The sequence below is a fragment of the Rhodococcus sp. ARC_M6 genome (genome assembly GCF_022810305.1).
Lineage (GTDB): Bacteria > Actinomycetota > Actinomycetes > Mycobacteriales > Mycobacteriaceae > Rhodococcus_F.
The window spans coordinates 1-56666 of record NZ_JALGQH010000028.1 but is presented as its reverse complement, the minus strand read 5'-3'; the positions used below and the strand labels follow the sequence as shown (position 1 = coordinate 56666).

At 61.5% G+C, this 56666-nt stretch carries 54 protein-coding genes, 1 pseudogene and 1 riboswitch (1 of these 56 running past the window's edge); of the genes and pseudogenes, 29 read left to right on the top strand and 26 right to left on the bottom strand.

The features are described from left to right. Nucleotides 1-53: the 3' portion of an LppP/LprE family lipoprotein gene (locus MTX36_RS29980; protein ID WP_308198245.1), read on the top strand. Its footprint begins 631 nt before the window's first position; the window shows 53 of its 684 coding nt (coding positions 632-684); its start codon lies beyond the left edge, outside the window; the stop codon is at nucleotides 51-53. Nucleotides 54-294: 241 nt separating this feature from the next. Here MTX36_RS29980 and MTX36_RS23205 read toward each other — a convergent pair whose 3' ends face one another. Then, nucleotides 295-873: an NUDIX domain-containing protein gene (locus tag MTX36_RS23205; protein WP_243622000.1), complete on the bottom strand. Its 579-nt coding sequence runs from the start codon at nucleotides 871-873 to the stop codon at nucleotides 295-297. A 57-nt stretch (nucleotides 874-930) separates the two neighbouring features. On the opposite strand from MTX36_RS23205, the gene dop reads away from it, so the two are divergent. The 4 genes from dop (at nucleotide 931) to prcA (ending at nucleotide 4424) form a co-directional block, all read left to right on the top strand. Next, entirely contained in the window at nucleotides 931-2430 is a 1500-nt protein-coding gene (gene dop / locus MTX36_RS23200) for a depupylase/deamidase Dop (protein ID WP_094273087.1), read from the top strand. 145 nt (nucleotides 2431-2575) lie between these two features. Then, entirely contained in the window at nucleotides 2576-2770 is a 195-nt protein-coding gene (locus tag MTX36_RS23195) for a ubiquitin-like protein Pup (protein WP_003944925.1), read from the top strand. Next, nucleotides 2767-3645 (top strand): proteasome subunit beta, encoded by an 879-nt coding sequence (gene prcB, locus MTX36_RS23190; RefSeq protein ID WP_243621999.1) that lies wholly within the window; start codon nucleotides 2767-2769, stop codon nucleotides 3643-3645. Before MTX36_RS23195 ends, prcB begins: the two co-directional genes overlap by 4 nt. Continuing rightward, nucleotides 3642-4424: a proteasome subunit alpha gene (gene prcA / locus MTX36_RS23185; RefSeq protein ID WP_243621998.1), complete on the top strand. Its 783-nt coding sequence runs from the start codon at nucleotides 3642-3644 to the stop codon at nucleotides 4422-4424. The genes prcB and prcA overlap by 4 nt, the downstream gene beginning before the upstream one ends. Before the next feature lies 1 nt (nucleotide 4425). On the opposite strand, the gene MTX36_RS23180 is transcribed toward prcA, so the two are convergent. After that, nucleotides 4426-5847 (bottom strand): bifunctional phosphatase PAP2/diacylglycerol kinase family protein, encoded by a 1422-nt coding sequence (locus MTX36_RS23180; protein ID WP_243622020.1) that lies wholly within the window; start codon nucleotides 5845-5847, stop codon nucleotides 4426-4428. A gap of 143 nt (nucleotides 5848-5990) precedes the next feature. Between MTX36_RS23180 and pafA the strand changes: the two genes are divergently transcribed. The 7 genes from pafA to MTX36_RS23145 all read left to right on the top strand — a co-directional run bounded on the left by pafA (nucleotide 5991) and on the right by MTX36_RS23145 (nucleotide 14523). After that, a complete protein-coding gene (pafA, locus tag MTX36_RS23175) occupies nucleotides 5991-7349 on the top strand; it encodes a Pup--protein ligase (RefSeq protein ID WP_217902135.1) in 1359 nt (452 codons plus the stop codon). 43 nt (nucleotides 7350-7392) lie between these two features. Beyond that, a complete protein-coding gene (locus MTX36_RS23170) occupies nucleotides 7393-8406 on the top strand; it encodes a YafY family protein (RefSeq protein ID WP_243621997.1) in 1014 nt (337 codons plus the stop codon). Further along, a complete protein-coding gene (locus MTX36_RS23165) occupies nucleotides 8403-9380 on the top strand; it encodes a YafY family protein (RefSeq protein WP_243621996.1) in 978 nt (325 codons plus the stop codon). Before MTX36_RS23170 ends, MTX36_RS23165 begins: the two co-directional genes overlap by 4 nt. Nucleotides 9381-9502: 122 nt before the next feature. Next, a complete protein-coding gene (gene tatA / locus MTX36_RS23160; RefSeq protein ID WP_243621995.1) occupies nucleotides 9503-9772 on the top strand; it encodes a Sec-independent protein translocase subunit TatA in 270 nt (89 codons plus the stop codon). Between the two features lie 88 nt (nucleotides 9773-9860). Then, nucleotides 9861-10892, top strand: a complete 1032-nt coding sequence (gene tatC, locus MTX36_RS23155; RefSeq protein WP_243621994.1) for a twin-arginine translocase subunit TatC — start codon at nucleotides 9861-9863, stop codon at nucleotides 10890-10892. 79 nt (nucleotides 10893-10971) lie between these two features. Continuing rightward, nucleotides 10972-13698 carry an RNA helicase gene (locus tag MTX36_RS23150; protein WP_243621993.1) on the top strand — a complete coding sequence of 909 codons (2727 nt, stop codon included), beginning with the start codon at nucleotides 10972-10974 and terminating at the stop codon, nucleotides 13696-13698. Between the two features lie 99 nt (nucleotides 13699-13797). After that, nucleotides 13798-14523 (top strand): DUF4333 domain-containing protein, encoded by a 726-nt coding sequence (locus MTX36_RS23145; RefSeq protein WP_243622019.1) that lies wholly within the window; start codon nucleotides 13798-13800, stop codon nucleotides 14521-14523. Here the strand turns inward: MTX36_RS23145 and MTX36_RS23140 are convergent, their stop codons facing one another. Next, on the bottom strand, nucleotides 14524-15486 hold the full coding sequence (locus MTX36_RS23140) for a 5'-3' exonuclease (RefSeq protein ID WP_243621992.1): 963 nt from the start codon (nucleotides 15484-15486) through the stop codon (nucleotides 14524-14526). 59 nt (nucleotides 15487-15545) lie between these two features. On the opposite strand from MTX36_RS23140, the gene MTX36_RS23135 reads away from it, so the two are divergent. Next, nucleotides 15546-16679 (top strand): Xaa-Pro peptidase family protein, encoded by a 1134-nt coding sequence (locus MTX36_RS23135; RefSeq protein WP_243621991.1) that lies wholly within the window; start codon nucleotides 15546-15548, stop codon nucleotides 16677-16679. A gap of 9 nt (nucleotides 16680-16688) precedes the next feature. Here MTX36_RS23135 and MTX36_RS23130 read toward each other — a convergent pair whose 3' ends face one another. From MTX36_RS23130 to MTX36_RS23120, 3 genes are all read right to left on the bottom strand, one after another. After that, the gene (locus MTX36_RS23130) at nucleotides 16689-17372 is read right to left on the bottom strand and encodes a maleylpyruvate isomerase family mycothiol-dependent enzyme (RefSeq protein WP_243621990.1); all 684 of its coding nucleotides are present in this window, start codon (nucleotides 17370-17372) and stop codon (nucleotides 16689-16691) included. Nucleotides 17373-17445: 73 nt separating this feature from the next. Then, nucleotides 17446-17961, bottom strand: coding sequence for a GNAT family N-acetyltransferase (locus MTX36_RS23125; protein WP_243621989.1), 516 nt, complete (start codon nucleotides 17959-17961; stop codon nucleotides 17446-17448). 186 nt (nucleotides 17962-18147) lie between these two features. After that, nucleotides 18148-18555, bottom strand: coding sequence for a PPOX class F420-dependent oxidoreductase (locus MTX36_RS23120; RefSeq protein WP_094273060.1), 408 nt, complete (start codon nucleotides 18553-18555; stop codon nucleotides 18148-18150). A 30-nt stretch (nucleotides 18556-18585) separates the two neighbouring features. Here MTX36_RS23120 and MTX36_RS23115 point away from each other — a divergent pair, with 30 nt between their 5' ends. From MTX36_RS23115 to MTX36_RS23085, 7 genes are all read left to right on the top strand, one after another. Further along, complete coding sequence (locus MTX36_RS23115; protein WP_243621988.1) at nucleotides 18586-19347, top strand: SDR family NAD(P)-dependent oxidoreductase; 762 nt, start codon at nucleotides 18586-18588, stop codon at nucleotides 19345-19347. Continuing rightward, nucleotides 19344-20618 (top strand): precorrin-6y C5,15-methyltransferase (decarboxylating) subunit CbiE, encoded by a 1275-nt coding sequence (gene cbiE, locus MTX36_RS23110; protein ID WP_243621987.1) that lies wholly within the window; start codon nucleotides 19344-19346, stop codon nucleotides 20616-20618. The genes MTX36_RS23115 and cbiE overlap by 4 nt, the downstream gene beginning before the upstream one ends. Then, entirely contained in the window at nucleotides 20615-21364 is a 750-nt protein-coding gene (gene cobM / locus MTX36_RS23105; protein WP_243621986.1) for a precorrin-4 C(11)-methyltransferase, read from the top strand. The genes cbiE and cobM overlap by 4 nt, the downstream gene beginning before the upstream one ends. A gap of 20 nt (nucleotides 21365-21384) precedes the next feature. Beyond that, nucleotides 21385-22131, top strand: a complete 747-nt coding sequence (locus tag MTX36_RS23100) for a cobalt-precorrin-6A reductase (RefSeq protein ID WP_243621985.1) — start codon at nucleotides 21385-21387, stop codon at nucleotides 22129-22131. Between the two features lie 91 nt (nucleotides 22132-22222). Then, the gene (locus MTX36_RS23095) at nucleotides 22223-23200 is read left to right on the top strand and encodes a HAMP domain-containing protein (protein WP_243621984.1); all 978 of its coding nucleotides are present in this window, start codon (nucleotides 22223-22225) and stop codon (nucleotides 23198-23200) included. A 157-nt stretch (nucleotides 23201-23357) separates the two neighbouring features. Further along, the gene (locus MTX36_RS23090; RefSeq protein WP_243621983.1) at nucleotides 23358-23999 is read left to right on the top strand and encodes a ScbR family autoregulator-binding transcription factor; all 642 of its coding nucleotides are present in this window, start codon (nucleotides 23358-23360) and stop codon (nucleotides 23997-23999) included. Nucleotides 24000-24017: 18 nt separating this feature from the next. Continuing rightward, complete coding sequence (locus MTX36_RS23085; RefSeq protein WP_243621982.1) at nucleotides 24018-24521, top strand: DUF1990 family protein; 504 nt, start codon at nucleotides 24018-24020, stop codon at nucleotides 24519-24521. Nucleotides 24522-24545: 24 nt separating this feature from the next. Here the strand turns inward: MTX36_RS23085 and cobJ are convergent, their stop codons facing one another. From cobJ to cobG, 3 genes are read right to left on the bottom strand one after another with little or no spacing between them, the layout of a single operon-like run. Further along, on the bottom strand, nucleotides 24546-26030 hold the full coding sequence (gene cobJ / locus MTX36_RS23080; protein WP_243621981.1) for a precorrin-3B C(17)-methyltransferase: 1485 nt from the start codon (nucleotides 26028-26030) through the stop codon (nucleotides 24546-24548). After that, nucleotides 26027-26653 (bottom strand): precorrin-8X methylmutase, encoded by a 627-nt coding sequence (locus MTX36_RS23075; RefSeq protein WP_243621980.1) that lies wholly within the window; start codon nucleotides 26651-26653, stop codon nucleotides 26027-26029. The genes cobJ and MTX36_RS23075 overlap by 4 nt, the downstream gene beginning before the upstream one ends. 19 nt (nucleotides 26654-26672) lie before the next feature. After that, nucleotides 26673-27815 carry a precorrin-3B synthase gene (gene cobG / locus MTX36_RS23070; RefSeq protein ID WP_243621979.1) on the bottom strand — a complete coding sequence of 381 codons (1143 nt, stop codon included), beginning with the start codon at nucleotides 27813-27815 and terminating at the stop codon, nucleotides 26673-26675. Nucleotides 27816-27889: 74 nt separating this feature from the next. Continuing rightward, nucleotides 27890-27971: riboswitch (cobalamin riboswitch) on the top strand. A 63-nt stretch (nucleotides 27972-28034) separates the two neighbouring features. Between cobG and cobN the strand changes: the two genes are divergently transcribed. Both cobN and MTX36_RS23060 read left to right on the top strand, forming a co-directional pair. Further along, nucleotides 28035-31685 carry a cobaltochelatase subunit CobN gene (cobN, locus tag MTX36_RS23065; protein ID WP_243621978.1) on the top strand — a complete coding sequence of 1217 codons (3651 nt, stop codon included), beginning with the start codon at nucleotides 28035-28037 and terminating at the stop codon, nucleotides 31683-31685. Between the two features lie 46 nt (nucleotides 31686-31731). Beyond that, the gene (locus MTX36_RS23060) at nucleotides 31732-32541 is read left to right on the top strand and encodes a hypothetical protein (RefSeq protein WP_243621977.1); all 810 of its coding nucleotides are present in this window, start codon (nucleotides 31732-31734) and stop codon (nucleotides 32539-32541) included. On the opposite strand, the gene MTX36_RS23055 is transcribed toward MTX36_RS23060, so the two are convergent. Next, on the bottom strand, nucleotides 32542-34179 hold the full coding sequence (locus MTX36_RS23055; protein ID WP_243621976.1) for a GMC oxidoreductase: 1638 nt from the start codon (nucleotides 34177-34179) through the stop codon (nucleotides 32542-32544). A gap of 211 nt (nucleotides 34180-34390) precedes the next feature. Between MTX36_RS23055 and MTX36_RS23050 the strand changes: the two genes are divergently transcribed. Then, entirely contained in the window at nucleotides 34391-34771 is a 381-nt protein-coding gene (locus MTX36_RS23050) for a PPOX class F420-dependent oxidoreductase (RefSeq protein ID WP_243621975.1), read from the top strand. Between the two features lie 2 nt (nucleotides 34772-34773). Here the strand turns inward: MTX36_RS23050 and MTX36_RS23045 are convergent, their stop codons facing one another. Both MTX36_RS23045 and MTX36_RS30615 read right to left on the bottom strand, forming a co-directional pair. Continuing rightward, nucleotides 34774-35799, bottom strand: coding sequence for an alcohol dehydrogenase catalytic domain-containing protein (locus MTX36_RS23045; protein WP_374230524.1), 1026 nt, complete (start codon nucleotides 35797-35799; stop codon nucleotides 34774-34776). 183 nt (nucleotides 35800-35982) lie between these two features. Continuing rightward, a complete protein-coding gene (locus tag MTX36_RS30615) occupies nucleotides 35983-36297 on the bottom strand; it encodes a pentapeptide repeat-containing protein (protein WP_374230525.1) in 315 nt (104 codons plus the stop codon). 173 nt (nucleotides 36298-36470) lie between these two features. Between MTX36_RS30615 and MTX36_RS23040 the strand changes: the two genes are divergently transcribed. Continuing rightward, nucleotides 36471-37991: a hypothetical protein gene (locus MTX36_RS23040; RefSeq protein WP_243621974.1), complete on the top strand. Its 1521-nt coding sequence runs from the start codon at nucleotides 36471-36473 to the stop codon at nucleotides 37989-37991. Between the two features lie 29 nt (nucleotides 37992-38020). Here the strand turns inward: MTX36_RS23040 and MTX36_RS23035 are convergent, their stop codons facing one another. The 3 genes from MTX36_RS23035 to MTX36_RS23025 all read right to left on the bottom strand — a co-directional run bounded on the left by MTX36_RS23035 (nucleotide 38021) and on the right by MTX36_RS23025 (nucleotide 40882). After that, nucleotides 38021-38380 (bottom strand): hypothetical protein, encoded by a 360-nt coding sequence (locus MTX36_RS23035; protein WP_243621973.1) that lies wholly within the window; start codon nucleotides 38378-38380, stop codon nucleotides 38021-38023. 67 nt (nucleotides 38381-38447) lie between these two features. Then, nucleotides 38448-40031, bottom strand: a complete 1584-nt coding sequence (locus MTX36_RS23030) for a hypothetical protein (RefSeq protein ID WP_243622017.1) — start codon at nucleotides 40029-40031, stop codon at nucleotides 38448-38450. Between the two features lie 215 nt (nucleotides 40032-40246). Next, nucleotides 40247-40882: an isochorismatase family protein gene (locus tag MTX36_RS23025; RefSeq protein ID WP_243621972.1), complete on the bottom strand. Its 636-nt coding sequence runs from the start codon at nucleotides 40880-40882 to the stop codon at nucleotides 40247-40249. 147 nt (nucleotides 40883-41029) lie between these two features. On the opposite strand from MTX36_RS23025, the gene MTX36_RS23020 reads away from it, so the two are divergent. Then, nucleotides 41030-42007 (top strand): GlxA family transcriptional regulator, encoded by a 978-nt coding sequence (locus MTX36_RS23020; RefSeq protein WP_243621971.1) that lies wholly within the window; start codon nucleotides 41030-41032, stop codon nucleotides 42005-42007. A 34-nt stretch (nucleotides 42008-42041) separates the two neighbouring features. Here MTX36_RS23020 and MTX36_RS23015 read toward each other — a convergent pair whose 3' ends face one another. The 5 genes from MTX36_RS23015 to MTX36_RS22995 are packed head-to-tail and all read right to left on the bottom strand — an operon-like array spanning nucleotide 42042 to nucleotide 47778. Further along, a complete protein-coding gene (locus MTX36_RS23015) occupies nucleotides 42042-42740 on the bottom strand; it encodes an IclR family transcriptional regulator (protein WP_243621970.1) in 699 nt (232 codons plus the stop codon). Between the two features lie 48 nt (nucleotides 42741-42788). Further along, a complete protein-coding gene (locus MTX36_RS23010; protein WP_243621969.1) occupies nucleotides 42789-44150 on the bottom strand; it encodes an MFS transporter in 1362 nt (453 codons plus the stop codon). A gap of 50 nt (nucleotides 44151-44200) precedes the next feature. Then, a complete protein-coding gene (locus MTX36_RS23005; protein ID WP_243621968.1) occupies nucleotides 44201-45145 on the bottom strand; it encodes a 3-carboxyethylcatechol 2,3-dioxygenase in 945 nt (314 codons plus the stop codon). After that, nucleotides 45142-46008, bottom strand: a complete 867-nt coding sequence (locus MTX36_RS23000) for an alpha/beta fold hydrolase (RefSeq protein WP_243621967.1) — start codon at nucleotides 46006-46008, stop codon at nucleotides 45142-45144. Before MTX36_RS23000 ends, MTX36_RS23005 begins: the two co-directional genes overlap by 4 nt. A 48-nt stretch (nucleotides 46009-46056) precedes the next feature. Beyond that, nucleotides 46057-47778: a bifunctional 3-(3-hydroxy-phenyl)propionate/3-hydroxycinnamic acid hydroxylase gene (locus tag MTX36_RS22995; RefSeq protein ID WP_243621966.1), complete on the bottom strand. Its 1722-nt coding sequence runs from the start codon at nucleotides 47776-47778 to the stop codon at nucleotides 46057-46059. Between the two features lie 481 nt (nucleotides 47779-48259). Between MTX36_RS22995 and MTX36_RS22990 the strand changes: the two genes are divergently transcribed. Both MTX36_RS22990 and MTX36_RS22985 read left to right on the top strand, forming a co-directional pair. After that, on the top strand, nucleotides 48260-48595 hold the full coding sequence (locus MTX36_RS22990; protein WP_243621965.1) for a hypothetical protein: 336 nt from the start codon (nucleotides 48260-48262) through the stop codon (nucleotides 48593-48595). A gap of 128 nt (nucleotides 48596-48723) precedes the next feature. Beyond that, nucleotides 48724-48906, top strand: coding sequence for a hypothetical protein (locus MTX36_RS22985; protein ID WP_243621964.1), 183 nt, complete (start codon nucleotides 48724-48726; stop codon nucleotides 48904-48906). Nucleotides 48907-49178: 272 nt separating this feature from the next. On the opposite strand, the gene MTX36_RS22980 is transcribed toward MTX36_RS22985, so the two are convergent. The 4 genes from MTX36_RS22980 to MTX36_RS22965 form a co-directional block, all read right to left on the bottom strand. Further along, nucleotides 49179-50498: a hypothetical protein gene (locus MTX36_RS22980; protein WP_243621963.1), complete on the bottom strand. Its 1320-nt coding sequence runs from the start codon at nucleotides 50496-50498 to the stop codon at nucleotides 49179-49181. Between the two features lie 333 nt (nucleotides 50499-50831). Continuing rightward, nucleotides 50832-51200 carry a hypothetical protein gene (locus MTX36_RS22975; protein ID WP_243621962.1) on the bottom strand — a complete coding sequence of 123 codons (369 nt, stop codon included), beginning with the start codon at nucleotides 51198-51200 and terminating at the stop codon, nucleotides 50832-50834. Nucleotides 51201-51245: 45 nt separating this feature from the next. Further along, nucleotides 51246-51752: a hypothetical protein gene (locus MTX36_RS22970; protein WP_243621961.1), complete on the bottom strand. Its 507-nt coding sequence runs from the start codon at nucleotides 51750-51752 to the stop codon at nucleotides 51246-51248. Nucleotides 51753-51772: 20 nt separating this feature from the next. Continuing rightward, nucleotides 51773-52021 carry a hypothetical protein gene (locus tag MTX36_RS22965; protein WP_243621960.1) on the bottom strand — a complete coding sequence of 83 codons (249 nt, stop codon included), beginning with the start codon at nucleotides 52019-52021 and terminating at the stop codon, nucleotides 51773-51775. A gap of 86 nt (nucleotides 52022-52107) precedes the next feature. Here MTX36_RS22965 and MTX36_RS22960 point away from each other — a divergent pair, with 86 nt between their 5' ends. Continuing rightward, a complete protein-coding gene (locus tag MTX36_RS22960) occupies nucleotides 52108-52521 on the top strand; it encodes a hypothetical protein (RefSeq protein ID WP_243621959.1) in 414 nt (137 codons plus the stop codon). A gap of 938 nt (nucleotides 52522-53459) precedes the next feature. Here the strand turns inward: MTX36_RS22960 and MTX36_RS22955 are convergent. Continuing rightward, on the bottom strand, nucleotides 53460-54119 hold the full coding sequence (locus tag MTX36_RS22955) for a maleylpyruvate isomerase family mycothiol-dependent enzyme (protein ID WP_243621958.1): 660 nt from the start codon (nucleotides 54117-54119) through the stop codon (nucleotides 53460-53462). 158 nt (nucleotides 54120-54277) lie between these two features. Between MTX36_RS22955 and MTX36_RS22950 the strand changes: the two genes are divergently transcribed. Beyond that, nucleotides 54278-55129: a D-alanyl-D-alanine carboxypeptidase gene (locus MTX36_RS22950; RefSeq protein WP_243621957.1), complete on the top strand. Its 852-nt coding sequence runs from the start codon at nucleotides 54278-54280 to the stop codon at nucleotides 55127-55129. Nucleotides 55130-55149: 20 nt separating this feature from the next. Here the strand turns inward: MTX36_RS22950 and MTX36_RS22945 are convergent. After that, nucleotides 55150-56483: pseudogene (locus tag MTX36_RS22945) on the bottom strand (IS256 family transposase). Between the last annotated feature and the right edge of the window lie 183 nt (nucleotides 56484-56666).

The following is a 56666-nucleotide window of genomic DNA, read 5'->3' as shown; positions in this document are numbered from 1 at the left end:
ACGGGTCGTCAGTACAGATGCTCGATCAGCTTCCGTTACAAGTGACGGGCTGAATCGTTGCTGAGACGGAATGATGTTGCCGCCGATTCCCGCGGTCCCTCCCGCCCGGTCACGCGTCGGATTGGACGCAATTCCGATATTCAGGTGGTTGTCCGTCGCTAGCGTCCAGTCGAGGTTGGGCGAATTGACGACGACGATCGCACCGGGCAAGAGATGGGGTAGCCGATCTGATAGCCGATCGTCAGTTTGGTACCGGTGAAACCGCCGGCGCCCGGGCCGAAGGTGGCGTTCTCTCTAGGGTTCCTGAAGGGTGTTTGATCGCCAGCAGTAGTCGGCCAGCAGGACACGGGTGTCGGGAACAAACAGCCACGTCGGATCCCGCAGGTGGGTGTCGAGTTCTTCTGGCGTCCACCACCATCCGTCGGCGATTTCGCTGGGCTGATGGTGTATCGGACCGTCGTAGCTGAGTTCGAAGGCAAACAGATGGCACCGCAGTGGGCGTCCGCCCCACTCGCCGTCCCACGAAGTTCGCGCAATTTCCTTCAGCTCCAAGGCAGCATCCTTGGCGCCGAAGATTCCGAGTTCTTCTCCCACCTCGCGCACAGCGGTCTCGTAAGGGGATTCTCCCGGATCTACGACGCCACCGGCGATGCAGTCGTGATGGCCGCCGAAGACGGTTTTGCAGGCAGTTCTGCGGTGAACGTACACGCGCTGCCCGTCGGTGGAGCGCACCAGAACACCGGCGCTGGCGTGCCACAGCCCCTCCCGGTAGACGACTGAGCGGGGCGCCTGGCCGATTGGATTGCCGTCTCGGTCATAGACGGCGACAACCTCGTCCGACGGGTTCGGCTGGGCGGCAGGCGGCTGATCCATTCTTACTACTGTGCCACCACTGCGGGTATTGATGCTCGATCGCATAGTCTCGAAGTTATGCAGCGGATTATCGGTGTCGAGGTCGAGTACGGAATATCTTCACCCAGTGAGCCTTCGGCTAATCCGATACTCACGTCCACCCAGGCGGTGTTGGCGTATGCGGCGGCCGCGGGGGTTCCCCGGGCTCGGCGCACACGCTGGGACTACGAGGTCGAATCGCCGCTCCGTGATGCCCGCGGCTTTGATCTCGGGAGGTTGAGCGGGCCTGCTCCCGTGATCGACGCCGACGAGATCGGTGCGGCAAACATGATTCTGACCAACGGCGCGCGCCTGTACGTCGATCACGCGCACCCGGAGTACTCAGCACCCGAGGTCGCGGATCCGCTCGACGCGGTGATCTGGGACAAGGCGGGGGAACGGGTCATGGAAGCCGCCGCACGGCATGCGTCCAGTGTTCCGGGTGCGCCGCGGTTGCAGTTGTACAAGAACAACGTCGACGGCAAGGGTGCGTCGTACGGAACTCACGAGAACTACCTGTGCTCGCGCGATACCCCGTTCAATGACATCATTGCCGGACTGACGCCGTTTTTCGCCTCGCGTCAGGTGATCTGCGGTTCCGGACGCGTCGGGATCGGGCAGTCCGGCGACCAAGCCGGTTTCCAGCTGTCGCAGCGCGCCGATTACATCGAGGTCGAGGTCGGCCTCGAGACGACGCTCAAGCGCGGGATCATCAACACTCGCGACGAACCCCATGCGGACGCTGACAAGTATCGTCGTTTGCACGTCATCATCGGCGATGCGAACCTGGCCGAGATGTCGACGTATCTCAAGGTAGGAACGACGGCTCTGGTTCTGGATCTGATCGAAGCGGGAGTCGACCTCACGGATCTGCAATTGGCCCGTCCGGTCACGGCTGTACATCACATCAGTCACGACCCGACGCTGCGCAAAACTGTCGCGCTCTCTGACGGTCGGGAATTGACAGGTCTTGCACTGCAACGGATTTACCTCGATCGCGTCGCGAAGTTCCTTGACAGTGAGACTGATCGAGACCCGCGGGCGGACGACATTGTCGAAAAGTGGGCGATGGTCCTCGATCTACTCGAGCGGGATCCCATGGAGTGCGCGAACATTCTTGACTGGCCGGCGAAATTGCGTCTGCTCGAGGGCTTCCGCAACCGTGAAGGGTTGGCGTGGTCTGCGCCGCGCCTGCATTTGGTCGATTTGCAGTATTCGGACGTGCGCCTCGACAAGGGGCTCTACAACCGTTTGGTTGCCCGAGGATCGATGGAACGGCTTGTCACGGAACAGCAGATTCTCGACGCAGTGAGCAATCCTCCGACCGATACGCGCGCGTACTTCCGCGGTGAATGTCTGCGACGATTCGGCGGAGACATTGCTGCGGCAAGCTGGGATTCGGTGATCTTCGATCTCGGCGGTGAGTCGTTGATCCGGATTCCGACTATGGAACCGTTGCGCGGCACCAAAGCCCATGTGGGTGCCTTGCTCGACTCTGTCGACAGCGCAGCGGAGTTGGTGGATCAGCTCACCCACTGATTCCCGTACAGATTCATCGTCGCGTCTCCCGGCACGTGACGGTGCCGCTCGGTAGGGTAAAGGTCCGAGCGGGATCAGTTACCGACTCTGCTGGGCCGAACAGGATGCTCGCGAGAGCTCCCTTCACATAAGGAGGTCGACGGCGATGGCTCAAGAACAGACGCAGCGTGCCGGTGGCGGCGAAGACGACGAAACCACGGGCGGCGACGGTAGTGCCGGCCAGGAGCGTCGTGAGAAGTTAGCTGCTGAAACCGACGACCTACTCGATGAAATCGATGATGTGCTGGAAGAGAACGCCGAGGACTTCGTTCGCGCGTATGTCCAGAAGGGCGGCCAGTGACGGGCGGTCGCGCTCCCCGGTTAGCTGACGGGGACACACGGCTGAGCTTCGGCTCCAATCTGTCGTCGTTCACGGAATATCTTCGAGTGCATGCACCGGAACATCTTCCGCAGAACCGTTTCGCCGACACGGGAGGTGTAGTCATGGGCGGGGGCGATCTCGCTCCGCACGGAACCACTATCGTCGCGATCAGTTATGCCGGTGGTGTGCTTCTGGCCGGAGATCGTCGGGCAACGATGGGCAATCTCATCGCCAGTCGCGATGTGCAGAAGGTATATGTCACCGACGACTACTCGGCCGCCGGTATTGCGGGCACTGCCGGCATCGCCATTGAATTGGTGCGGTTGTTTGCCGTCGAACTCGAGCACTACGAGAAAATCGAAGGCGTGTCGTTGACATTCGACGGCAAGGCAAATCGTTTGTCATCGATGGTGCGCGGCAATCTCGGTGCAGCCATGCAGGGGCTTGCGGTAGTGCCGCTTCTGGTCGGATACGACCTTGATGCGGCCAACCCGCTCACTGCGGGCCGCATCGTGTCTTACGACGTAGTCGGTGGCCGGTACGAGGAACGCGCCGGCTATCACGCCGTCGGATCGGGTTCGCTGTTTGCAAAGTCGTCTCTCAAGAAGTTGTATTCGCCGGGTATCGACGAAGACACTGCATTGAGATTGGCAGTCGAAGCGCTCTATGACGCGGCCGACGACGACTCCGCGACGGGTGGTCCGGATTTGACGCGCGGTATCTATCCCACGGCGGTCACGATCACTGCGGCCGGGGCGGTAGAACTGTCGGCGGCCAGGGCCTCCGAGATCGCGCGGGAGATTGTGGCGACGCGTTCCGCGCTCAATAGTCCGGAAGGGGATTCTGCGTTATGACGATGCCGTACTACGCATCAGCCGAACAGATCATGCGGGATCGTTCGGAGTTGGCGCGCAAGGGAATTGCCCGCGGGCGAAGTGTTGTCGTGCTGACGTACCGAGACGGTGTGGTGTTTGTCGCGGAGAACCCGTCGACGGCGTTGCACAAGGTCAGCGAGTTGTACGACCGTCTCGGATTTGCGGCAGTCGGAAAATACAACGAGTTCGAGAATCTGCGCCGTGCCGGCATCGTGCACGCGGACATGCGGGGCTACTCGTACGACCGCCGTGACGTGACGGGGCGCTCGCTGGCCAATGCGTACGCGCAGACGCTGGGTACCATTTTCACGGAGCAGCCCAAACCGTACGAGGTCGAGATCTGCGTCGCTGAAATCGGCCGTTTCGGCAGTAGCACGCAGGCCCAGCTGTATCGGATCACGTATGACGGTTCGATCGCCGATGAGCAGTCGTTTGTTGTCATGGGCGGCACTACCGAGCCGATCGTGACGGCGATGCGTGAGACGTACCAGCGGGATCTCGATCTGGAATCCGCAGTGCGAATCGCGGTCGGGGCTTTGCAGAAGGGCGGGCCGGCACCAGTCGGAACGGCCGAAGCGGAACCGCGGATACTGACCGTCGAGGCGCTCGAGGTTGCCGTTCTGGACAACAATCGTCCGCGTCGCGCATTCAAACGGATCTCGGGTGAGGCACTGGAAGCAATGCTTCCCGTGCCGCCTGCGGATACCGAAGACAAAAAGAAGGATGCGCCGCCCGCCGAAGGCGACGCATCCTCCTGAGCTAGTTCTGCGTAATTCTGTAGACGGCCACCGCGCCCGGTTCGGTCTCGAAATCGAACCGGCGCGCGTCTGCCACCACCTCACCGTCGGTGGCTATAGCGACCGGACTGTCAGCCACATTCACCGACAGTGATGAAACCAGCGCGCGAACGTACACCCTCGAACTGCCCAATGTTCCTGTTGCAGCGGCAAACAGCAGTCGAGTGCGGGAGAGTCTCCGGTCTGCGCGCAGGTACCGCACGTCGAGTAGTCCCCGGTTGAGTTCGGGACGCGACATCGGAACCTGATCGCCGGGGGAGTAGCGGCCGTTCCCGACAAAGAGCATCCAGATGCTGGTCTGCACACAGTCGATGGTGACGGACATCGGCTCCGCGGCTGCGAGTACGCGGATCATCGCGGCTCCAGCGGCCGGCCACTTGCCGAAGCGCGGTTCCCACTTTTCGCGCAACCGTACGGCGTCCGGGTACCCGCCCAGGCTGGCGGTGTTCAGAAACCGTGCGCTCACCCCGGTATCGGTTGTCACGACCGCGTGGTCCACAAATGCGGCCTGCCCCGTCTCGATGGCCCGAGCGGTGTCGTCGACATCCACGACTCCTACGTCGCGGGCAAAATGGTTGAGGGTGCCACCGGGGAAAACTGCGAGCGGCATTTCGTGTCGGGTTGCCGCGTCGGCCACCGTGACGACTGTGCCGTCGCCGCCGCAGACACCGAAGGCACGAGGTGTGAACTCGGCGATCTTCGCCTCGATCTGCTTGTCGAAGTCGATATCCGGGTCGAATTCGACGATGACGGCGTCGGGGAGTGATGCGCGAATCGAATCAACGATGCCATCGTTTTCATCGCCAGACCCCGGGTTGGTGAAGACTACGAGCCCTTTGCCCCCGGGCAGTGCGGGTACGACACATTCGGGACCGAGGTCGGCTGGTTCTTCGTCGCGAACGGCCCACCAGCGGCGTGTTCCCGCAGCTACAGCCCCGCCGACGGCGATTCCGGCGAAGACGTCGGATGGCCAGTGCACTCCGTTGTGCACGCGCGAATAGGCGACGGCTGCAGCGAGCGGCGCAATGACGGCGCCCGCGACGGGGGACTCCATTGCAACGGCTGACGTGAATGCTGCGGCCGAGGACGAATGCCCGGACGGAAATGACGAGGACGTGGGAATTTCGACTCCACGCTTCGGATTGAGCCACACCCGGGCCGGGGGCCGGCGTCTGGGGAACAGCGGCTTGAGGATTCCGTTGGCGAATGCACTCGATCCGGCCAACGCGAGCATTCCGCGAGCCGCAGCGCGTCTCGGCCGCCCGCCGAGCAATGCCATCACCATGGCGACGAACATCCACAACACCCCGTGATTCGCGGCGCGCGAGAGGAAACGCATAGCCGAATCAAGTCCGGAAGGTTGAAGCGCGCCAGTGCTTTCCATCAGTTTGGCGTCGGTGCGTACAAGTTTTCGACGAATGTTTCTCACCTGGCCACCCTATGCCGGTTGTGTCCGTTGTCGACTCGTGATCTGACGGCCGCTCGACTACACGGGTGAAGCGGGCATTCTGGTTGTACTGTCGAAGTGTGCAGAGACGAATCATGGGTATTGAGACGGAATTCGGCGTTACCTGCACCTTTCACGGGCACAGGCGACTGAGCCCCGACGAGGTTGCCCGGTACCTCTTCCGCCGCGTGGTGTCCTGGGGGCGAAGTTCCAACGTCTTTCTTCGCAACGGAGCCCGGCTGTATCTCGATGTAGGTTCGCACCCCGAGTACGCGACGGCCGAGTGCGACAGCCTCATCCAGTTGGTCAATCATGACCGCGCGGGTGAGCGTGTACTCGAAGAATTGCTCATCGACGCGGAAGAGCGACTAGCCGAGGAGGGGATCGGCGGCGATATCTACCTCTTCAAGAACAACACCGACTCAGCCGGGAACTCGTACGGTTGCCACGAGAATTTTCTCGTCGCGAGAGCCGGCGAGTTTTCGCGGATTTCCGATGTCCTTCTGCCGTTCCTCGTGACACGACAACTCATTTGCGGGGCCGGAAAGGTCCTGCAAACACCCAAGGCCGCCACTTTCTGTCTTTCTCAGCGCGCCGAGCACATCTGGGAAGGTGTCTCGTCGGCAACGACGCGTTCACGCCCGATCATCAACACGCGAGACGAACCGCATGCCGACGCCGAGAAATACCGTCGCCTGCACGTCATCGTCGGTGATTCCAACATGGCCGAGACCAGCACGATGCTGAAGGTCGGTTCGGCTGCGCTGGTTCTCGAGATGATCGAGGCCGGAGTCTCGTTCCGGGACTTTGCACTCGACAACCCGATTCGCGCGATCCGCGAGGTCAGCCACGACGTCACTGGCAAACGTCCGGTCCGATTGGCCGGCGGACGCCAGGCGAGTGCTCTTGACATCCAGCGTGAGTACCACTCCAAGGCCGTCGAGCACCTCCAGAATCGTGAACCCGATCCGCAGGTCGAGCAGGTAGTCGACCTGTGGGGCCGGATGCTCGACGCCGTCGAAGCGCAGGATTTTGCGAAGGTCGATACCGAGATCGACTGGGTGATCAAGCGCAAACTGTTCCAGCGCTACCAGGATCGTCACGGCTTCGATCTGTCGGATCCGAAAATCGCTCAACTCGATCTGGCCTATCACGACATCAAACGTGGCCGGGGCGTCTTCGACGTTCTGCAGCGTAAGGGTTTGGTCAAGCGGGTCACGGAGGACGAAACCATCGACGAGGCCGTCGACAACCCACCTCAGACGACACGCGCGAAACTTCGCGGCGATTTCATCACCGCAGCGCAGGCAGCCGGGCGAGACTTCACTGTTGACTGGGTACATCTCAAGCTCAATGATCAAGCTCAGCGGACCGTGCTCTGCAAGGACCCGTTCCGTTCCGTCGACGAGAGAGTGGAGAGACTCATCGCGTCGATGTAGCGCTTGGGCGCACCCGCTACCGGCGAGCCACTAGGATTTCGGCGTGGCGACATCGAAGATCGAGCGGTTGATGAACCTGGTGATTGCTTTGCTGTCCACCAGGCAGTTCCTCACCGCGGAGAAAATCCGTGACTCGGTGGCGGGTTACAACGATTCCGCCAACTACGAAGCGTTCAGTCGAATGTTCGAACGCGACAAGAATGAGCTTCGTGACCTGGGTGTTCCGTTGGAAACCGGTCCTGCTGGACGGTTTTCGACGGTTGAGGGCTACCGCATCAACAGGAATGCCTATGAGCTTCCGGATGTGGATCTGACCAGCGAAGAGTCTGCGGCGGTCGCCGTTGCAGTGCAGTTGTGGGAATCTCCGGAGCTCATCGCCGCGGCACAGAGTGCGCTGCTCAAACTTCGGGCGGCCGGTGTGCAGGTCGACGGCGAGGTTCCCGCTGCCCCGGTCACTGCTATCCCGGCCCGCACCCGAGGTTCCGAACCCGCATTGGGCAAGCTTCTCGCAGCAGTCGACGCTGGGCGCGCAGTTCATTTCCAGCACCGAGGCGCGCTCAATGAACCGTTCACCGAACGCACTGTCGAACCGTGGGGAGTCGTCACCCACAACGGCAAGTGGTACCTGGTCGGACACGACGTCGACCGTGATGCCGTTCGAACATTTCGGCTTTCACGCATCGGCGATGACGTTCGGGAATTCGGTCCGGCCGGTGCAGTTCACAAACCTGAGGGACTCGATCTCCGGGAAGTAGTGGACCGCGTAACGGGTTCAGGTGTCGTCACCGGTACCGCAACGGTGTGGGTGGCGGCGAACCGGGCCCACGAATTGCGCAGGCTTGCATCGTCATCGACAGATCGGACGTTGACCGAACGTGAAGGTACCGTTTTGTCGATCCCCGTCCGCTCGTGGGAATGGACAGCCCGTTTGATCGCCGGCCACGGCGTCGACGCACTGGTATTGGATCCACCGGATCTGCGCGCCGATGTGGTCGCGAAACTTCACGGCGCGGCTTCGCTGTCGGCAAGTGTCGAGTCGAAGGGAACCAATCGATGAGTAATCGTTTGTCGTCGAGGCTGGCGCGATTACTGAACCTCGTCCCCTATTTCATTGCGAATCCGGGTATCAGTGCCGCCGAGGCCGCCGAGGAACTCGGTGTCAGTACTACACAGTTGATGAACGATCTCAATCAACTCTGGGTGTGCGGTCTGCCTGGGTACGGACCCGGCGATCTCATCGATCTGTCGTTTTCCGAGGAAAGTATCGAAGTCACGTTCTCAGCGGGCATCGACCGTCCATTGAGGCTGACGTCGACCGAGGCGACTGCCTTGCTGATCGCCTTGCGATCGTTGGTCGAGATGCCGGGGATGGTGGATCCGTCGGCTGCGCAGCGGGCGATTGCCAAGATCGAGGATGCCGCAGGTTCTGCTGCGGCGCAGGCGACGGGTCGTGGCAGCGAATCCGAACCGGACGTCGACGTCGCCGAAGCGCCAGTCACGACAACAGTGCGGGCGGCCTTGGCGGATCGACAGGCGCTGAAGCTGACGTACTACTCGGCGTCGCGGGATGCGGTCTCCGAGCGAGTCGTGGATCCGGTCCGGATCGTATTGGTCGACAATTTCAGCTATCTGCAGGCGTGGTGCCGGCAGGCCGAGGGCGTTCGGCTGTTCCGGTTCGATCGCATCGACGACGCGGTAGAACTCGACGAAGAGTCGAACCCGCCGCCGCATGCTTTGGCTGACGATTCCAGCTTGGAGCTGTTCAGTGGCGACGGTTCGCTACCGGAAGCTCGGTTGTTCGTGGCCCAGAACTGCGTGTGGATGCTCGACTACTACCCGATGGACGTTCTGAAAGTGAACGACGACGGCAGCGTCGAGGCCGGAATGAGTTTCGGGACACTCGAATGGATGGCACGGTTGGTGCTGGGATTCGGGGAAGGCGTCCGAGTCCTCGGCCCGCCGGAACTGGTCGTGGAGGTCCATAACCGGGCAATCGCGGCGCTCGATGCCTACGACACGATCGGCTCGTAACGCGCCTTCACAGATGGCGTACAGGAAACAAACAGGTAAAAGGTAGCCACAGTTGGGAATTTACGCATCCGCACGCCGGTTGTGTCCGGTAGCATCGAAGAATCTGATCATGGGAGGTCGTTATGGGTGCAATGCAGCCGATGCATTGGCTGATTGTCGCTGTTGTCGTCGTTATTCTGTTCGGGTCGAAGAAACTTCCCGACGCAGCTCGAGGGCTCGGCCGTTCACTGCGCATTTTCAAGAGTGAAGTGAAGGAAATGCAGAACGACGATGCAGCGACCACCGCTGCCCCCGTCGTTGCTCCGGCTCCGGCTCAGCTTCCGGCCACTACTGTCGCGACAAACGGTGCAGCTGCGCCTGTCGCGCAGCCGACCGAAATCAAGTCGCTCTAGTACACGCTGCGTTCTAACCGGGGTGAGAATTTTGTTCACCCCGGTTGTTTGCTGACCAAGACCAGGACGCAAAGAGCAGGATGCACCAGTGCGTATTCCGTTAGACCCGCGTAACCGCCAGCGGAAGGTCAATCCCGACGGCACGATGTCGCTGATCGACCACCTGTATGAACTGCGGACTCGATTATTGTTCGCATTTCTCGGCGTGATCATCACGACAGCATTCGGATTTTACTGGTACTCGCATACATTGCTCGGGCTCGAGAGCCTGGGCAACTTGCTCACCGGCCCCTACTGTTCCCTTCCTGTCGAGAGTCGCGCAAGCCTCACCTCGGACGACGCTTGCCGCCTACTCGCAACGGGTCCGTTCGAGCAGTTCATGCTGCGGTTCAAGGTGGCCCTCACAGCCGGCATCGTGCTGGCCAGCCCCATTTGGCTCTACCAATTGTGGGCGTTCATCACGCCGGGCTTGTATTCGAAGGAACGTCGATACGCAGTAGGGTTCGTCACCGCCGGTGCCGGTCTGTTCATGCTCGGCGCTGTCCTTGCTTACTTGGTGGTTGCGAAAGCTCTGCACTTCCTCCTGACCATCGGTGACAACGTCCAGATCACCGCATTGAGTGGTTCCGAGTACTTCGGGTTCATCATCAACTTGCTGTTGATCTTCGGCGTGAGCTTCGAGATTCCGCTTCTTGTCGTTGTACTGAACTTTGCGGGCATTCTCACGTACGAGCGTCTGAAGGCGTGGCGTCGCGGATTGATCTTCGGTCTGTTCGTGTTTGCTGCCATCGCAACTCCGGGTTCGGACCCGTTCTCAATGATCGCCCTCGCGCTCTCACTTACCTTGTTGTTCGAGTTCGCAGTTCAGATCGCCAGGATCAACGACCGCCGAAAGGCCAAGAAGGCCGGCGAGGACTGGGGCGCACTCTCGGACGAGGAAGCGTCGTCGATTACGGCGCCTTCGGATCTGAATGCGGCATTCGACGAACCGGCAAAGCCGAAGGCTGAATCGACCGGTCTGTTCGGACGCAAATCGAAGGCAAAGGCTGCGGCAACCAGCGAGCCCAAGTCAGGCGCGGGAGAGAGCACATCCGGACAGGACTTCACCGACACGTTGTGAGCCATGTGCCGACACTTTGTGAGCCCTGTGACGCTGTGAATTTCGTGTCGCCCACGTGTGAAACGCTGACGGGGTGGTTATGAGCAATAGTGAACAGAGTTCCGACGTGGAGCTCAGCAAGTTCGTGTCGGGGTTGAAGTTCGAACTCGACCCGTTCCAGATCAAAGCCTGCCGGGCCCTCGAAGACGGTCACGGCGTTCTGGTGTGCGCGCCTACGGGCGCCGGCAAGACGGTGGTGGGTGAGTTTGCCGTCCACTTGGCGCTGGCTGCTGGGCGGAAGTGTTTCTACACGACGCCCATCAAAGCGCTCAGCAATCAGAAGTACGCCGAGCTGGTCGAGCGGTACGGAGCCGGCGAAGTCGGGTTGCTGACCGGAGACTCCAGCATCAACTCCGACGCTCCCGTCGTGGTTATGACCACCGAAGTTCTCCGCAACATGCTGTACGCCAATTCCGAAGCACTTCGCGGGCTCTCTCACGTCGTCATGGACGAGGTTCACTACCTGGCTGACCGGTTCCGCGGCGCGGTGTGGGAAGAAGTGATCCTGCACCTCTCCGAGGACGTGCGCTTGGTGAGTTTGTCCGCGACGGTCAGCAACGCCGAAGAATTCGGTGGGTGGATGGAAACGGTTCGCGGCGACACCACAGTGGTGGTCGACGAAACGCGCCCGATTCCGCTGTGGCAGCACATCATGGTGGGCCGTCGCATCTTCGATCTCTTCGACAGTCGCAGTCTTCCGTCGGCAGGTCCCAAGACGTTTGTCGTCGATCAGGATCTGGTTCGGCACGTCAAGCAACGTCAGGCACTCGATCGGGTGGAGAGCTGGCAGCCACGCGGACGCGGGCGCAGTCACTATCAGAATGCCAGTGACTTCCGCCCGATCCCACGGCCCGACGTGATCGCGCAACTCGACAAAGACGGATTGCTGCCGGCTATCACCTTCATCTTCTCGCGCGCCGGCTGCGATGCCGCACTGGCCCAGTGCGTGCGCTCACGCCTGGATCTGACCACACCCGAGCAGGTGCGTGAGATCGACGCGATCATCACCAAACACACCGGAGAACTTCCCAAGGACGACTTGGAAGTGCTCGGCTACTTCGAGTGGCGCAAGGCTCTGCAGCGCGGCCTGGCAGCACACCATGCCGGGATGTTGCCGGCCTTCCGGCAAACAGTCGAGGAATTGTTCGTCAAGGGTCTCGTGCGAGCGGTGTTCGCCACCGAAACGCTGGCCCTCGGCATCAACATGCCGGCTCGAACGGTCGTCTTGGAACGGTTGGTCAAGTACAACGGCGAAACGCATGCCGAACTCACCCCGGGTGAGTACACACAGCTCACCGGCCGAGCGGGCCGTCGAGGTATCGACGTCGAAGGCCACGCAGTTGTTTTGTGGCAGCCCGGCGTCGAGCCGCTCGATGTCGCGGGTTTGGCGTCGACGCGAACCTTCCCGTTACGCAGCTCGTTCAAGCCGTCCTACAACATGTCGATCAATCTTGTCGATCGGATGGGGGCCGAGGAATCTCGCACGCTGCTCGAACGATCATTCGCACAGTTCCAGGCAGACCGCTCGGTGGTCGGCCTGGTTCGAGGTATCGAACGCAACGAAGTAGCTCTGAAAGCGTTGCAGGAGAAGCTGGGCGGAGTCGACGGCGAGTACTACGAGTACGCGTCCCTGCGCGAGCGACTGAGTGCGCGTGAGCGCAAACTCGAGCGTGAAAGCCGTGAAGACCGTCGAGACAGCGCTGTCGAATCATTGCGCACGCTGCGGCGCGGCAATGTGATCGCGATTCCCATCGGCCGACATTCCGGTACTGCCGTGGTGTTGGTACCCGACAATGATCCCAAGGATCCGCGGCCGCTGGTTCTGACCGAGGATCAGTGGGCAGGCAAGCTGTCGGCGGCAGATTTTCCGGAGGCAGCAGAAGTTATCGGCGAAATGCGATTGCCGAAGTTGGTGGATCACCACACCGCACGCGTTCGGCGTGATCTGGCGTCGTCGCTACGTAGTACCGGAATCACCGCACCGCGGCGCAAGAAGCGGCACAAAGGCGGCGCTTCCGAGGACGCAGAGGTGGCGTCGTTGCGACGTGCGATTCGTGTACACCCGTGCCATAGTTGGCCGGACCGCGATCACCTCGGGCGAATCGGTGAGAAGTACAACCGCTTGGCACGCGAAACTCAGACGATGCGTGAGAAAGCGAAAGCCACGACCAACTCGCTGGCGCGAACTTTCGACCGCATTGTTTCGCTCCTGAAGGAACGCGGATACATGACCGCGGAATCGGCTCCCGAAGTGACGGAAGCAGGTCGACGGTTGAGCAGAATCTACTGCGAAAGCGACCTCCTGGTGGCCGAGGCGTTGCGGACGGGCATCTGGAAGGGGCTGACGCCGGCAGAACTCGCCGGAGTTGTGTCCTCGGTCATTTTCGAGTCACGGCGCGAGGGCGACACCGCTGATCGGGTTCCGAGCCAAGCGATTCGCCTCGCGCTCAACGACACACAGCGGCTGTGGAGTGAATTGCGTTCCGACGAAATACGTCACAAACTGCCGCCGACGCGAGAGCCCGATCTGGGTTTTGTGACAGCTGTTTACCATTGGGCAAGCGATCACTCACTGGTCGAGGCATTGGTTGCGACAGGGATGCAGGGTCGGGCGCTCTCGGCGGGCGATTTTGTGCGCTGGTGCCGTCAGGTTATCGATCTACTGGACCAGGTGCGTCTGACATCGACAGATCCCGAGGTCGCGAAGACTGCAGCCAAAGCGGTTGGGGCAATTCGCCGCGGGGTAGTTGCCGTCGACGCAGCTTGATCGCGGACTGTGTGGTTGGATTCGCAGGAGTGGCGTGTGCGCGGTAACTGAAGGCAGAAGCTTTCGAGCGTGACTGACAGATTTCGAGTGGAGGCGAAGATGAGCGGGCCTTACGGACCGAACGATCCGAATCGGCAGTGGGGTCCCGGTGAGCAGCCACCTCAGCAGCAGCAGTGGGGACAGCCGCAAGGGGGACAGCCGATGCCGCCTCAGGGCGGACAGCCGCAAGGGCAGCCCGCGTGGGGTCAGCCCGGATACGGACAGCCCGGCCAACCGCAGGGGCAGCCACAAGGCCAGCCTTACGGTCAGCCGCAGCCATGGGGTCAGCCCCAGCAGCCGGGACAGCCCGGCCAAGCGCAGCCCGGCCAGTGGGGTCAGCCGCCGGCCGGAGACCAGGCTCAAGCCTGGGGTCAGCAGCCTGCCCCGCAGCAGCAACAGGCGTGGGGCGCCCAACCCGGCGGACCGGTGCCCGGCGCACCGGTGCAGTGGAACCAAGGACCGCCGCCCCAGGGCGCAAAGTCGAAGAAGCCACTGATCTTTGCCGCGCTCGGTGTACTTGTCGTCCTGGCTGGTGTTGTGATCGGCCTTTTCGTGATGATGGGCAAGAACACGCTGGATCAGAACGCTGCCGCCAAGGGTGTCGAGCAAATCGTCACTGAGTCGTACGGGGCCAAGGGCGTCAGCAACGTTTCATGCCCGTCCGGTCAGGAAATCAAGACCGGTGGAAAGTTCACCTGCACGCTCTCGATCTCAGGAGAGAAGAAGTCCGTGACGGTGACGTTTGTCGACGACACCGGCACATACGAAGTTTCTCGCCCCAACTGATCAGTCGGATCGGCCTGCCGCTGCAGCTTCGAGCGCAGCGGCAAGCCGGCCTGCCGAACGTTCGATTCCCAGTGCAGCGGCCACAGTTGCGAAGCGTGCCGGGTCCACCGGCGCTGCGGGGAGTACATCTGATTTCGAGAACTGCACGTCCGCGTCCCGGACCACGCGCACTACCGGCAATGCGGCGTCAAGGTACGCCTTCGCTTCCGGTGACGTAAGTTTCGCGCGAATACCTTTTGCCATATCCGACGCGGGATCATCTGCGGCCGTACGAATTTCGGCGAGCGAACCGTATCGGAGCATGAGCGTCGAGGCTGTTTTCTCGCCGACACCTTTGATTCCGGGTAGGCCGTCGGACGAATCTCCGCGCAGCACAGCAAGTTCCGCATATGCCACACCGGCGCGGTCGCCGGGCACCCCGTATTTCTCGGCTACCTCGGCAGGTCCGAAGAGCTCGGCCTTGGATAATCCGCGGCCCACGTACAGGACCCGGACGGGTACGTAGTCGTCGGTGACAACTTGGAGTAGATCGCGGTCACCGCTCACGACGATGGTGAGATCGTCGCGTTCGGTGGCGGCAAGAGTGCCCAGGACATCGTCGGCTTCGAGACCTACCGCACCGGCGGTTGCGATACCGGCAGCTGCGAGAACGTCCTTGATCATGTCGACCTGGGGCGTCAAAGTGTCGGGTACTTCCTCAGACGAGCCGTCGGAGCCTTCTGCGACCCGGTGCGCCTTGTACGTGGGTACGGCGTCGACGCGAAACTGCGGGCGCCAGTCGAGATCGAGACACACCGCAAGGCGGCTCGGTTGGTGCTTGGTGATCAGTGACGCGACCATGTCGGTGAATCCGCGTACCGCGTTGACCGGCCTGCCTTCGGAATCGACAAACGACTCGGGCAGTGCGTAGAACGCACGAAACCACAGGCTGGCACCGTCAAGGAGAAGCAAAGGCCCACTCATGTTCAGTATCTTGCCAGTCGGCACTACTCACCGTGCCTGTCGGCACTAATCTGGACACCATGAACTCTCCCGCTGACCTTGGTTCACGTTTCGCTTCTGCCGTCTACAGCTCTCGTATCGCCCGCGCCGCGGAGTTGGCGCGGGGAGCTGGTTTGGATGGTCTGGTGGTGACACCGGGGCCGGACCTGCGTTACCTGACGGGTTCGCGGGCCGATTCCTTCGAACGACTGACGGCCCTGGTCATTGCAGCGGACGGCGCGCGGGCGTCGGTTGTGCTGCCGCGGCTGGAATTGGCGTCGTTGAAGGAATCTGCAGTGGGAGACCTCGGCTTGGATGTTCTCGACTGGGTGGACGGTGTTGATCCGTATGCCATCGTGGCTGGGTTGCTGCCGGCCGGCGCCAAGGTGGCCGTCACCGACGCAATGCCTGCGCTTCACCTCATTCCCTTGGCGGACGCAGTGGGTACGCTGCCGATCCTGGCGACCGCAGTACTGCGGGAACTGCGCATGGTCAAAGACGCTGCCGAGATCGATGCATTGCGTCGGGCGGGGCAGGCTATCGATCGCGTGCACGCACGGATGGCCGAGTTCCTGATCGCCGGACGAACGGAAGCTCAAGTGGCTGCGGCGATTTCAGCGGCAATTCTCGAAGAGGGTCATACGGCGGCTGCGTTTGTCATCGTGGGTTCGGGCCCTCATGGCGCCGATCCCCACCATGAGGTGTCGGACCGGGTGATCGAAAATGGCGATGTCGTTGTGATCGACATCGGCGGACCGGTGGAGCCCGGCTACAACTCCGACTCCACCCGCACCTACAGCATGGGGGAGCCGTCGGCAGACGTCGCCGCGCAATTCGCGGTTCTCGAAGCCGCGCAGCAGGCGGCCGTGGACGCTGTCCGCCCCGGCGTATCCGCTGAGTCAGTGGATATTGCGGCCCGCGAAGTGCTTGCAGCGCAAGGGCTTGCCGAGGTGTTCGTTCACCGCACCGGCCACGGTATCGGTTTGTCGGTGCACGAAGAGCCGTACATCGTCGAGGGCAACACCATCGAGTTGGTCGAAGGTATGGCATTCAGTATCGAACCGGGAATCTACTTCAGCGGCAACTGGGGTGCCCGCATCGAGGACATCGTGGTTGTCACCGCCGACGGTTGCGAATCGTTCAACAACCGTCCGCACGGGTTGACAGTTCTCTAGTTCAGCATGTCAGTTCTCGGCGCGGCGTGAGCCGCAGATTCGGCCGCGCAGAGTCGCCAAGCCGGGGCCTTCGAGTTCGTCCGTGGCATCGTGGCGACCGGAGATAGACATGAGTAGAGCTTCGCCTGGTCCGCGGACGTCAGGCCCGCGTCCCGCGGTCCAGTCGAGGTCTGTTGCGACCAACCGGAGGCCCCGGATCCGTCTGCGTGCGCCGATCGGGGGTGCGATGCGTGCGAAGTCCAAAGCGGGCACGAGCCGCTCGGTCGGGATGTCGCGGGGAATGCCGAGGGGGCGGCGAATGTCCTGCTGATGAATCATTGCGTCGACTAGGGCGATCCGGCCACCGAAGCCGGTAGTGAGTCCTCGAGGTTTCAAGCTGCGCTCGAGCAAGTCAAGCAGTTGGTGCGGGCTGTGCCCGGCGAAGTCGTCCAGCCCGATCACATTTGCTCGGTCGAATCGTAACCAGCCGCGAGTGAACCGGCGAGCGACCCCGACCGGACTCAGCTCTTCGTAGCTGAGCATGTGGGCAACGACGTCGCGGACGGTCCAGCCCGCACACAGCGACGGCGCCTGCCATTGCTGTGGGGTCAGAGAATGCAGGAGCGTCGCGAGTTGGGCCCGCTCGTCATGAGCCAACTCGGTCACGTCACGCATAGAACTCCCGATCCGGTGATAGCGCGCGGAGTTGGCCATTGACGCATTATTTCCGACGCCGAGCGGCCCGTGGGCTAATTGCGTCAAAAGGCTCGCAGTCCGTTGCTCACGCTCAGAGCGCCCGGAACATGCAAGCGCGAGGCCACTGATCCAAGCCGTGCGCGAGTTCTGCTGCCCGGATCTTCTTCAATCCGGGCGTTTCTTCGGTCTCTGCGAGGTACCGGAAGCCGAACCGCTCGTAGTACGGCCCGTTCCAGGGCACTTCGGTGTAGGTGGTCAGTGTGACGGCGGGTAGGTCATGCTCGCGTGCCCACTCGACCATATGGTTGAGCAGTGCCAGCCCGATTTTGCGGTGTGCGTAGTCGCTGTGCACCGACACCTGATCGAGGTGCGCGTTGCCGTCCACGATCTCCACAAGTAGGTATGCGACCGGCTTGTCGTCGAGATCGGTGCTCACCCAAGCCTTGTCGGACACGACGAACTCCCTGAGTGCCTCGATCGACGGTGGTTCATCGCCTGCGACGAAAGCCATTCCGATCTCGGTGAATGGAAGTCCGGCGGCCCGCTCGATGCTCTGTATGGCGATGAGATCGCTCTCGCGGGCAGACCGTATCGCGTACGTGTTCACCGATCCTTCCTTCTTTCATCGTGCTTGTCGCAGTCCCGAATGCGAGTGCCAACCAATTGACCGGTGGTGCACGGTCTGCTGCGGAATGAAGGCGAGGATGGCCCGTCCGACGAGGATCGCAATGACGCCTAACAGTGCACCGGCCGGAAGTGAGAACAGTAGGCCCACCAGCCGTCCGCTGATGTCCTATTTGAAGGCCGGTGATCCAAGAATGCGGGCCACGTCGATTTCGATGACCACTCGGGCCGGGTTGACGCGCGGTTGGCGGTACCGCTCGGCGTAACGCTCGACGGCGTCGGCCACGGATTCGGCGTCGTCGAGCACTCTGGCCGGGCCTTCCAATGTGAGCCAGCGTCCGCCGTCGACGGAGCCGATGGCGGCGTAACCACCCCTGGCCGCGTTGACAGCTTTCTGGGAGCCCCCACTCGTAATGACCCGGGCTTTTCCGGCTTCCTGATCCCAGGTGAACCCGACTGCAACCACGTGCGGAGTGCCGTTCGGGCGAAGTGTCGTCAGGGTGGCGAGATGGTATTCGCGGACGAAGGCCAAACCGTCTTCGGAGAGCGCGGCCGTAGTGCGGGGGGTGATGGTCATGCCACGACGGTAATCGAGGAGACTAATGCAGTGACTGCGGGTGCAAACAACGAAGATGCCGAGACGGTTCTCCTACTGGGAGGGCGCAGTGAGATCGGCCTGGAGATAGCCGTTCGCCTGGCGCCTGGTCGACGGATCGTGCTGGCGGCGCGGCGGAGTGGTGAACTTGAACAGCAGACCAAGATGCTGCTGGACGCCGGAGCTGCCGCGGTCGGTGTTGTCGAATTCGATGCCGACGCAACTCAGAGTCATGGATCGGTCTTTGCGCAGGTAACGGCCGCCCATGGACCGATTTCGATTGCCGTACTGGCGTTCGGCATCCTCGGTGATCAGTCGCGCGCCGAAAACGATGCCGCACATGCTGTCGCTGTTGTTCACACTGACTACGTCGCGCAGGTCAGCATCTTGACTCACTTGGCGGAGTTGATGAAGCGTCAAGGCCGCGGCAAGATCGTGGTCTTCTCATCGGTGGCGGGCGTGCGGGTGCGTCGCGCAAACTACGTCTACGGCTCGGCCAAAGCAGGTTTGGACGGTTTTGCCAGCGGGCTAGGCGACGCGTTGCACGGTACCGGAGTTCAACTGCTGCTGGTTCGGCCGGGATTCGTGATCGGAAAGATGACGGAGGGCATGACGCCCGCACCGATGTCGAGCACACCATCACAGGTTGCCGACGCCGTCGTTCGTGGTCTGAAATCCGGGGCTACGAGGGTGTGGGTGCCCCGGATCCTGCAGCCTGTGTTCTTTGTGATGCGCCTTCTGCCGCAATCGATCTGGCGGCGGATGCCGCGATGATCGTGCATGAGCCCGTTGTTGTCGTCGGCTTGGGTGCCGACGGGTGGGACGGGTTGTCGGACGCCGCCAAGCGTGCGGTTCGGGAAGCGCAGGTGCTGATGGGTTCACCTCGGCAACTGGAATTAATCCCGACTGTCGAGGGCGCGCCGGATGACCGCATCGTGTGGCCTACGCCGATGATCCCGGCACTACCAGGTTTGTTCGAGGCCAACGCTGATCGGCACGTCTGTGTGCTGGCCAGCGGCGATCCGATGTTCCACGGGATCGGCGTCACGCTGGTGCGTTTGTTGGGCGCAGACAACGTTAGGGTGTTCTCGCACCCGTCGTCGGTTGCGTTGGCCAGTGCGCGAATGGGCTGGGCGTCGGCGGATGTGGAGTTGGTGAGCCTGGTCAATCGCGGCGCATCGACAGCGTTGGCGGCGGTCACTGCGGGAGCTCGCCTATTGATTTTGAGCAACGGCAGCGCAACGCCGGGTGAGGTGGCCGCGTTGTTGGCCGAATCAGGCTTCGGTCGATCTGTCTTGACGGTCCTGGGCCAACTCGGTAGTCCGAACGAATCGCGGACCGCTGCGCTAGCGCAGGACTGGGATATCGACTCCGTGGATGTGGATACATTGAATATTGTTGCGGTGGAATGTGTCTCGGACGGCACCCGCCCCCGGCTGACTCGCACCCCCGGACTTCCCGACGCTGCATTCTCCGGTGACGGTCAGATGACCAAGCAGGAGATTCGCGCTCTGACACTGTGTGCGTTGGCACCGGCACCCGGCGAGTATTTGTGGGACATCGGCGGCGGCTCCGGAACCATCGCAATCGAATGGATGAGAACTCACCCGCGCTGCACAGCAACAACTTTCGAGCGTGTTCCGTCCCGCATTTCGCAGATCGAGAACAATGCCCAGGCATTGGGTGTCCCGGCTCTCGACGTGCTGGGCACGGCACCCGAATCATTCGCAGAAGTGCGTCGTAGTCCCGATGCGATTTTCATCGGCGGCGGCGTCACCCAAACTGGAATGCTCGACGCCTGCTGGTCTGCGCTCGACATCGGCAGCAGGCTCGTCGCCAACGCGGTCACTGCCGAGTCGGAAGCGCTGCTACTGGAGTGGTTCACGCGCTACGGCGGAACTCTGCGCAGGCTGCAGGTGCAGCGTGCCGAACCCCTGGGAACATTCAACGTGTGGCGACCTCAACTGCCGGTGGTGCAGTGGTCGGTTACCAAAAAGCTGACGCTCGAAGATGGCGTCGACAAGTCGGAGGAAAACTCGAAATGACCGTCCACTTCATCGGTGCGGGGCCCGGTGCGGCCGATTTGATCACGGTGCGCGCGCAGCGAATCATTGCTTCCAGTCCGGTGTGTCTGTACGCGGGCAGCCTGGTGCCAGCAGAACTGCTCGAATCGTGCCCTGCCGACGCGCAGGTTGTGGATACGGCTCGATTGAGCCTCGAACAGATCACGGCGCTGCTTATCGCCGCAGATTCCGCTGGGCATGACGTCGCGAGGTTGCATTCCGGCGACCCGTCAATTTTCAGTGCAGTGGCCGAGCAGGCTCGACGCCTCGACTCCGCGGGAGTCCGATACGACATGATTCCCGGTGTTCCCGCATTTACTGCCGCTGCCGCCGCGCTGGGCCGTGAACTGACGGTGCCGGGGGTATCGCAGACAATTGTTCTGACCCGGGTGTCCACCTTGTCGACGGCAATGCCTGACGGTGAGGATCTTCGCTCGCTCGGCCGAAGCGGCGCAACGATGGTGATTCATCTCGGGGCGCACCGGATCGAGCAGATCGCTTCCGAACTTTCCGAGAACTACGGGTCGGACTGCCCGGTGGCTGTCGTTGCATTCGCGTCGAGGCCCGAAGAAATCGTGGTTCGCGGAACATTGGGATCGATCGTAAGCCTGGTGCACGAAGCCGGCATCACCAAAACCGCTGTCGTGATCGTGGGCCGGGTGCTGACAGCGGAAGGTTTCCCGGACAGCTACCTGTACTCGGCTGCGCGTGAGCGGACTACGCACTGAACGAGCAACGCCGGCGCCGTGTGCTTGTGCTCGGCGGCACTGGTGAGGGACGCGAAGTCGCTGCCAGCTTGGCGGATTCGTCCGACCTTGACGTTGTGACGTCTCTGGCGGGTCGTGTACGCGACCCTCGGTGGCCTGAGGGTGAAGTTCGGGTAGGCGGATTCGGGGGAGCGGAAGGGCTCGCGGAATGGCTGCACGAGAACAGCATTCAGGCTGTGCTGGACGTTACGCATCCCTTCGCTGCTCGTATCACCGCCAATGCGCACCGGGCCGCCGCGGCCTGTTCGATTCCGTTTGCGATCTGCCGACGTCCACCGTGGCCACAATGTGATGGTGACACATGGCTTCCCGCACGCGATCTCGATCATGCAGCGGAATTGGCACCGACACTCGGCAGGCGCCCGTTCCTGACAATCGGCCGGCAAGGTGTATCGGCGTTTGCCGGCGTTCACGGCGTAGATTTTCTGATCCGGTCCATCGATCCGCCGAGTGGCGAGATGCCGGAGTCGTCGACGTTGATCTTGGCGCGGGGGCCGTTTGACGTGGAATCAGAGGTCGCGCTCATGCAGCGCCATGACATCGACGTCGTGGTGACCAAGAGTAGCGGCGGCGATCAGACGTACGCCAAAATTGTTGCTGCACGACAGTTGAAACTCCCCGTGGTGATGGTGGTGCGCCCACTGGCGCCGACGGGTGCGCGCACCTTCGATTCACCGGATATGGCCGCGCAGTGGCTCGAGTCTGTCCGAGGTTCAGAGGACGGATGACAACACCATCTGGTCGGTTTCAGGTTCGTCTAAGGTTCGCGGCACATACTGGAAACATGTGGGGAACGGGCAACAAACACCGAGGTCGGACATGAGGGTGTCCGTTCCCGCTCTCGGCCGTCGCCAGCATTCGGCGATCCATGTCCGAACGCTCCATGCCCGAGTGAAACTTCTCACGGCAGGCTTGGTTGCGATCGCTGTGATCGCTTCGGCGGCTTCCGTGTACGTCGTGTTCAACGCGTATCTGCAAGGCAATGTCGATCGTCAATTGGAACGGACGGCTGAGGCAATCGTCGATACCGTCAACTTCGGCGGGGTCACACCGGTTTTGGGGTTGACCGCGGGAGCCGACACCGCAGTGATTCAGGCTGTCGGATTGGTAACAACGGACGGGGCGTTGGTGACCGCCACTCCCGGCCTGCCTCCGTTCAGTACCAGCAGTGACGCAATCAAATCCATTGCACACCGCGCGTCGGGTCCCACGATTGCGACGCTGGACGCCTATCGGGTCCTCGTCAGTCCGTCGGTCGCAGGTCAGACGTTGATCGTGGCGCAGTCCTTGGGTCCGACGCGTTCGGTGTTGAAACGGCTCGCGGTTGTGTTGGCTGCGTTGGGTGCGGCGGGTATTGCCCTCGCCTACGCCGCGGGAGATGCTGTGGCGCGCACCGGTTTGCGGCCGATTTCTCGATTGACCGCGGCAACACAGCGCGTCGCGGCTACCGATGATCTGACACCGATACCCGTCACCGGGGACGACGAGTTGGCGTCACTGACTGTGAGTTTCAATCGAATGCTCGGAACGTTGTCGGAATCCCGGACTCGTCAACGCGGGTTGATTACCGAAGCTGGTCAGGACTTGTTGGCTCCGTTGACTGCCCTGCGGACCAACATCGAATTGTTGATGTCGATGGATTCGGCGTCAGGCGCTGTATCGGAAATGGAGGTAGGTATTCTGCGAGACGAAATTTCCAACCAGATGATGGAACTGACGGTGCTGGTCGGAGAGCTGGTCGATCGCGCGCGGGTCGACGAAAGCGCATCAGGGAGAATTGATTCTCCACTGTTATGAGGCTCTCACCAGCGGATTATCGGTTTACGAAATATCTACCGGTAGTCCAACGCTGATAAGTTGGGGGAATTGTGAATATTCTGGGTATAGCCGGAAAGTAGGTGCAAACCGAAAGGGTTTGCGGGGGTGGGGCCTCGAGAATGTGAAAGGGGTTTCAGTGGTCAAGCAAGCACGCGCCGAGTTGACTCGGCAGCAGATTGTCGCCGGTGCGGCAGCACAATTCGAGAAGACTGGTTACGGCAGCACAAGTATGAGCGACATCGTCGCGGGTGCCGGTACCACGAAGGGTGCGTTGTACTTCCACTTCGCGTCGAAAGACGAATTGGCGCAGTATGTCATCGCTGAGCAGCATCGGATGTCGATCGAATCTGTTCAGGCGATTTCGGCTACCTCTTCGTCTCCGCTCGAACAATTGGTGATGCTCACGCACGAGATGGCTCGACAGATAGTCGAGGAGCCAATTGTCCGGGCAGGTATTCGATTGACGTTGGAACTGAGCACGTTCGAAGGCCCGGTTGAGCCGTATGCGGATTGGATCGCGGCGAGTACCGATCTGGCACAGCGAGCTAAGGACGCAGGTCAGATCAAGGGTTCAGTAGACATCGGTGCGCTGGGACGTTTCATTCCGGCGGCCTTTACCGGAGTTCAACTGGTATCCAATGTCATTGCTCGGCGTGCGGACCTCACGGAACGTGTCGACGAGATGTGGAAATTGATTTTGCCCGGAATAGTGTCCGATGCACTCTCCGGGGATGTCGACACGTTGGTCAAGAGTCGTTGGGTACCTGTGGCGGCATAGCCGTGTCAGACTGCCCAGATGACCGAAGAGCCGTTGACCTATCCCGAAGTGGGTTCTACCAGCGGTGAACTGCCGGCCGGCTATCACCACGTTCGCGAGAGCGCGATAGTTGGGTCGGGCCGCGCAGATTTCTCGACTGCCGCGGATACTGTCATGACCTGGGGGATGCACCGCGGGGCAGGATTGCGGGTGCGGTCGGCAGCGCAGACGGCGGTGGCCGGGCAGGACGCTACGTTCGGATTCGGCCCGGTGTCGATTCCGGTACGTGTTGTCTACGTCGTGGACGAGCCCGACCGTCGGGGATTTGCGTACGGAACGCGTCGCGGCCACCAGGAATGTGGGGAAGAGTCGTTCATCGTCATATTCGACGAGGTCAGCAAACAGGTTCGCCTCGAAATCACCGCATTCTCCAAACCTGGGACCTGGTGGGTACGGCTCGGTGCCCCAATTGGTCGATTGGTGCAGAAGTGGGTGACGCGGCGCTATATACGCGCTGTGATCGTGAAGGATTTCACTCTCTGAGCGAGTGAAATCCTTCACGATCAGTTAGGGATAACGGCGCGGCGTGAACACTTGCCGTCCGGATCCGGTGTCGACGACCTTTGTCATCGAGGAGCCGACTATCAACAATGTCCGCATATCGATTTCCGACGGTTCTAATTCCCCGAGTGTGACAATCCGAACCGACTCCTCGGCGCCGGCTACATCGCGGCCGATGATCACGGGTGTTTCGAGGGAGCGGTGATCGAGGACCAGGTCCTTCATTGCCTGGACCTGCCACGTACGCGACTTCGACGCTGGGTTGTAGACGGCAAACGCCATGTCAGCGGCAGCGACAGCAGAAATACGACGCGCCACGACGTCCCACGGCTTCAGGCGATCAGAGAGTGAGAGCACGGCGTAGTCGTGTCCCAAGGGAGCGCCGACGCGACTGGCCACGGCATTGGCTGCCGTCATTCCCGGAAGAATCCGGACGGGAACATTGCACCACTGGTCTTCGGCGGCAACTTCGAGAACTGCTGCAGCCATAGCGAATACGCCAGGGTCACCGGACGAGACCACAGCGACACGGGCGCCGTTCTTGGCGAGGTCGAGGGCCATGGCTGCGCGTTCCGCTTCGACGCGATTGTCGCTGGAGTGGCGACGCTGCCCGGGCCGTGTCGGGACGCGGTCGACGTACGGTCCGTAGCCGACGAGATCGGTGGCCAGTGAGAGTTCGTGGGCCACTTCGGGGGTGGTCCAGGCGGTGTCGCCGGGGCCGAGGCCGACCACGACAACCTCGCCGCGCGAGTTCTCCTGTCGAACAGGGTTGTTCGACGGACTCGGCACGATCGCGATCGAGAAGTACGGCACACCTCCGGGGTCGACATCGCCCGCAGCTTCGACGCGTTGACGTGTCGTACTGGCCCGCTCGACGTAGTGGGCTTCGGCGAGTCGGCCGGAGTCTTCGAGCGATCTCAGGACCGGCGGGAATGTGCGGCCCAGTTTGAGGATCGCGGCCGAGTCGGTCTCCTTGAGTCGCCTGGTCAGCTCTGCCTGCGGGAGGGTTCCGGGAAGGATGGTGAGGATTTCATCGCCCTCGACCAGCGGCTTTCCGAGAGCAGCCGACGCGGCGCTCACCGACGTGACACCGGGAATGACCTCCGCCTCGAAACGATCAGCGAGGCGTTTGTGCATGTGCATGTAGGAGCTGTAGAACAGGGGATCGCCGGCAGCGAGTAGCGCGACGGTGCGTCCGGCAGCCAGATGTACGGCCAACCTTTCGGCGGCGGCCTCGTAGAATTCGTCCATTGCACCCTGGTATCCACCGGGATGATCGATGGTTTCGGTGGTAACGGGGTAAACGAGGTGTTCCTCGATCTGGCCTTCGCGCATGTACGGAGCGGCCACCGCGCGGGAAATGCTCTTGCCGTGCCGCGCCGAGTGGAAGGCGATAACGTCGGCCTCACCGATAACGCGGGCAGCCTTGACGGTCACCAGCTCGGGATCGCCGGGTCCGATGCCGACACCCCACAACTTGCCTTCGCTCATTCTACTTCGCTCGCAATCGCATTGACGACGGCCGCAGTGATGGCGCTGCCACCGCGTCGGCCTCGGAGTACCAAATGTTCTATGCCGCTGGGATGTTCGATCAGTGCTTCCTTCGATTCGGCTGAGCCGATGAATCCCACGGGCCCGCCGACGATAGCAGCCGGCCGAGGCCCGCCCGCTTCGATCAGATTCAGAAGATGGAACAGTGCTGTCGGTGCATTGCCGATTGCCACGACGGCACCTTCGAGCTTGGATCCCCACAGTTCCAGCGCGGCGGCGGAGCGGGTGTTGTCGATGTTGGCTGCCAGTACGGAAACTCGCGGATCTCGAAGGGTGCAGATTACTTCGTTGTCCGCGGGGAGGCGTTTACGGGTGATTCCGGCGGCGACCATGTTCGCGTCGCAGAAGATCGGCGCACCATTTCGCAGTGCGGTCCGGGCAGCAGTGATGACGCCCGGCGTGAACGCGATGTCGTCAACCAGATCGACCTGTCCGCTGGCATGAATCATGCGCACGACAGCTTGCGAGACATCCGCCGGGAAACGGCTCAGGTCGGATTCGGCCCGAATGGTGGCAAAGGACTGGCGATAAATTTCCGCACCGTCACGGATGTACTCGATCATGTGGCACACGATAGAGGCATCACCGAACTGTCGGATTCACCCGGTAACCGTTTTCGGTGGCGATCACATCGGCTACGTCCCCGCGGGGGCGTCCGCACGAACGGTCACAGCCGGCCCAGTGTTGACGGCCTTCGATCGGCAGTTTCTCCTGCTCGACGGCGGTGATTGCGTCGGATCGAACGTCGGCGAGCGACTTTTCGCATCCGGGGCTTCCGGTGCAGGCTGTGACGTCGAGCCACGGTGAGTTCTCGTCGAAGATCAAGCCCATCGGAGCGAGCACGCGCACTACCTGCTCGGCTGCGCCTTCGTCGAGGTCGAAGATCAGAACCGAGCGCCACGGGGTCACGACCACAGGTCTTTCGATGGCGGCGAGGAATTCCGCGAGCCGTGCGTCGAGGAGTCCGAACTGGAGTCCGCCGCCCAAAGCCACAGTTCCGTCTCGCTGTTCGAGCCACCCGATCGCCGGACCGGCGTCGGGAGAAAGGTCGATTGCACCGGCGAATTCGGCGCCGAGGCCCAGGTGGTCGATGGTTCGGGCGACTCCGTCGGGTACCTCGGCGAGACGCCAGTGCTTGTCTCGAACTGCGAGGAAGGCGTGGGCTGCGTCGAGTAGGAGCGAGATGGCGTCGTCCTCGTGGACGCGGTGGCTGGTGCGATGGCCGGCGAGAACCAACGAGTGCTCGGTTTCGCTGTGCGCGTGGAGACCGAAATCGCCGTGCAAGCCGCTGATATCGCCGCGGCCGTCGTCGAGCGTGAACAGGGTTCGGCCAGGTAGATCAGCCAAAGCGTGATCGGATTGAACCGCAGAATCGAGTTGCGTGACCAGGCCCCGGATATCGGCGACGCCGCCGATTCGACCCGAGAGTGGGGAGGCCAGAATGTTGCGGACGCGCTCGTGCGTCGCCGACGGCAGCAGCCCGGCCGACGCGATCTGCTCGGCAAAAGCGTTGGGGTCCTTGACCGCTCGCAGCTGGATGTTTCCACGTGACGTGAGTTCCAGCTGCCCGTTGCCCAACGTGCGGGCGGCGTCGGCGAGGGTCTGCAACTGTGGCGGTGTCAGCACTCCGCCGGGTAGGCGCACGCGGGCCAATGCGCCGTCGGCGGCTTGGTGAACCTGCAGTGCACCGGGGCACGCATCTGGTTGTGAACGGTCCTTCGGCATGGTTCCAGGGTACGGCCGTCAGGTACGCGGACTCCTGACCGGTAGCATCATCCGGCATACGTGACAGTAGTTGAGGAAACCGGTGAGAAACCGGTGCGGTCGCGCCACTGTGAGTGAATCGAGCGGATTGTTTCCGTTTGTAAACACGAGTCAGACCCTCAACTGCCGTCGATGACCGATCTTGGCCACGGGGCGCGAAACCCCAGGAAGGTTTCACCCGTGATTCTTCTGCTTTCGACGTCCGACACCGATTTGCTGAGCGCACGCGCCGGCCAAGATGTCGGCCGAGACGTATCGCCGAACGCGTGGCGCGGCGGCGACGTCTCCTACCGCTGGGCCAACCCGTCCAGACTCCTGGTCTCGGAAGACCTGCCGCCACTGCTCGAAGGCGTCGACCTCGTTGTCGTTCGCATCCTCGGCAGCCGTCGGAGCTGGGAGGACGGCCTGGACATGGTCCTGGCGAGTGGTCTGCCCGTGGTCGTTCTGGGCGGCGAGCACGCGCCCGATGCCGATCTCATGGAGTGCTCGACCGTCTCCGCAGGTGTCGCTGCAGAAGCGCACAACTACCTGGCCGAGGGTGGCGCGCACAACCTGGCGAACCTGCATCATTTCCTCTCGGACACAGTCCTGCTCACCGGTCACGGCTTCGATCCGCCGGCTCGGCTTCCCGCGTGGGGCATCGCCGATTTTGCCCCTGAAATTGCCGAAAACAGCGGCCCCGTCATCGCGGTTCTCTACTATCGCGCACAGCACCTGGCCGGAAATACTCGCTACATCCAGGCATTATGTGATGCAATCGCTGACGCCGGTGGAACTGCCCTCCCGATCTATTGCGCATCGCTGCGCACGGCGGAAGCCGAGCTTCTCACCACGCTTCGACGCGCCGACGCCATGGTCGTGACGGTTCTGGCAGCCGGCGGAACCAAGCCGGCAACAGCATCAGCCGGTGGAGACGACGAAGCCTGGGACGTCGCTGCTCTCGCGGCGTTGGATGTCCCGATTCTGCAGGGACTCTGCCTGACCAGTAGCCGCGCAACCTGGGAAGAGAACAGCGACGGGCTGACCCCGCTCGACGTCGCGACGCAGGTCGCCGTTCCCGAATTCGACGGCCGCATCATCACGGTGCCGTTCTCCTTCAAGGAAATTGACGCCGACGGACTCTCCACGTACGCACCGGACCTGGAGCGCGCTGCCCGCGTCGCCGGCATCGCGGTACGCCACGGCAAGTTGCGTCACATCCCGACAACTGAGCGTCGTATCGCATTGATGCTCTCGGCCTACCCGACCAAGCATGCCCGCATCGGCAACGCTGTCGGCCTCGACACCCCGGCCAGTGCCATCGATCTGCTGACCGAAATGCGCTCCGCTGGTTACGATCTCGGACCCGTCGACGGACCCGATGCAGTACCGGGTCTCGCGGCAAAGGATGGCGACGCCCTCATCCACGCTCTGATCGCCGCCGGCGGTCAAGATCCCGACTGGCTTACCGCCGAGCAGCTCGAAGGCAACCCGATCCGCATCTCGGCATCGCGGTACCGCGAATGGTTCGCGACCCTGCCGGAGGAACTGCGCAGCGGAGTCGAAGAGCACTGGGGCGAGGCTCCCGGTGAGCTCTATGTTGATCGCTCGCAGGACCCCGCGGGTGAAATTGTCATCGCTGCACTGCGATTCAACAACATCGTGCTCATGGTCCAGCCGCCCCGGGGATTCGGTGAAAAGCCCGTCGCGATCTACCACGATCCCGATCTGCCCCCGAGCCATCACTATCTCGCCGCGTACCGCTGGATTGCCGCTGCACCCGAGGCCGGTGGATTCGGAGCCGACGCTGTCGTCCACCTCGGTAAGCACGGCAACCTCGAATGGCTGCCCGGCAAGACACTCGGCATGTCCAGCAGTTGCGGGACCGACGCCGCGCTCGGCGACCTGCCGCTGATCTATCCGTTCCTGGTCAACGACCCGGGGGAGGGAACGCAGGCAAAGCGTCGCGCGCACGCAACGTTGGTGGATCACCTGATTCCGCCGATGGCGCGCGCCGAAAGCTACGGCGACATCTCCCGACTCGAGCAACTTCTCGACGAGCACTCCAACATCTCGGCTCTCGACCCGTCCAAACTGCCGGCCATCCGCCAGCAGATCTGGACGCTCATGCGTGCCGCCAAAATGGACCATGACCTCGGACTTGCCGAGCGGCCCGAAGAAGACGTGTTCGACGACATGCTCCTGCACGTCGACGGTTGGCTGTGCGAGATCAAGGACGTCCAGATTCGTGACGGCCTGCACATTCTCGGCCGCGCACCGCAGGGCGACGCTGAAATCGAACTCGTTCTCGCGATGCTGCGTGCCCGCCAGATGTGGGGCGGCGAACAAACAGTTCCCGGTCTGCGTGAGGCGCTAGGCCTGAGCGAGGACGGCGACGAATCGCGCAATCGCGTCGACGACATCGAAGCGCAGGCACATGCTTTGGTCCGCGCAATGTCCGAAGCCGAGTGGAATCCTTCTGCTGCCGAGGAACTCAGCGATGACCCGATGGTTGTGAAGATCTTGCAGTTCGCGGCCACCGAAGTGGTGCCGCGTCTGCGTCAGACCGACAACGAGATCAAGCAGGTTCTGCATGCGCTCAACGGCGGTTTCATCGCTGCCGGCCCCAGCGGTTCACCGCTGCGCGGCCTGATCAATGTGTTGCCTACAGGCCGCAACTTCTACTCGGTCGACCCCAAGGCAGTGCCGTCTCGCTTGGCGTGGGAAACCGGTCAGGCGATGGCCGAATCCCTCGCGGCACGGTACCTGGCTGATCACGGCGAGTACCCGCGCTCGGTCGGCTTGTCGGTGTGGGGGACCGCCGCGATGCGTACCTCCGGCGACGACATCGCCGAGGTCTTTGCACTGCTCGGTGTCCGTCCGGTGTGGGACGAAGCCAGTCGGCGCGTCGTCAGCCTCGAGGTTATCGATCTCGAAGAACTCGGCCGCCCTCGTATCGACGTCACTGTCCGCATTTCAGGCTTCTTCCGTGATGCGTTCCCCCACGTTCTGGCACTTCTCGACGACGCCGTGCAGTTGGTTGCCGCACTCGACGAGACGGACGAGCAGAACTACGTCCGAGCCCACGCGCAGGCAGATCTTGCCGAACACGGTGATGCCCGGCGCGCGACCACTCGTATTTTCGGCTCCAAGCCCGGGACGTACGGGGCCGGCTTGCTCCAGTTGATCGACTCGAAGACGTGGCGCGGCGACGACGACCTCGCCGAGGTTTACACCAACTGGGGCGGCTTCGCCTACGGTCGCGGCCTCGACGGCATCCCCGCTGCCGACGACATGCGTAGCGCCTACCGTCGAATCAATGTGGCGGCCAAGAACACTGACACCCGTGAACACGATATCGCCGACTCCGACGACTACTTCCAGTACCACGGCGGCATGGTTGCCACCGTGCGCGCGTTGACCGGAAAGTCTCCCGAGGCATATATCGGTGACAGCACCCGGCCGGAGTCGGTTCGGACACGCACACTTTCGGAAGAAACGGCACGAGTCTTCCGGGCGCGCGTCGTCAATCCGCGGTGGCTCGACGCCATGCGGCGCCACGGATACAAGGGCGCCTTCGAGATGGCGGCTACCGTCGATTACCTCTTCGGCTACGACGCCACCACCAACGTTGTTGCGGACTGGATGTACGAGAAGCTGGCCGAGACATATGTTCTGGACGAGCAGAACCAGAAATTCATGACGCAATCCAACCCGTGGGCATTGCACGGCATCGCCGAGCGATTGCTCGAAGCCGCCGAGCGCAAGATGTGGGAGCACCCAGAGCAGAAGACGCTCGACGGACTGCGTCAGGTGTATTTGGAGACGGAAGGCGAACTCGAAGGCGAGTAGTCCCAGCGTCCCAAAGGTTGTCAGCAGGTATGCGCATAATGTCTGAATGGCTGTTTGCACGCGATTTCGTCGGGACGGTGTCCGGTGCACCAACGAGACCATCAACTACGACGGTTGGTGCCGCGAGAGTGATTGTCACGGGTTCGCGCGTTCGGAATACTCGAAGGCTCCCGTCTCGATCGGTTCACCGCGCGGGACGTCCAAGCACATCCGGATGTCGAAAGACACGCCCGTCGGAGACATCACGATCGAGGATGTTGCGGACGTCCGCGTCTCGCTGCGCGCCGTGGACAGTTTCCGGTACCACCACGGTGGGGATCTGAAGGCTGCAGAGATTCAGTTGCGCAGCATGCTGGAAGATTTTCTGCTCAAATCTGCGCGATTCCTATCGGGCGGCGGGTACCTGCAGATGTCCAGAGATGGCTATGCACTGGTCCTTTCGCCTGATAGGGGCACAATTACCGGCTATTCCACTGTGCATCGCGAACGCACTTGGGAACAGGTCAAGAGCGGCGTGAAATCCCGTTTCAAGAACCGCGGGGAATCGACTGCTCCTCGGCCCGAGGTGGGGCCGCCGGTGTCGACGGCAGATTTTGCCGACAGCTTCGAGCCCACTTCCGTGCACCTCACCGCGCGGGTGCGTCAGTCCTACGCCCCGATCTGCGGCATACCTCGGACGTCACATGCCGAACTCGAGGCCGCAATTCGCGCAGTGATCGGTGAGTGGAAATCGGGGACCGTCGCGCATCTCGACGACGGACCTTTCGAACTCGAAATCGACGGCCGATACTGGCTCCTCTCGCCCGACTGCCGCGTCTTGATCGGGGTCAGAGCCCACTCATTCCGGAGGCAGTGACTATCGCTTCGACCGGATGATCTCCGCAACGTTGCGCTCGGCCAATGCAGTGATGGTCAGTGACGGATTGACCGTGCCCGTGCTGCCGGGAATCGCAGCGCCGTCCATGACGTACAGACCGTCGTATCCTTTGACCCGGCCGTATCCGTCGGTGGCCTTGCCCAATACCGCGCCCCCCAGTGGATGAGCGGTGAACGAGGAGTTGACGTCCTGCGCCAGCGGCAGCGCGCCCGGCAGAGTTGTGCCGGCAATCGACATCTTGTTCTGCACTGCGCGCAGCGCTTCGACGGTTGCGGCGCTGCCGTTTTTGGGCCAATTCAGAACGACGCGGTTGGACTGGGCGTCGTAGGTGAAATCCGCTCGCTGCGAATCGAGGGTCATACCAAGGCTGCCGAGCAGGCCGATATTGACGGGTACTCCTGGTACATGCCAGTTTTCGAGCGAGAGAGGCATTCCGGTTTCGTCGACGATACGCGAAGCGGACGGTGCGGCCTGGGCATTGCCGTCGCTGAATCCGAAGGAACGCACCATGGCGCCGTCGCCGTTGGTTCCCCAACCCTTGCCGATGTGTTCGTTGAGGTTGGGCAATGCACCGGTAGCTTGGGCGCGTACCAATAGTTCGGAGGTTCCGATCGATCCGGCTCCGAGAAACAGACGATCGCAGGTGATGGTGCGACGGCTGAGAACCATCCCGGTGGGATCGCTTGATTCGACCTCGACGATGTATCGTCCGTCGCGTTCACGCCCAATGCTCAGCGCCTGATGGCCGTAACAGACGGTGGTTTTTCCGGTTGCTTCGGCGGCCGGAATGTAATTCTGGTTGAGGTCGAACTTGGCGCCGTTGGAGTTACCCATGTTCGTCTCGCCGACAGAGGCTGACGGCCTGGTTCCACCGGTGAGTTCGGATCGGATAACGTCCCAATTCCAGATTCCGTCAACGCGCTGCGGGTCGAAGCCTGCGCGACGGGCGTCCTGATCCCAGCGACGTGAATGGCCGAAATTAGCTGACTGATACAAATCTTCGGGTAGGGGACTGAGCCGAAGCATCTGCCGGACCTTGGGATACCAGGTGGATGCCATCTCGTCGTAGCTCAACGAGTTACCGAAGACAGCGTCGAAGAATCTCCGCTCCGGCGCAATCATCACACCGGTGAAGATGACGGAACCGCCGCCGACGGCAGCTCCACGCCAGACCGAGATGTTCTCGTAGTCGGTGGCGTCGAGAACTCCACTGAAGTAATCGCAGACCACCGGCAGGCCGGTGAGGTTGGTGAACGACGTCCGGCGGAACACACCACGGCCGTCAGCGAGGAGGTCGGAAGTGTGGATTTCACGAAACGGATCCCGTGGCCAGCGCAAACCGCGCTCCAAGACCGTGACCGCAGTGCCGTTCTGCGCGAGGCGCAGTGCCGTTGCGCTGGCACCGAATCCGGAGCCGATGACGATGGCTTCCGAATGAGCCGGCGCCGGCGGAGACGGAACGAACAGTTCTGGAACCAGATTGCGGTAGTGATCGCTGCCCATGGGCAGCGCGTGCTGCGGCGATGGTGCTGCGTGCCCGACCGCGGTGGATGTGAGCGTTGTAGCGGCAACCGTCGCGCCAGCTCCGGCTGCCTTCAAGAAATTTCGACGCTGCATGATGAAAAATCGACTCCAGAAGCCTCGTTAATACAGTTAACGAAAGAATAGCTCGAGGTTGGTCTTTCTCATGCATTGAGGCCGGGAGAAGGCGCCCAATTTCGGCATTTATCGGACAAATGGTCAATTATCAGACCGGTGATGCGGTCGCTGGGGATTATCTGAAGTTTCCAGTTGCCTGTTTGTTGTTGCACACACCTATCCTCGAGGGGTGAACCCAGACTTCAAACGAGTGACCGAATCCAAATACGTCTTGCTTACCACCTTCCGCAAAGACGGCACACCCGTCGCAACGCCGTTGTGGGCTGCGCCCGACGGTGAGCAGTTGTTGATGTGGACGGTCACCGATTCGTACAAAGTGAAGCGGATCAAGCGAAATCCGTCAGTGACGATTGCCGTGTGTGATGCTCGTGGCAATCCCAAAGGTGAGCCCGTAGCCGCAAAGGCGGAGATTCTGGATGGACCCGGAACCGATCACGCGCGCGATGTCATTGCCCGTCGGTACGGCATCATCGGCTGGATCACCATGAAGGGCAGCCTCCTTCGTCGCGGCAAGACCGGCACCGTCGGGCTGGCGATTACTGCTGCGTGACCTCAGTTTCCGGTGGTCAAGACCATGCGGAAGCGGGCCTTGCCGGTGAGCATCTTCTCGAAGGCGGTCCCGGCATCGTCCAGCGGCGCCTCCTCGGTCCAGGCCCGCACCCCGGTTTGGGCGGCAAAGTGCATAGTTTCCTCGATGTCGAGTGCGGTTCCGGACGCATGACCGTACATCTTCTTGGTGTTGTTGATGAACTCCAATCCGCTGAGCTGCAAAATATCTGGTGTTGCTCCGACGATGACGAGTTCGCCCCGTCTTCCCAGCCCGTCGAAGGTGGCGGTCATCGCCTCGCCGTTGGTGACCGTCGCGAGAATGACCTTCGCGCCGCCGAGGGATTGCAGTGCTTGTGCGACGTTTTCGGTGGTGCTGTCGATGTAGTGATCAGCTCCCAATTGTTTTGCCAATGAAGACTTTTCGGCACCGCGGGCAATGGCGACGGTGACAAAGCCCATCTGGGTAGCGAATTGCACGCCGAGGTGGCCCAGCCCTCCGAGCCCCAGGATCGCGACAACGTCGCCAGCTCGTGCGGCACTGCGACGCAGGGCGTTGAACACGGTTACTCCGGCGCAGGCGAGTGGCGCTGCCTCGACGGCAGAAAGCTCATCCGGAATGGCTGCCAGTGCAATCGCGGGTACAACGACGGAATCCGCGAACCCTCCGGGGTAAGCGACACCAGGAATCTGCAACTTGGCGCAGTTGACTCCGTCGCCGTCACGACAGGCGTCGCAATACCCGCAGCTACCGCCGTACCAGCCGACCGCAACCCGTTGGCCGAGTGTCCAGCCGTCAACTCCGTCTCCGATCGATTCGATCCGGCCGGCGATCTCATGGCCGGTGGTAAGCGGAAATGTTGTGCCGGGAAGTAGTCCGCTCGTGATCATCGCATCGGAATGGCAGACGCCGCAGGCCTCGACGGTGACGCGTACGTGGCCTGGTCCGGGCGGCGGGGTAGTGACCTGCGTCCGAACGAATGCGCCACCCGCTTCGGCGGTGTGCATCGCTCGGGTAGTCGAGAGTGTCATGGCGTGTCCCTTCGCTGAAAGGCTGATGGTCGTCCTCATTCCAGACTCGTCCAGAACTCGATCATTAGCCACGGGACCTACAACGGTTTCGTACGTGGGCACAAAAGACCTCCGGAGCTGTGTTCGCGAGGAATCGCCCGACATTGCTCCGGAGGTGTTGACCTTGGCCAGATTTCAGCTCATTCAGCTACCGAAAAGACTGAGCGATCCCAGCGATCCGGTCGACGAACTCCGATCGCTCACGGTGACGGTGACGGTGACGGTGAAGGTGAAGGTACCCGAACCGATCGAGGGAGAACCAGCCCGGATGCTATGGACAGTGCAGGTCACAGTGGTCGTGCCGATGGGAAATGTAATGGACGTATCCAGTGGGACAGCGACGTTCTGCGGTCGGGTACATCCGGTCAGGTCCGTCCAGGTCAGATCAGCGCCGGACAAGGTTGCGTCGGACAGGTCTGCTCCAACTAGTTTTGCACCGATCAAGTCCGCACCGGACAGGCTCTACGAGGGTAACCACGGCCTCCGAACATAACGAACATTCACCCCATCTGGGCTCGATTGGGCGGAGCGGGTTTTCGGGAAACGGCGCGACCGGAAACTTGGTGTGGTCCACTCGAACCGGAAATGACGGACATTGCCCGTTCTCAGCGAATAACCGAAATGGAGAAGCGATGCAGAAGTTGCGGTACAACGCCCCGATGACGGGGGTAAGGGGCCGGTTGGCTCTGACAGCACTGACGGCTGTGCTGATTACCGCTTCTGCCAGCACCGCAACGGCGCTGCCCACCTGGGGGCCACTTGCCCCCGCGAACCCGTTCCTCGGACCTCTGGGAACCTCGACGATGCACGGCGACGCAGGTTCTTCGGATGCAACCCCGTTGGCTGGTCCGGGCAACGGGGCACTGGCAGTGGAGTCGCTTTCCTTGGCATCAGCGTGCCCGACGTTGCTCGAAGGCTCCGACGGACTGGTTTTGGCGTTGTGCACCAGCATTCTCGGACAGGTTCCGACCCTGCATCTGATCGACACTTCCGACTTCGAAACAGGCTCGTTGGGTTCGTTGGGTTCGTTGGGTATGGTGGCCGGATCGTCGGCGCCCGCCGCTTCGGTGGCGCAGCTCGAATTCCCGAAAAGTAGCCTGCTCGGCGGCGTCTACGCCTACGTGGACAACGAGGACCGGCTTGTTGCGGTCTTCGGTGACAACAAACTTGTGCGAGTGAAGCACGAGCAGTCAACGGACGGAGCCTGGCGACTATACGTCGATCAGTCCGTCGACCTGAGTGGTTCGATCCCGGCCGGAGACAGTGTTACCGGCCTGGCCCCGGACTGGCAGGGCAATGTGTGGTTCGCGACCGGAGCCGGCCTGGTTGGACGAGTGGATGGGGGAGGCGTCGCCCGGACTCTGCAGCTGCCTGCTGGGGAGGGAGTGCAGAACAGTATTTCCACCTCGCCGACCGGTACTGCCGTCGCAACTACCCACGCGTTGTATCAGCTCAGCGCTTCGCAGGATGGCGCACCGGCGATTGACTGGCGTGCGCCCTACGATCGTGGCAGTGCGCGCAAGCCGGGCCAACTCAGTTGGGGAACCGGTTCGACGCCCACCTACTTCGGTCCCAACGGATCCGACTACCTGACCATTGTCGACAGTGCCGACACTCAGGTGAATCTACTCGTCTACCGCGCATCGACCGGTGAAACTGTCTGCAGCCAACCAGTTCTCACCACCGGGGGCCCGGGCAGTGAGAATTCGCCGATCGGCATCGGCAATTCCGTATTTGTTGCCAGTACTTACGGATATCCCTACCCGGCGCAGCCTGCCGGCGCCGGACCCACCGTCCCCGCCAGTGCACCGTTTACCGGCGGAATGACCCGAGTTGACATCGACGTCGACGGTGAAGGTTGCCACACGGTCTGGAACAACGATGCTCGCAGCTCGGCTGTGCCGCATCTGTCAACTGCCGACGGAAATCTGTATACCGTTGTGCGTCAAGTGAATTCGCCTTCCGGTGATACTTCGCCGGCCGACGGATTCGCTTTCACAGTGATCGATCCGGAAACGGGAAATATTGTCACGACGCGTGACCTGCCCGGGTCGATGATCAACGACACGTTGCAGATGTCGGCGCTCATCGACTCGTCGGGTGACTACCTGCAGGGAACGATCAGCGGAGTGATTCGAGTCAGCGGCCAGTAGAGTTGGTCGGTGATCGCCCCGCACACTATTCAGTGCGTGGGGCGATTTTCTGGATCCAGCGTCACGGTGACGGTTACCCGGCCGCGGGCGTCACGGTGACTGACCGCGTGTCCGGTGCGGCCGCAACCGTTGAGGGTGGCTGTTACCGGGGCGCCTTCATTCCGGAAATTGCGCCACCAATTCTTCTTGTCGGGCAGGGCAACCCTGATGGTGAGTTCGTTTCCTGATTGCGTGAACGACACCGGGAGCGTGAAGGTCTTACCCGACTTACGTCCGGTGTAGGTGAGCACGACCATCGACTTGCTGGCGTACTTCCCCAGAACGGGGATGTGGGTTGAGGCCAACACGATCTTGTTCACTGCGGCAGCGATCTTCTGAAACGTGTTCATGCTTCGATCCTTCCAGTTTCGGCCAACTCCATCAGCTCACCGGTAGTCACCGCAGGACACTGCCCTGTCAGCGGACCACCAGGTCATGGTCGGTGGCGCTGAGGGTGATCGCCGCAATATGCCGGCCGCGCATCCAGTCCCGGACAAACGCGTCCAACGCGGGATTCGATCCTCGGGCCGCGTACGAGTCCGCCGGGATCTCGATCGCCCCGACGAGGTGGCGCGGGTTGGCGTCGAGGCCGGCTGCGCGGGGTGTCATCCGGAGTCCGTCGGCGGTGTGCAGGATGACCGGAATGACGGAGCCATCCGGTGCGGTTACGGTCGCGGTCCGAGTGGTGGCGACCGGGTCGAAGTGGTTCACGTCCAGTCGGTAGCCGGACGGCTGCGCGTGCTGGCCGATCGCGTCCAACATGCGCGGATCCACCACTGTGTACGGAAATCCGATGTCGATCAGTGTCTGACCGTCGATGGCGCCGTCACGGGCCGGAAGGGTCGTGGACAGGTTCCAGGGGGCTGCGGGGGCCAAAGTGTCGGTCGAGCGGTCCGTCGGCGAGTTCTCGATCGGCGTACCGAGGAGGTCTGCGCCGGTCGACGTGAACTCCCACACCCCGCCCACGAGATCCTTGTGCCAGAAACCGGATTCGCCGCCGCTGCGGCCCTCTACGCGCAACTCGCGCCGATTCGGTCCGGGGCCGAGAGAGTGCACACTGATCGCGGACGTGATCTCGCCGGGAATCTTGGGTTGGTGCACCCACTCCGGCGCCGGCAGCTGGATCGCGGCGGTACTGCGGTCCAGCGTCTCGACGACGAGATTGGGGGCGGTAGGCTTGTCCGACTGGTCGTCCCAGCTGTAGCGGAAGAAGATCGAGTCGGATCCCGACGAGTCGAAATCGAACGTGCGGGTGTACATGTCGCCGTACTTGTTCATCACGAAGGTGGTCGACCCGGCCCCCGACAACGATTCGGCCTGGAACCGTCCGCCGAGTGGCCCGCCGATCTCGTAGCTGTCGTCGTTGGGCAGCCACGGGTCCGCGTAGGTGATGCGGCTGCCGTCCCCGGTCAACGCGGGGAGCATCGTCATCTTGCCGTATCCGACGTAATGAATTCGTCCCGCGATATCGGTGAAGGTCTGGTTGTCCCACGGCGAGGACACACTCAACGCCCACCCGTTGGGTCGGTCCCCGGGTAGCTGCCGGCCGGGGCCGGCCCACAAGGGTGCGCCCCACGCAGAGGTCCAGTTCCAGAACAGCGGGTCCTGGGACGCGTTGTCCATCGTGTAGATCCAGCCGTTGTCGTCGACCGCGACGAGTTCGTCGTCGTCCAGCGATATCCCGACCAGGCGCCCGCGCAGGCACTCGGGCATCGGCACGTATCGCCAGGGCTCGGCTGAGGGCGAACCGGCGTCCCGTGGCCGGGTGAGCAGGTCGTGGCCAACGAGTGTGAAGTCCCAGAACCGGTTGAACTGGGTAGTCGGCGTGCGAACCTCGACGGATGTCGGGGCGGCCGGGCCGGTGAACGTCGGCAGATTGGTCAGTCCGACTCGGCCTCCGCCGGAGGGCGCCCCGGGCGGAAGTTGGGCGGTCCCGAACGGTACGCAGCCGGCCGGTCCTGTTGCGGCGGGTGTGGCCGCGGCGAGAGGCATGGGCAACATCAAGCTTGCTGCGAGGAGTATGCCGACATGCAGCAGTCTCGGTCGCTGAAGTTGCGAATTTCCACGGCTGGTGTGATTCACCGTCCGAGTGTCGCACGATTCGACACGTCGATCACACTAATGGTGAGGACGGTTGGTCGCGTCGGTCGTGGCGTTGGTGCGTCGGCGAGGATGCACTGTCCCCGAACCGATTGTGGTCCTTTGACATTGGACGCTTAATTGACTGTCGCCTCGCGTCCTTGGATGGCTGACACCACAAGGTTGCTCTTGGGCAAAGTCACTCCGGACTGTACGGCGTCGACCCACTCTGTTGTCGTGGCGACTGCAGCAAAGTTCGAGTGCAGAAGAACCATGAGTGTCCTGTGCAGCGACTCGGCTGATACCTGCCCTGCCTCGTTGGCCAAATGGATCGACCCGGTGGCGTCGGCGAGAATCTCAGCGGAGAACCCCAGGGCGTCGGACTCTGCTGCGGTCGCAAGGTCGCAGTTGTTTGTCATGTAGCCGACGATCGTGATGGTGTCGACGCTTCTCTCCCGCAACCAGTCGGCGACACCGGTCCCGGCGAACACGCTTGCGTACTGCTTTTGTACCTGCATCCACGCCGGATCGACGAGTTCCTCGAGTTCGGGGTGGAGCGACCAACCGGCCGTACCTTCGGCAAAAATTGGGGCGCCTACGGGTGTTCGGTGAGAAACGATGACGACTGGGACTTCTTTCGCAACAGCAACTTTGACGGTGCTGAGGATGTTGGCCAGAGACTCGTCGCGCGGCGGGTACTGGATCTGCAGCGGTCCGTCGAAGTACTCCTGCTGGACGTCGACAACGATGAGGGCACGGCGGGGGATAGACACAGTTGATCACTCCGGGAAGGTCGATCGGGTTCTGCTTTGCGTCGGCGGCGCCGGCGCTCTTCATCCATTCTTCGGGAGGTCGTCGGCAACAGTGAGTGGCACGGGTGCATACTTTCGATGACTTTGGGCCAACATTCTGGGGATCACATGCGAATTGCCGTGTACGCGTTCGACACCATCACGATGTTCCACCTCGCAGCACCGCTGATGGTGTTCGGCGAGGTAGGTCGTCTCGGGCTCGCACCTGACTGGGAAACCAGACTTTGGTCTGATCGACCAGGCGGGGTCCGCACCGCCGAGGGGTATTCGATCGGCGACGTAGCGGGACCGAGCACACTCGACTGGGCCGATATTGTGGTCATTCCCTCATGGCCGCTGCCACTTTCGCCGATCAGCGAGCAATTGCGAACGCGGCTTTCCAACGCGCACTCTCGCGGTACTCCGATCGTCGGGTTGTGCCTCGGCGCTTTTGCTGTCGCCGACGCAGGGTTCCTTGACGGCCGCTCGGCTGTCACTCATTGGGAGATGATGCCCGCACTCGCTGAACGCCACCCCAGCATCCGCTTAGACGAATCGGTGCTCTACATCGATCACGGCGATGTCATGACTTCTGCAGGAACGGCTTCCTCTATCGACGCGTGCCTGCATCTGGTGCGGAAACATCTAGGATCGGCAGTCGCCACCCGGGTGGCTCGGAGTCTTGTTGTCGCACCGCATCGAGAGGGTGGGCAGGCTCAGTACATCGAGCGACCCCTCGCGGAACCTGCCAGCGACACGGCTGTTGCGAAGGTTCTGGAATGGGCGCTGGGGCGGCTCGACGAGCACCTTTCCGTCGACCGACTCGCGGTCCAGGCGCGGATGAGCCGACGAAACTTCGTACGACAGTTTCGCCTTTCCACGGGCACCACACCGGCACGCTGGGTCCTCGAGCAACGACTGGGCGAGGCTCGTGTTCTCCTGGAAACGACAGACTGGAGCATCGAGGCCATTGCAGTCGCATGCGGATTCGGAAGCGCTGTCACCTTCCGGCAGAACTTCGTATCCGCGTTCGCAACCACCCCATCGTCGTATCGGAAGCAGTTCGCCGACACTCTGGCGATGGTCGCGTCGACGGCACACCACTGAGCGTTGTCGCCGTGCAACCGGCTGCTCGAGGTGCTTACTTAGATCCGCCGCTCAGTTTGTCTGCAGCTGCGATCATCTCGGGGATAGCGGCTCGGGCGAGTTCTTCAGATGCCGTGATCAAGGTCAGGCATCCGGCCGGCTCGTTGGCTGGTTGTTTCAGGGGTACACCGAGTCCCCAATAGCCAGGCTCAACCTCACCGTAGCTGAGAACGTAACCGTCGCGGCGGGCGTCGGTTACCCGACTTGACTCGCCGGGAAGCGGAGGTTGACCGGCGAGTAACGCATAGCCGGCTGCGCCGCGGTCTATGGGATGGCGACCACCCTCACGGAACGATACCCAGTAGCGAGCGTTCTTCGGTTCGACCACCGCGACCGCTACCGCCTCGGTGCGTTCGGCGACAAACAGTGCGACGCTCGCGCCCAAGGAATTTGCGAGTCTGCGCAACAACGGTGTTGCTTCGTCCCGTAATCCGGCATAAAGGTCTCGAGCCAGTGCTGCCAATCCACCAGCGGCGCGGTACTTACCGTCCGTGCTGCGTTTGATGAGCCGAAAGTCGGCGACTGTGGTGAGTAATCGCGACGCGATGGTCCGATGGACGCCCAGCGCTTCGGCAACTTCCTGGATGGTCATCCCGTCGGGCGTGGTGGCCACCAATTCGAGAGCCTGCAAGCCGCGGGCCAGTGTCTGCGAGCCTGGTTGTTTGACGGACGACCCATTCGATTCTGAAGTCACAGTATGGACTCTATTCCCTTGGGAAATGCCGGCAGATCGTCACATGGTTCAAGCGGAGATTGCGTCGGCCGTATTGGTTTCCCGGCTCGCCTCCGGTGTCTCCGGGTTCTCGCTACGGCCGCGATAGGTGGCGTCGAGTAGCAGCGTCGCGATACCGGCCACCACCAAGACTCCACCGAACATCATGTAGACGGACTTCGGTGTCCAACCGCCGTTGAGAAGGTAGCCGGTGAGAATGGGGGCAATGATCGATACTGTTCGACCGCACCCGATCATCCAGCCGACGCCGGTCCCGCGAGCCGCGGCTGGATAGATGGGCGGGCTGATCGCGTAGAAGCCTGTGATGCCTCCGTTCGCGAAAATGCCGACGAGCACCGCGAGCGCCAAAGCCAGTGCGACGATATGGAATCCGGTGGCATAGCCGACAAACGCAAGCACGCCGCCGAACATGAGAAGCGCTGTCACAATCCTGGGCCGCAACACAATCGACAGTCCGGCAAAGATGATCGAACCGATGACGCCACCGACGTTGACGAGTACACCGGCAGTCACGCCCATATTCGAGTCACCCGTTGCGTCTGAGAGCAACTTAGGTGTCCAGGTATTCGCGAAGTAGAAGGACGCAATCAAACACGAGTATCCGACCCACAGGAAGATCGTGCGTCGCAACATGATTCCCTTGAACAGTCCATCGCGTACGACGCGTTCCGTTGCGCGAATAGGAGTCGGCAGCTCAGTGGAACGGGCGTAACCGAGCTTGTCCGCGATCTGGTTGTACGCAGTCAAAGCACCCGTGGGCCTCTTCTCGATCAGGAATTCGATCGATTCGGGCAGCGTCTTGACCACGACCACCAACATGATCGCGGTGATGACTGCGCCGAAGATGAATGCGGATCGCCAGTCGAAGACCGAAATCAGGACGCCGGAGATCGCGCCGCCGACAGCACCGCCGAGCGGGTATCCGACACCGTAGATTCCGAGTGCCGTGCCCCGTCGTTTGTCCGAACTGAATTCCGAAACCAGAACATTCAGATTGGCAACCAAACCGCCGATGCCCAAGCCTGCAAACACGCGGAAGGCGACGAGTTGCGGGACGTTGACGGCGCAGGCTGAAAGGGCCATGCCGACAGTGATGCCGACCAGACACCAGATTGCCAGCTTGCGCCGACCGATCTTGTCCGCCAGTGGGGAAATGAAGATTGCGCCCAGTGCTGTACCGATGATTCCGGCGCTGAGCAGATAGCCGATCTCGACGGAACTGATGTCCCAAGATTTCCCTAGGTGTGGCGCTACGAACGCCATGACGAGGATTTCGAAACCGTCGATCATGCTGAGTATCAAACAGATTGCGATCGTCGAAATCTGGTATCGACGCATCGGTTGCGTTCGAATCGCTTCACGAACATCCATCGAGATCTACTTTCATAAGGGTGGAGGGGGCTTCGCCCGCGTGGCAAGGATCAGATATCCCGGAGGATCGCTGTCGTGACGGCAAAGCCGGAAATGTATTCCTTGATCGGCTGGTAGAACTCGTAGGTGATCTCGTACTCGCCGCATGCGCGAAGAGCTGAATACGCAGCGACCCAGTTACGCACCTCGTGTGAGGAGTGGCCCGCTACCGCATCCATGTCGTCGGCGGTGTATCGATCGAAGTCTCCGACGTTGCCCGATGCACAAACATCGAGGAATCCTCTGTCCCACTCCGGATTCAGGTCCATGATGTCCGCCTCGTCGGCGGCGAATTTCACTGCGGTATCGATGACCCGCTGTTGCCGCACCGCCCGCGCTTCCGGCGTTGGATTCCGTCCGTCGGTGAGCATCTTGCGCTGTGCCTCGTTGGCGGTGGCGATCTGCGGTACCGGCGGGTCATGCGAGAGGCCACCGGACCCGATGAACAGGACTTTCTTGTCCGAGTTCTTGAAATACTCGCCGATAGCCTCACCGAACTTGCGTACCCGCGCGACCTTCACAAACGGCCTGGCCACGGAGTTGACGAAAACTGGAATGATCGGCTTGGATGCGACGTCACCATAGATGATCTCCATGGGTTGCACCGCACCGTGATCGACTTCCATCTGACGGGAAATCGCGATATCGAGGCCCTGATCCATCACGTACTGCGCGAGGTCCTCGGCCATAGCCTCCGGTACGTTCAGCTCACCGGCAAACGAGTCGTAGTCGCCGCTGCCCTTTGCCTTGTAGCCGATGCAGAACGGCGGCATCAGGTCGTAGAAGAAGCCGTTGTAGTGATCGGGTCCGAAGTTCACGATCACATCGGGATCAAAATTGTGAACAAAGGCGCGTGCTTGGTCGAATGCGGCGTTCACCGCAGCCTTGACGTCGGTCGGCGGATCGAGGTGGTGCAGTAGGGGACTGTGCGACATGCACAGCAATGCCTGCCTCATGACCGGCTCACACCCCGAGAGGAAAGGTACTCCGTGATAACCGTATTGAACTCTTCGGCACGCTCGACCTGTGACCAGTGACCGCACTGGCTGAAGATGTGCGAATCGGCATGTGGGATGACGTTGAGCAGTTCCCATGTCCGCGAAACAGGTATGACAACATCCTGGACACCGTGGATCAGCAGAACGGGAACATCCAAGCGGGACAACACCTTGAAGTCCAGGGGTAGCTCGATGCGGTCACGGTCACGGGCAGCAACGACCTCGGCCAGTCGATCCGACGCGGTGTCGTTGAGTGCCGATTGGTACCGCAGTGCCACCAATTCGTCAGTGACAAGGGACTTGTCGACGACGAAGAGCTCGAGTGTTTTACGGATGCCCTCTTCCGTCAGGTTCGGATTGGAGTGTCCGGCCAATGCGCCCGTCAGCTTTGCCCCACCGGTACCCATCGAGACGATGCCCAGTAGGCGCTCCGGGAAGTCGATTGCGAACTGGAAAGCCAGCCAGCCGCCGAGGGAGTTTCCGACGATCCACGTCTTCTCGATACCTAGTGCGTCGAGCACGCGCACGGCATGGCGAACCCACTCTTTGATGCCGTATTCCGTGTTCGGAGCAACGACGCTCTGTCCGTAGCCGATGGAATCGATTGCGATGCAACGTCCCTGTTCGCTGAGGGTCGGAAGGTTGAGCCACCAGTTTGCGGCTGCGGTGACGCCGGTTCCCGACCCGTGTAGGAAGAGGATCGGCGTGCCTTCTCCCAGTTCGTGATAATGGGTGAGTTCGCCGTCGGCGGTTTCGATCCATTTGTCTTCGAGGCCGAAGAATTCGTCGGTGGAGTATGCGGGAATCTCGGTTGTTGTCATGAAGTATCTGGCTTTCTCGGGAGGTCAGTGCTGTGAATCGAGGCGGGGCTAGTGAGCTATCGGGATCCGGTTTTCGCTGCTGGTGTTGGATGCGTTGAACCGCATTGCTTTCAGAATTGAGTCCAGCGTTGCCGGAGCATGTTGTGTCAGGCAGGCTCCCGCCACAAACCGGTCGGGGCGGAGGAAAACCAGGGGAGTGGGTCGGTCGTCGAACCATTTCTTGAGTCGGCCGGTGTGATCGCCCAGGACCAGCACATCCGAATCCATTCGCTTCTCAGCCCATTCGCGTTGGGTCTCCGGGACAACCGCGACCAGACGGGCGCCGAGTGCGGACAACTTGTCGAGCGATTCCTGCGGCAAGACGTCCTTGGGGTTGTTGCCCCAGACGATGACCGACCACCAGTTGCCGATCGCGTCGTCGAGCAGTTGATCCGGCGCATCGAGCGAGTTGACACGCGGCTGCGGAAACTGAACGCCAACGGGGGAGTTCTTGATGTTGGCCGTCAGGACAGGGATGAGTTTGCTGGTGAGTTTTGCGCCGGCACTTCCCGATTCCTGCGTGTTCGGATCAGCAAGGACGCCGGTGGTGTACCGCGGCATCGGCTTGAATCGCATGTCCGCGAAGTAGCTCTTGACCGGGGGGAACAGGTTGAGCACTGACGATGCGGCATCGCGGAGTACTGCTCCGACCGGATTAGTGATCTTGATGAGCCGGCCGAAGGTCAGCGACAGGTCCACCATTGCTTGCGCATGGTCCTTACGCTCGGATGTGTAGGTATCGAGCAGGGCGTCGTCCGCCTGGCTGGACAAGACGGTGGCTAATTTCCACCCCAGATTTGTTGCATCACGCATTCCGGAGTTCCAGCCCTGGCCCATCCACACCGGCATCAGGTGCGCGGCATCGCCGGCGATCAGCTGTCGACCCTTGCGGAAGTTGGAGGCCACCCGGCCGTGGTGGGTGAAGACGCGCCGACGAATGAAGTCCAATTCGGATGGGTTCGGAACATGATCTGCCAGAAGGGCATTCACGTAGTCCGGATCGGTGACCTGTTCTTCGGTTTCGTTGTCGTGGAGCATGAACTCCCAGCGTCGTACCGCATGGGGTAAACCGATGGATACGTAGGGGCGCTTCGGATCTGCACCCAGGAAGACGTTGGGGGTTCCGAGCGGATCGTTGTTGACGTCCACGACAAGCCAACGGGTGGAGGGTGATTCGCCCTCGAAGCTGACGCCGAGACGCTTGCGGGTCGGTGATTTGCCGCCTTCACACCCCACTAGATACTGCGCACTGAAGCGGCGTTCCTCGACGGTTCCGTCCGGCCCTGCTACCAGTGCGATCGCGGTGACGGACTGTCCGTCTTCTTCCACATTCTCGACGAGATGCCCGAACAGCACCCGGACGTTGTCGAAGCGGGCAAGCCCCTCGTAGAGAGCCTTGTCGGCTTCGGGCTGGATGAAACCATGCTTGCGTTCCCAGCCGAATTCAACGGTCTGCGGGTTGTTGACCAGCATGACCTTGCCTGACCCGTTGACCAGTCGCATGATGTGCTGCGGGTTGGTGTGCGGGCGGATTGCCTCCACCAGGCCCACCGTCTGAATGGTGCGAAAGGACTCGTCGTCGAGTCCGACGCCGCGCGGGTAATCGATGAGTGCATCCATGGCCTCGAGCACTGTGACCTGCTTGCCGTACATGCCGAGGATATTGGCAAGCATCAGGCCGGCGGGACCGGCGCCGACGATGAGTACTTCGGTGTCCTGAGTGGTTTCCATGACTCCCCATCTGGGTTAATGCAACTATCGAACGTAACCGTGCGTTATTTGCGCAACATGACAATTAGAAACCAAGAATCGAGGTACGTCAATCACCTTTTGTGACGGGGAGCGCAAGTTTTGTCCGTTGGGACGCTGCAGACAGTGGTCTCGGCATCAGGGACTGAGCGAAAGCGGCAGGTAGGAGGATTTTCTTCCGTGGCCTGCACTGCAGGTGACGAGGGTGGGGCCGACGGGAACATATCTCCGGGGAACACCGCCGCGCATGCAGGCGGGTTCAGCTGACCCCGTCAGCACTGGAGTGCGCTGGACCTCGATACACCGGAAGGAACTTCGATATTTATGCACATCGTGGCAGAGGCCGATCCGGGCTCTTCGACAGAAGATTCTACCGACCATCCCGGCGCAGATGTGCTTCGATTTACTCTGAACGGACAACCGCCGGATCACGAGCGCTGTACCGACACGGAGGAAGCCGAAGATGGGTGTCGTGACACGCAAAGTTGTCCGGCAGAAACTCCTGCAGGCCGCTGTTCTCGACAAAATCGAGCGTGAACATCTACCGGTGAATACCGCTCGTGTGCGAGAAAAAGTGCAGAACATTCGCCGTCATGTCACCGGAAAATCTTTGTACCGGTGCCTCGATGAGTGGGAACGCATCGTCGATGACAACGACATCGAGGCCGTCCGCGCAGTCGTCGAATCTGACGACGAGCACGACCGTGAGATGCGGAACCTCTCACCGCTGTCGATCCTGTTGAATGAAACGGAAAGACTTCAGGTGCTCGATATACTCCAAAGTAGTTGGTCTGAATGAACCGTCACGAATGTGTAATTGCGAAAACTGTTCGCACGAAGTGTACGAGTCGCAGGAAGGTCGGACGAGCAAGAAGTTCCACAGCAAGACGCTGTGAGCAAGGTGGAGCACCCGGAGGAGTCGGAGCTATGAACCGTCTTACCGAAGCAGAGGCCCGAGCCGAGTGCAACAAGTTGGTTCCGATTATGGCGCTCGAAGGGCGCACGATGGACGCCGCCAGTCAAGAAGTGTTCGTCGAATACCTTCAGGACAAACTCACGATCGACGACCTTGTCGCCATCGCGAAACGCCGCAACGGAGTGACCGCGTAGTGGAGGCAACTTAGGAAATTCTCTCGGGAGCGGGTCAACTGTTTCATCCCCTCGACGGTGAGAAGGGATAAGACAGGTTTCCCCGACACCTCCAAAACAGTTGCAGGAGCAGTCCGCGACTGGCCCGAGCGCACCCACCACCCGGCGAGCATTGCGTCGAACACCGCGGAGGACGGGCGACCCCGCCTACGAGGACGAGGTGTGCGGCTCCGTGCTCTAACTTGTGTTCGTGATCGATACCCGCCCGGCCTCGGTGAGTGGCTGTGTCCGCTCTAGTCCTTGGTTTCGGTTGGTGGGTGCGCGGTCTTCAGGCGTGTGGGGTCGACGGTGATGGCTGCGACGATGTCGGCGTTGATCGGGTCGGTATAGGGATCCGGCGTCGTGACGCGGATAACGCCGGTTCTGCTCGGTCCAGACAGGGCGACTGTCGAGGCATCGCTCGTCCGTTGGTTGATGCGTCGAAGTTCCCCGGGGCCGGCGACGCTCCATTTCGCCCCGTCACTATCGACCGCTACATCCGCTCGGGTCGCCGCTTTCCTAACGGTGCGCTCCAGTTCTGGATCGGTAACGGGCATCAGGCGGCGGGTCGTCTCGTCGAGGGCATGGAGACGATGAAGGTCCGGTTCGGTGCGCACGGTTCCGTATCGTCGATCGCTGGACAGCCAGGCTCTTGACCGACCTAGGACGTAGAGCTTGTGCTGGTGGACGGTAGTGGCCCAGCCACCTGCAGTGGTGTAGCGATCGAGGTTCAGCTCACCGTCACCAGTGAGCGTGCAGCGGTGGATGTCGTGCGGGGAGGTGATCCAGCAGCCGTCATTGCCGTCGGCGTGGACTCGGCGCGTCCACAGTTCATCGAGGATCTCGATAGGCAGAGGCAAGGTATATCGAACGATGCTCGGCGGACCGCCACGTGAGGCGTCGACTCGAAGCAATATCGGATCCGAGGCGTGCATGACCCACACGATGTTCTCGTGAACAGCGACAGCGCCGGCCCTGAAGGCTGGTCTGCTGTCCGATCGGGCGTTCAGGTCGAGTTCGACCAGGACGCCCGCTGTTACGAAGTCGCCGTCTCGTGTCGTTTCGGTCGGCCACCAGTCGACGTCGTTGGGGACTGCGTCCACTTCCGACAATCGGTCCCAGCCGGGAATCTGGCCCCAGCCGTTATCGAGGCGCCGCACTCGTCGCTCGACAAGATGGATTCGACGCACGCGACCGCACACCCGGCCGGGTCTGTCTCGGCCTCGGTCGTCCTCGATGTCTGCGCTGAAAACGCCGGTGAGGGTTACCGGTCCGCGGACGGCACGGTCGGTCCACCATTGACTGCTCCACCCATCGCCGAAAACGAGATGCAGCCAACGAAGAGCACCATCAGGGCCGGTCACCGGCGCGCGGCCGTATGCCGGGCAGGCGTTTGCCGTTCGCGTTTCATCACACACCGAAGGCGTATCGCCAGCTGAATAGAGCACTAATGACACATCGACTACGTCGCCGACTGCAGCGCGGGGAAATGATCCGTCGCCGATGACCCATCCGGGGACGGAGACGCGCAACGTTCGAGGACGTTGAATTACCTCGCGCACTTGGTCGTTCATGTTGTTCCCGACGCACTAGGGGGTCCGAACGGCGAAGCGTTCGGGCGTCAGGTCACCGCACCTGACGATACAACCATCGTTCGACGACGTCGGATCCGTTTCGAGCAAGGCCCGATCCCGATACCTCCCGTGTCGATGGCGCGACGGCCTTGTGAATCACGGTGCTACGGCCGCTGGATCCGAGCCTGAGCAACGCAGAAGCTCCACGTTAGAGGGCAGCTGATTCGAATGGTGCCGTTGTACATGCACATTCAGAACAGGCACGAAGGCGACGCACATCGTTACGGTCATGCGCCTTCAGTGGCTTCATGCCGACAACCGGACCGCGCCTAATCAGGGGCCGCCGGAGAGGGAGTAACTGATGTATCCGTCGCCCCACTCGAGATAAGCACCCGACGTTGCCTGACCGCGAATTTGGGCGTTCTGCCACTGGTAGACAGAGCGGACCAAAGGGAAGGTGCTCACTCGTTCGAGGGTGTAGTGCTCGTGAAGCCCCGACGAATATTGCTGGTCGAGTCCTTCACGACTGCGCGGCGGAAAATTGCTGATCAGATAGGTGCGTCCCAGAGACCCGATGCGTTCCGGTGGCGCAAAAATATTGGCGCTGCGATAGGTGAAAACCAGATACAGATAGGTCGCCGTGACGACGGCAGTCAGCGCAAATGCGCAAACCTTGAATGCACGACTAGTCAGTACTGGCATGGCTCACAGTACAACGGGCACTCATGTAGGCGTACCGGTGATTTTCTATCGGTCATCGTGATGTTGGAGGTTGAGGTAGCGGCTCAGAACGTGCTCTTGTTCCTCGGTCCCCGCTGCGTAGAACCGGGTGATCAGTTGATCGAAGTGCATTCCAGCGGCGGAGAGGGAGTGGACGAGTTGGTCGCCGAGGATGGTGTGGTCTCCGTTTCCGCGGAGTCCAATATATATCTCCCACAACAGGTTTCCCGGGGTAGGTAGCTCCAGTCGGTGTTCAGTGCGGAGAGTTGCGGTGCGCTCGGAGGCCGGAACGGGACTGAGAATCTGCCAGCGACCGAAAGTGGTGAGGGTGTCGGAAAGGACTGGGCGCAGCGCGGCGACGTATTTCGCGGCGCCGACTACGTCCGTGTGGATCTGCAGTACATGCTCGACGATGTCTCCGTTGTGGAACGGCGCCGGCGGATCCGGTTCGACGTCCCAGACGCTGCCGAGGGAGACGGGACAACCACCGACCGGGGGATAGTCGCCGAGCGTGGATTCAATCAGACACAGCATCGGGTGCGCGTAGAGAGTCGCTAAGCGCGCTTGTGCGGCGAAAATGTCGCGAATGCCGTGCGCATGTCCGCGACGGTTATCCAGGGATGGGCGTCGATGCGGTGTACGAGGTAGCCGAGATCGGTGAGGCGGTTGCAGGCGCTGTCGAGTTGGAACGCAGTGTCGTAGCGGTGCACGTTGCCGTTCTGTAGAAGACTCCAGTCGAATCGTCGTCGCTGCTCGTTGAACAGGTCGCGGTCGTTGGGATCGAACACGCCTCGGTGCACCATTTCCTCAGACTAGGCGAGGATGCGAATGCGGCAGTCCGGTGACTGAACCGCGACGTGCAAGCCAGTTAGTGTGTCAGGCTCACGCAATGGTCTGGTATCGACGATTCATGCCGCCCGGCGCCAAAGAGTTGGGTGCAATCGCGCACGGTCCGAGACTGTTGGCCCAAGTGGATGGGGTGACACTGGGGCTACGGTCGATTGTGGCCTACACATCGGGACTCGAACTCGCCGTTGTCGTGGTAGCAACGGGTGTTCATGCAGATGCGCTGTTACGTCAGTACACGGCGCCGGCGAGCCCCGATCCCGAAAGCGGGAGGCGCCGGCCGGGCGAGACCCATGGTCGACCTCTCCGATTGAGAGCTCTCGAGGACTCCGTCCTTCAACCCATTCGGCATAGAGACGGCCAGGGGCACCAGAATTCTGAAATGTACCAGCGGGAGTACCTTTTCGAGCTGAAGCCGTTGCCCGATACCGAGGATCTGCCGCTCATCGCAGAGTGACCGGAGATCGGTCTCGAACCTGTCACTACGCATCTGAAACTACCACCGCCTTCGGCACTGGCGGCGGCGATCATTCCGCTCCCGTAGTCGACGAGATGCCGGTGAGATTCCGTGCAATTTGTTCTGGGTAGCAAGGGAATTGGCGATGAATGAATTTGGATCTCCTGCTGGCGGCGCACTCTAGTACGTCGTCCGACTCGGCTTTCCCGTCACAGGGCTGTCGAACTGAGATTCAGTGGCCAGTCGATCGCGAGTGGAACCGACCTGCAATCGACACAACGACGATTACGAGACCGATCACAGCGACGATGTTGGCTGGCCAATCGATCAGGACCACCGATTGTTGGAACCCGTCCGACTCGGTTGCTCGGCACGTTGCACTGACCAGAGGTGACCATGTCCGGGAGTGCTCGGCAACGAAGGTCGAACCCGTCCAGCCGAACTCAGTACGAGACGGAAACTCGTGCCCGGAACACAGAGCCGTTGGCGATCGAACGACGAAGGCGAAGGCGTATACGCACAGGCCGACTACAACCCCGCGTACAGCAATCGGACGACGCACGGTCAGAAGGTTAGCCGACGGCTTCGAGGGTGCGCTCGGCAACGAATGTCAGGCACCTTCCGGGTACGTGTAGGCAGGGAATCGGGTTGGGCGCGGTACGTCGATCGCGGAGCAAGGGACCGTCGGTGTGTGGCAATCACTTCAGGCTCAGGGATCCCGTCGTTCGGACATTGCCGCGTACGAATACCTGATCCATTCTGCGATCGTCTACGTGTGTCCGCAGCTTTCGGATTTCACATCCGGCGCGGCTGGTATCGCGAGGTGCGCCGACATTATTCCCGATCCGTCAGCGCGGGCTGGCGACGATGTTTTCTGTCTTGAGTAGCGCCGCATCGGGGATCGGGATCTGAACAGTCACCAGGGTGGCGCCGCCTCGTCAGTTCCGGGGATCGGCTGTTCCATTGATGCGTGAGCGCAGAGTCGGCACACCCGCGCCGTCGAGCTGGTCGACGTAAGGCACTCGGCTCGCCATGCTCATCACGAGGGCAAGAGTCGATCCGGTGACCAGGGGACCGGTGCCCGTGGCAAATGGCCCGTCGTCCGCGCGGAGCTGGAGGCCGGCGACGCGGGTACGACTGGGTACGGCGAAATCACGTCGGGCGAAGAATTCGGCTACGGGAGTCAGAGCGTCGACGCTCGGTGTCCGGGGAATACCGAGCGGCTGGCGGATGTCTTGGGCGTGCACGACGACTTCGCCGAGGTAGGCCGGCGTGTGCCCGGAAGGTGTTGTGCTGCTGTTGATGACGGCACGGAATCGTTCGAGTGTCTCTTCAGAGGTGGTGCCCAGATACTCCAGCATTCGACGCTGATTATGCACATCGGGACGGAATCGCGCGCCGACCATGCTGCGCACCCACTGCCACTGGTTGAGGCTCGCAGCGGCGGTGAGGTGGGCGACGACCTGCTCGACGTCCCACTGGCCACATAATGTGCCGTGTCTCCATTGCTCGTCGCTGATACTTGACAGGTCTTCGGCCAACGAAGCCCGCTCGGCGTGAATCAGCGCCATCAGGTGGTCGTCCTGCGATCTCGCCATCGCCGATCCCTTCGGTTGGGTGTGGCAACTCTACCTAGACCTTTGGCGGTGCGTTGGTGGCGTTTCTACCTCTCGGTCCCATCCTCGTTCGGTAGACCAACCTGTTGATCTTGCGTACCTGCGCGGCAGAGAGAGCCTTCACTGTCGAGTCGGACGTGATGACAACACCGATTGGCACCAAGCCTGCGGTCACCGTCAATGCCGCCGACTCCGGGCACATCATCGTGCATGGAACTGTCCCCGCTGATGCGAAAGCACCATTCGTCGCAACCTGCCAAGTGCCAGACCCTCCGGCATTTGCACGGACCTTGCTGATCGAGGCACTTGCCCGCCACGGCGTCACAACCACCGCGCCGACATTGGGTCCGAACCCCAGCGACATACTTCCGTCCCGGGATGACGTGACGGCACTGCCTGTCTCGGCGACGTACACCTCACCTCCCTTCAGTGAATACGCAAAGCTGATCAACAAGGTCAGCCACAACCTCGGAGCGAATCTCTTGCCGCCGCTGATGGCAGCGCAGCGAGGTCTCCAGACCTACGAAGAGGGCATGCAGATCGAACGAGAATTCCTCGCAAAAAATGGTATCGATCCAGCGTCGTTTACTTTGGTCGACGCCCAAGGCCTACCCGGAGACAAAGCCACACCTCGGGCACAGACCGAACTTCTTCGAGCCCTCGCCCGCCGCGACGATTTCGAAGTATTTTACGATTCGATGCCCAGTCTGGGCCTCGATGGATCGCTCGCCGATGTCATCAATCGCACTGATCCGGCAGCCGGACAGATCCGCGCAAAAACCGGCACCTTGGTCGACGCACCCAACGGGAAAATGCAACTCGCCACGAAAGCTCTTGCTGGGTATATGACTTCGCACAGTGGCCGCCGGCTCGTCTTCGCGATCTATGTCAACAACATTCCTGTGCCCAGCGACACGGTCGCAGACGCCATTGTTTTGGCCCTTGATGCGAACAAACAGCTTGGAGCGATCGCGGCGGGTCTGTCGCGTTAAGGGTGTTCGGCCGGTTTCCATCAGTAAGTTTCCGATCCGGGCCAACGATCGGCGAACGTGATCGCAAACGCGTTCAGAGCAGGCTTCCACCTCATTGTCCATCGTGCCTGACCCTTGCCTGTCGGGTCGAGTGAACGCGTCACCAAATAGAGGCACTTGAGCGCGGCCGCCTCGGTGGGGAAATGGCCACGCGCTCCGTAGGGAAATGGCCACGCGCTTTCACGGCCCTCCGATAGCGGCATTGAGGGACTCAATCACGTTGGTAGAAAACAGAACTCGCCGTATCTCGGTGTCATCATCGAGGAACGGTATTTCCTGCCAGGCATTGGTCCATAGCCGGATGATCGCCGGATACGTCTTGCCCCATCGCTCGGTGAGATCGTCGAGAGCTGCCAACGCTGCCGCCTCGGTCGGGGCCGTATAGATCGGCTTGAGATCGTGCTTGAGCGCGTCCAAATGCTGATGACCCGACAGACGAAACGTGTTGCGGATCATATGCACCACACACGTCTGAACCGTCGTGGCCGGCCACACGTGCTCGACCACCTCCGGCAATCCCTTGAGCCCGTCGCAGACCAGGAAGAACACATCCCGAGTACCCCGATTACGGATATCGGTCAGCACGGACATCCAAAATTTGGCGCCCTCACCGCCCGTTCCCGCCCACAACCCGAGCACGTCCCGGTGCCCGTCGAGACTGACGCCGATCGCGGCATAGATCGGCCGGTTCCGACCTGCCCGTCCCGCACTTTGACGACGATCGCATCGATGAAAACCGCCGCGTACACCTCGTCGAGCGGCCGAGCAGCCCACTCCTGCATCTCCTCGAGTACCTTGTCCGTGATCCGCGAGATGGTTTCTTTCGAGACCGAAGCTCTGTAGATTTCGGCGAAGTGAGCGGAGATCTCACCGGTCGTTAATCCTTTGGCATACAAGGACAACACGATTTCGTCGACACCGTTCAATCGTCGTTGCGCGTTTCTTGACGATCTGCGGCTCGAATGTCCCTTCCCGATCTCGGGGGACTTCGATCGGGACGTGGCCGGTGGCTTCGGTCAACACCGTCTTCGACCGGGTTCCGTTGCGAATGTTCGTCGATTCGCGGTCCGGCTGGGCTTGGTTCTTGTCGTGGCCGAGGTGTGAGTAGGGGTCTCCCCTGGACGAAGTCCTTGGGGAACATCTCTTCGTTCAGCGCGGTTTCCAGAACGGTTTTGGTGAACTGTTTGAGCAGGCCGTCCGGTCCGGTCAGCGACAGACCTTGCTCCTTCGCCAACCGGACCAACTCCGCCGCAGCGGCGGCTTCCGCCGACGGCGGTTCGGCCTTCTTCTTCGTCACATCTTCCAGTGTCGTCATCTCGGCACCTCCCTCGCTGAGCATTCACTCAGCTTGTCGGGCCGAAACACCGATTAAGCCAGTGTCACGATTGATAGGTCGGCTGGTTCGCTCCACCGTTTATTCGCCTCCGTGGCTAATGTCCCTAGTGCGGCCAGCCGACACCGAAAGGACCGGACGATCTGGCTCGAGAGGAGCGTGGCG

Excerpts from the sequence above, each read along its gene's own strand:
- MTX36_RS23020 (WP_243621971.1), top strand. The coding sequence starts at position 41,030 with ATGCGAATTGCCGTGTACGCGTTCGACACCATCACGATGTTCCACCTC.
- MTX36_RS22970 (WP_243621961.1), bottom strand. The coding sequence starts at position 51,752 with ATGCTGTGTCTGATTGAATCCACGCTCGGCGACTATCCCCCGGTCGGT.
- MTX36_RS23130 (WP_243621990.1), bottom strand. The coding sequence starts at position 17,372 with ATGGCCAACTCCGCGCGCTATCACCGGATCGGGAGTTCTATGCGTGAC.
- MTX36_RS23035 (WP_243621973.1), bottom strand. The coding sequence starts at position 38,380 with ATGAACACGTTTCAGAAGATCGCTGCCGCAGTGAACAAGATCGTGTTG.
- MTX36_RS23135 (WP_243621991.1), top strand. The coding sequence starts at position 15,546 with ATGAACTCTCCCGCTGACCTTGGTTCACGTTTCGCTTCTGCCGTCTAC.
- MTX36_RS22950 (WP_243621957.1), top strand. The coding sequence starts at position 54,278 with ATGACAACACCGATTGGCACCAAGCCTGCGGTCACCGTCAATGCCGCC.
- MTX36_RS23000 (WP_243621967.1), bottom strand. The coding sequence starts at position 46,008 with ATGACAACAACCGAGATTCCCGCATACTCCACCGACGAATTCTTCGGC.
- MTX36_RS22980 (WP_243621963.1), bottom strand. The coding sequence starts at position 50,498 with ATGAACGACCAAGTGCGCGAGGTAATTCAACGTCCTCGAACGTTGCGC.
- MTX36_RS23005 (WP_243621968.1), bottom strand. The coding sequence starts at position 45,145 with ATGAGGCAGGCATTGCTGTGCATGTCGCACAGTCCCCTACTGCACCAC.
- MTX36_RS22965 (WP_243621960.1), bottom strand. The coding sequence starts at position 52,021 with ATGGTGCACCGAGGCGTGTTCGATCCCAACGACCGCGACCTGTTCAAC.
- MTX36_RS23180 (WP_243622020.1), bottom strand. The coding sequence starts at position 5,847 with ATGGAAAGCACTGGCGCGCTTCAACCTTCCGGACTTGATTCGGCTATG.
- MTX36_RS23075 (WP_243621980.1), bottom strand. The coding sequence starts at position 26,653 with ATGATCGAGTACATCCGTGACGGTGCGGAAATTTATCGCCAGTCCTTT.
- MTX36_RS22960 (WP_243621959.1), top strand. The coding sequence starts at position 52,108 with ATGGTCTGGTATCGACGATTCATGCCGCCCGGCGCCAAAGAGTTGGGT.
- MTX36_RS22985 (WP_243621964.1), top strand. The coding sequence starts at position 48,724 with ATGAACCGTCTTACCGAAGCAGAGGCCCGAGCCGAGTGCAACAAGTTG.
- MTX36_RS22990 (WP_243621965.1), top strand. The coding sequence starts at position 48,260 with ATGGGTGTCGTGACACGCAAAGTTGTCCGGCAGAAACTCCTGCAGGCC.
- MTX36_RS23165 (WP_243621996.1), top strand. The coding sequence starts at position 8,403 with ATGAGTAATCGTTTGTCGTCGAGGCTGGCGCGATTACTGAACCTCGTC.
- MTX36_RS23055 (WP_243621976.1), bottom strand. The coding sequence starts at position 34,179 with ATGCAGCGTCGAAATTTCTTGAAGGCAGCCGGAGCTGGCGCGACGGTT.
- MTX36_RS23045 (WP_374230524.1), bottom strand. The coding sequence starts at position 35,799 with ATGACACTCTCGACTACCCGAGCGATGCACACCGCCGAAGCGGGTGGC.
- MTX36_RS23095 (WP_243621984.1), top strand. The coding sequence starts at position 22,223 with ATGAGGGTGTCCGTTCCCGCTCTCGGCCGTCGCCAGCATTCGGCGATC.
- dop (WP_094273087.1), top strand. The coding sequence starts at position 931 with ATGCAGCGGATTATCGGTGTCGAGGTCGAGTACGGAATATCTTCACCC.
- cbiE (WP_243621987.1), top strand. The coding sequence starts at position 19,344 with ATGATCGTGCATGAGCCCGTTGTTGTCGTCGGCTTGGGTGCCGACGGG.
- MTX36_RS23120 (WP_094273060.1), bottom strand. The coding sequence starts at position 18,555 with ATGACCATCACCCCCCGCACTACGGCCGCGCTCTCCGAAGACGGTTTG.
- MTX36_RS23060 (WP_243621977.1), top strand. The coding sequence starts at position 31,732 with ATGGCTGTTTGCACGCGATTTCGTCGGGACGGTGTCCGGTGCACCAAC.
- MTX36_RS22995 (WP_243621966.1), bottom strand. The coding sequence starts at position 47,778 with ATGGAAACCACTCAGGACACCGAAGTACTCATCGTCGGCGCCGGTCCC.
- cobG (WP_243621979.1), bottom strand. The coding sequence starts at position 27,815 with ATGCCGAAGGACCGTTCACAACCAGATGCGTGCCCCGGTGCACTGCAG.
- MTX36_RS23010 (WP_243621969.1), bottom strand. The coding sequence starts at position 44,150 with ATGGATGTTCGTGAAGCGATTCGAACGCAACCGATGCGTCGATACCAG.
- MTX36_RS23205 (WP_243622000.1), bottom strand. The coding sequence starts at position 873 with ATGGATCAGCCGCCTGCCGCCCAGCCGAACCCGTCGGACGAGGTTGTC.
- MTX36_RS23085 (WP_243621982.1), top strand. The coding sequence starts at position 24,018 with ATGACCGAAGAGCCGTTGACCTATCCCGAAGTGGGTTCTACCAGCGGT.
- MTX36_RS23030 (WP_243622017.1), bottom strand. The coding sequence starts at position 40,031 with ATGTTGCCCATGCCTCTCGCCGCGGCCACACCCGCCGCAACAGGACCG.
- cobM (WP_243621986.1), top strand. The coding sequence starts at position 20,615 with ATGACCGTCCACTTCATCGGTGCGGGGCCCGGTGCGGCCGATTTGATC.
- MTX36_RS22955 (WP_243621958.1), bottom strand. The coding sequence starts at position 54,119 with ATGGCGAGATCGCAGGACGACCACCTGATGGCGCTGATTCACGCCGAG.
- prcA (WP_243621998.1), top strand. The coding sequence starts at position 3,642 with ATGACGATGCCGTACTACGCATCAGCCGAACAGATCATGCGGGATCGT.
- MTX36_RS23145 (WP_243622019.1), top strand. The coding sequence starts at position 13,798 with ATGAGCGGGCCTTACGGACCGAACGATCCGAATCGGCAGTGGGGTCCC.
- MTX36_RS23140 (WP_243621992.1), bottom strand. The coding sequence starts at position 15,486 with ATGAGTGGGCCTTTGCTTCTCCTTGACGGTGCCAGCCTGTGGTTTCGT.
- tatA (WP_243621995.1), top strand. The coding sequence starts at position 9,503 with ATGGGTGCAATGCAGCCGATGCATTGGCTGATTGTCGCTGTTGTCGTC.
- MTX36_RS22975 (WP_243621962.1), bottom strand. The coding sequence starts at position 51,200 with ATGCCAGTACTGACTAGTCGTGCATTCAAGGTTTGCGCATTTGCGCTG.
- MTX36_RS23150 (WP_243621993.1), top strand. The coding sequence starts at position 10,972 with ATGAGCAATAGTGAACAGAGTTCCGACGTGGAGCTCAGCAAGTTCGTG.
- MTX36_RS23195 (WP_003944925.1), top strand. The coding sequence starts at position 2,576 with ATGGCTCAAGAACAGACGCAGCGTGCCGGTGGCGGCGAAGACGACGAA.
- MTX36_RS23040 (WP_243621974.1), top strand. The coding sequence starts at position 36,471 with ATGCAGAAGTTGCGGTACAACGCCCCGATGACGGGGGTAAGGGGCCGG.
- cobJ (WP_243621981.1), bottom strand. The coding sequence starts at position 26,030 with ATGAGCGAAGGCAAGTTGTGGGGTGTCGGCATCGGACCCGGCGATCCC.